This is a genomic window from Sphingomonas sp. (genome assembly GCF_017745215.1).
Classification (GTDB): Bacteria; Pseudomonadota; Alphaproteobacteria; order Sphingomonadales; family Sphingomonadaceae; genus Sphingomonas.
Genome location: NZ_JAGHZV010000023.1, coordinates 1 through 54,660, shown reverse-complemented (window position 1 = coordinate 54,660; position 54,660 = coordinate 1). Strand labels below are relative to the sequence as shown.

Sequence of the window (54,660 nt, the reverse complement as noted above, 5' to 3'; positions counted from 1 at the left end):
TCGGTGGCCGCAAGATCGTCGGCGACGTGAGCTTCGACCGGCTGCCCAAGCTCGGCGCGCCGGCAACGGTGGTGAGCCGCGAGACCGTGCTCGCCAGCCCGATGATCGAGAAGGTCGTCTTCTCGAACGGCGTGAAGCTGCTGCTGCACCAGAATTCCTCCGAAGTCAGCCGCGTCTATGTCAACGTCCGCTTCGGCGGCGGGCTGAGCGCGCTGCCTTCGAACCGCCGCACCGCGGCCTGGGCCGGCCCCGGGGCGCTCGTCGCGAGCGGCGTCGCCGACCTCGGCCAGGAGGAGCTCGACGCGCTCACCGGCCAGCGCCAGATGGGCTTCGACTTCGGCATCGACGACGATTCCTTCAGCTTCGCCGGCCAGACCACGCGTGCCGACCTGTTCGACCAGCTCAAGCTGTTCGCCACCAAGCTCGCAGCACCCGGCTGGGATCCCAATCCGGTCAACCGCGGCAAGGCGGCGGTGCTGTCGAGCTACGCCGGTCTCAATGCCTCGCCCGACGCAGTGCTGGGCCGCGACCTCGACGCGCTGCTGCATTCGGGCGACCCGCGCTGGGGCACGCCGCCCAGGGACGCGGTCGCCGCGCTGACGCCCAAGGCGTTCCGCGACGTGTGGGAGCCGCTGCTCGCCAGCGGCCCGATCGAAGTCGAGGTGTTCGGCGACATGGACAGCGAGGAGACGATCAAGGCCGTTGCCGCGACGCTCGGCGCACTGGCTCCCCGCAAGCCCGCGGGTGCGTCGACTCCGCCGCCACCCTTCCCCGCGCACGTGGCGAAGCCGGTGGTGCGCACCCACACCGGCCAGCCCGACCAGGCGGCGGCGGTGATCGCCTGGCCGACCGGCGGCGGCTCGGCGGGGTTGACCGAGAGCCGCAAGCTCGACCTGCTCGCCGCGGTGTTCCGCGACCGGCTGCTCGACAAGCTGCGCAGCGAAGCGGGGGTGAGCTATTCGCCCAACGTCTCGAGCGACTGGCCGGTGGGTGCAGCGACCGGCGGCAAGATCATGGCGCTCGGCCTGCTGCCGCCCGACAAGACCGACTTCTTCTTCACGCTGACGCGCGGGATCGCCGCCGACCTGGTGGCGAAGCCGATCGACGCCGACGAGCTCGACCGCGTGATCACGCCGCTCAAGCAGCAGATCATCCGCGCCTCGACGGGCAATCCCTTCTGGATGAAGCTGGTCGAGGGTGGCACCGGCGACCCCGAGCGCATCGCCGCGGTCGATCGGCTGGCACGCGACATCGTGCTGACCACCCCCGCCGAGATCCAGGCACTCGCGGCGAAGTACCTCCAGCCCGACAAGGACTGGTCGATGGTGGTGCTGCCGGCGGCGAAGGGGAAGAAGAGGTAGGGGGCTGAAAAACCCCGGCTTCTCCTTAACCCTCTCCCGCTTTCGCGGGAGAGGGTTGGGAGGGTCTTCTTCCTTCGTCTTCCTGCTCGGGCGACAGGCGATCCCCCCCCCAGATCGTCATCCCGGCGAAAGCCGGGACCCAGGGCCGCGAGCGACGTCCTCCGCAACCCTGGGTCCCGGCTTTCGCCGGGATGACGGTTAGGGGGAGCCGACGCCGGCTCAACGATTGATGGCAGCCCAGCTCGGCGTGACAGAAGAAGAGAAGAAGACGCTCACCCAGCCCTCTCCCGCGAAAGCTGGAGAGGGCTATAGAGAGAAGACAGCCTCCCCCTACCCGAACGGGCAACGCAGCGTTTCCCTTCCGGGCCTTGATCCCCGCGCCCGCGCGCGCCACATGCGGGCGATGCTGATCGAGACCGAACCGACGCCCAATCCGGCGACGCTCAAGTTCCTCCCCGGGCGCACCGTGATGGACGCGGGCACCCGCGACTTCACCAGCCCCGAGGAAGCCGAAGCCTCGCCGCTCGCCGAGGCGCTGTTCGACCTGGGCGACGTCGCCGGCGTGTTCTTCGGGCGCGACTTCATCTCGGTGACCGCGGGCGAAGGCGTCGACTGGCGCGGGCTCAAGCCCGACGTGCTCGCGATCCTGCTCGACCATTTCAGCGCCGAGATGCCGCTGTTCCGCCCCGGCTCGGCCGGGGGCTTCAGCGTGCCGGCCGAGGACGCCGCCTTCCCCGAGAACCCCGAGGACGCCGACATCGTCGCGCAGATCAAGGAGCTGATCGAGACGCGCGTCCGCCCCGCGGTGGCGGGCGACGGCGGCGACATCGTCTACCGCGGGTTCGACCAGGGCAAGGTCTACCTCCAGATGCAGGGCGCGTGCTCGGGCTGCCCCTCGTCGACCGCGACGCTCAAGAACGGGATCGAGCAGCTGCTCAAATATTACGTCCCCGAAGTCACCGAAGTCCGCGCGGTCTGAGGACCCCGCTCAAAACCAGGAAGGATGGAATCATGGGCCAGCCGCTCGACGATGCCGGGCTCGACACGATCTTTCGTGCCGCGCGCACCTACAACGGCTACACGTCCGACCCGGTCAGCGAGGACGACGTCCGCCGGATCTACGACCTGCTCAAGATGGGCCCGACCTCGGCCAACATGCAGCCGGCGCGCTTCACCTGGCTGCTGAGCCAGGAAGGCAAGGACAAGCTCGCGAGCTTCGCCAGCGCCAAGAATGCCGAGAAGATCGTCAAGGCCCCCGCCGCGGTGATCGTCGCGATGGACCTCGACTTCAACCAGCACATCCCCTGGCTCTTCCCGCACGCGCCGGGCGCGGAGAACTGGTTCGGCGACCGCGACGCGCGCGCCCCGCACGCCTTCCGCAACTCGTCGCTCCAGGGCGCCTATCTCATCATCGCCGCGCGCGCGCTCGGCTTCGACACCGGGCCGATGTCGGGCTTCGACAATGCCAAGCTCGACGAGGCCTTCTTCCCGGGCCAGCCGAATCTCAAGTCGAACTTCATCTCGACGCTCGGCCACGGCGACCCCTCGACGATCTTCGAGCGGCTGCCCCGCCCCGAATTCGAACAGTTCAACACGCTTCTCTGAGGCCGGCGCCGACATCTTCCGCTTTCGCGACGATGTCGGTTTGGGATAGGGGCCGGCGATGCCCCCCGGACGCACGCTCGTCATCGAGACCGCCACCGCCGCCTGCTCGGTCGCCCTGATCGAGGGCGGCGTCCTGGTCGACGCGGCGCATGAGGTCGTCGGCCGCGGCCATGCCGAGCGGCTGATCCCGATGATCGCGGCGCTCCCCGGTCAGGGCCGTGCCCGGCGCATCCTCGTCGATTGCGGTCCGGGCAGCTTCACCGGCGTGCGCGTCGGCCTCGCCGCGGCGCGGGGACTCGCGATCGGCTGGGGCGCCGAGGTCCTCGGCTATTCGAGCTTGCCGCTCGTCGCCGCGGCCGCCTTCGCCGCCGACTCGTCGCTCGCCGGTCTTGCGGTGGTGCTCGAAGGCGGACATGGTGAGGTCTTCATGCAGCGTTTCACCGCGCCTCCGCTCGCGCCCGACGGAGACTTCGGGTCGCTCGTCCCCGCCGATGCGCTCGCGCGGCTCGGCGGTCTCCCCGCCTTCGGCAACGGCGTCCGTCATCTCGCCGCGCTCGACCCGGCGCTGGCGCTCCACGACACGCTGCCGCGCGCCGCCGACGCGCCGCTGCTGCCCGAGGCCTTCGCCGCGCTGCCGCCGCGCCCGATCTACGGCCGCGCGCCCGATGCCAGGACGCTCGAGGAGCGGCTGGCCTCATGAGCACTGCCTATAACCTGACCGAGATCCGCCAGGGCGGCGCGCACGACCTGCCCGCGGTCGCGACGATCATGCACGAGGCGTTCGACCCGCGCTACGGCGAGGCCTGGACCACGGCGCAATGCATGGGGATGCTCTCGCTGCCCGGCGCCTGGCTCACGCTGGCGCGCCACGGCGACGGCGACGCCGGTTTCGCACTCGCGCGATCGACCGGAATCGACGCCGAGCTGCTGCTCCTCGCGGTCCGCCCGCGCGCGCGCGGGCGCGGAGTCGGCGGCGCGCTTCTTCGGTCGGTGATCGCCGAAGCGCGGCTGCGGGGTTCAGAGGATATTCATCTGGAAGTCCGGGCGGGTAATGAAGCGGTGCGGCTTTACCTGCGCGAGGGCTTTCTGAAGGTCGGCGAACGGCGCGGTTACTACAGAGGACGCCACGGCCATCTTTTTGATGCTTTAACCTACTCTCGTAAGATCGGATAATTTTTGCGATGGCTACTTTATCGGGTTGATTTCAATCCGAAACGGTCCGATAGCGGCCACGCCAAAAACAAGCATTGGTTCAGTTCTGGGTCGAAAGGAAAATCATGGATACGAACGCCGATATTCAGGAAACGCTGGTTACGCTGACGGCCGATATTGTTGCCGCGCATGTGAGCAACAATAGCGTTGCAGTCTCCGATCTCCCTGTGCTGATCCAGAATGTCCACGGCGCGCTGGCGGGTCTGGGCCGGACGGCGGCCGAGCCTGAAGTGAAGCAGGAGCCGGCGGTTTCGGTCCGTTCGTCGGTCAAGCCCGACTACATCGTCTGCCTCGAGGACGGCAAGAAGCTGAAGATGCTCAAGCGCCACCTGATGACGCATTATCAGATGACCCCCGAGCAGTATCGCGCCAAGTGGAACCTGCCGGCCGACTATCCGATGGTCGCTCCCAACTATGCCGAGCAGCGCCGCAGCCTGGCGAAGAAGATCGGCCTGGGCACCAAGCGCCGCAAGCGCTGAGCTTTCGACGGCACCGGCCCGCTCTCCCACCCGGCCACCCACAAGATACTGCCGATGGGTGGCCGGGTGGCGGGGCGGGCCGGTGCCGCAATCGTTTCAGCGCAGCTGAAACCAAAGGAGCTAGCGGCGGGCAGGCCTTCCTGTCCGCCGTTTTGCTGTCCGCCGCCCTTCCCCCTCAGCGCGAGAGACGCTACACCCGGGCTCGACAGCCGGAAGAGGACCATGGGCCGCAGAATCGACCTCGAAGCACTCTGCCACGAAAAGGGACTGCGCATCACCGAACAGCGCAAGGTGATCGCGCGCGTTCTCTCCGACGCCGACGACCATCCGGACGTCGAGAAAGTCTATGAGCGCGCCTCGGCGATCGACCCCGGCATTTCGATCGCCACCGTCTATCGTACGGTGCGGCTGTTCGAAGAGGCCGGCATCCTCGACCGCCACGACTTCGGCGACGGCCGCGCGCGCTACGAGCCCGCGCCCGAGGCGCACCACGACCATCTGATCGACGTCGAGACCGGCAAGGTGATCGAGTTCGTCGACCCCGAGCTCGAGCTCCTCCAGAAGCAGATCGCCGAACGGCTCGGCTTCCGCCTCGTGGATCATCGGATGGAGCTCTATGGCGTCACGCTCGACCGCAAGGGCTAGGCGCCACGAGCGCATCGAGCGACGACGCGTACGGCGAGCCGAGCGCGCGCTGAGGCGGCGCGACGACGCGGCCTCGGGGCTTCCGACCAGGCTCGACTTCCTCGGCCAGTGCCGGCTGTGGCTCCGCGTCGCGTTGCTCGCGCTCGCGGTGCTGGTCTGCGTGCCGGTGCATTACCTGCTCAAGCTGCTCCGCCTCCCTTCGCCACTGCCCCGGCTTTTCCTGGGCACCGCGGCGCGGATCGCGGGCGCGCGGATCGAGCGGATGGGCACGCCGCTCAAGCGCGACGTCTTCTACATCTCGAACCATCTGAGCTGGATCGACATCCTCGCGCTCGGCGGCACCAGCGGCACGGCGTTCGTCGCCAAGGCCGAGATCGCGAGCTCGCCGCTGGTCGGCTGGCTCGCGGGGCTCAACCGCACCGTCTACGTCAAGCGCGAGAACCGCATGGGCGTGGCCGAGCAGATCAACGAGCTGCGCGACGCGCTCGCCGAGAATTGGGCGATCACGGTCTTCCCCGAGGGCACCACCACCGACGGCCGATCGCTGCTCCCCTTCAAGACCCCGATGCTCCGCGTGCTCGAGCCGCCGCCGCCCGGCGTGATGGTCCAGCCGGTGATGCTCGACTATGGCGAGGTCGGCGAGGACATCGCCTGGATCGGTGAGGAGGGCGGACTCAACAATGCGCGGCGCATCCTCGCGCGGCGCGGCAGCTTCCGGCTGCGCGTGACCTTCCTCGAGCCCTTCCACCCGCGCGACTTCCCCGGCCGCAAGGCGATCGCCGCCGAGAGCCGCCGCCGGATCGAGGAAGCGCTGGTCAAGGCGCTCGGCAAGCCGCTGCGGCACTTCCGCTTCGCGGTGGCGCAGGTCCGCTACCAGGCACCTGCCGCTCAGCAGGCGACGGAGGAAAGCCCGCCCGTTCCCTGACTTCCAGCCGTCATCCCGGCGAAAGCCGCGACCCAGGCCCACGAGCGACATGATGTGCTGCCCTGGGTCGCGGCTTTCGCCGGGATGACGGATTTGTGCTGGCCCTCGGGGTCAATTATACGCCCGCCGATCATGACCACCCCCAAGACCTTCCACGTCAAGTCGTTCGGCTGCCAGATGAACGTCTATGACGGCGAGCGCATGGCCGAGCTGATGGCCGCGCGGGGCCTCACCGCCACCGCCGACACCGACGCCGCCGACCTCGTCGTGCTCAACACCTGCCACATCCGCGAGAAGGCGACCGAGAAGGTCTATTCGGAGATCGGCCGATTGAAGCGCGAGGACGGCAGCCGGCCGATGATCGCCGTCGCCGGCTGCGTCGCCCAGGCCGAGGGGCAGGAGATCGCGCGCCGCGCCAGGGTGGACGTCGTCGTCGGGCCGCAGGCCTATCACAACCTTCCCGAGCTCGTCGCCCGGGCTGCCGAGGGCAAGCTCGCGCTCGACACCGACATGCCCGCGGCGAGCAAGTTCGCCGCGCTGCCCAGCCGCCGCAAGGTCGGCCCGTCGGCCTTCCTCACCGTGCAGGAGGGCTGCGACAAATTCTGCACCTATTGCGTGGTGCCCTATACCCGCGGCGCCGAAGTCAGCCGGCCGTTCGACGCGATCGTCGACGAGGCCAAGGCGCTGGTCGATGCCGGCGCCAGGGAAATCACGCTGCTCGGCCAGAACGTCAATGCCTGGGACGATGAGCAGGGCCGCGGCCTCCACGGACTGATCGTCGCGCTCGACCGGATCGGGGGCCTCGAGCGCATCCGCTACACCACCAGCCATCCCAACGACATGCGCGAGGGGCTGATCCGCGCGCATGCCGAGGTGGGCAAGCTGATGCCCTTCCTCCACTTGCCCGTGCAATCGGGCAGCGACCGCATCCTCAAGGCGATGAACCGCAGCCACAGCCGCGACTCCTACCTCCGCATCCTCGAGCGCGTCCGCGCTGCGCGGCCCGACATCGCGCTGTCGGGCGACTTCATCGTCGGCTTCCCCGGCGAGACCGAGGCCGAGTTCGCCGACACGCTGAGCCTGGTCGAGCAGGTGGGCTATGCCCAGTGCTTCAGCTTCAAATACAGCCCGCGCCCCGGCACCCCCGCGGCCGAGATGACCGAGGACTTCGTCGCGGCGCAGGTGATGGACGAGCGGCTCCAGCGCCTCCAGGCCGCGCTCAACACGAGCCAGCTGGCCTTCAACCAGGCGAGCCTGGGTCGCACCTGCGACGTGCTGATCGAGCGGCCCGGCAAGCTTCCGGGCCAGCGCGTGGGGAAGTCGCCATGGCTCCAGTCGGTGCACCTCGAGACCGAGGCGCCGATCGGCGCGATGGTGCGGGTCGAGATCGTCCAGGCCGGGCCCAACTCGCTCGGCGGCGTGGCGAGCGAGCCGGTCCCCGCCTAGCCGCCCGCGGCGACGTGCCGCGTCGCCCGGCCGCCGAGGCTGCCGCCCGTCCGCAGCGCCGCACGCGTGCCCTTGCGGACGCGCGGCGTGCGATCGCGGCGTTTCCAGCGCATCGCGACGCCGATCAGCCCGATGCCGGCGATCATCATCATCCAGGTCGCGGGCTCGCGCACGTCGAGCGAGGCGGTCGCCGAGGCGAGCGACACGCGCGAGGCGTCGGGCAGGTCACCCACCGTCACCGCCGCATAGCCGAGCGCCGAGATCACCGGCCCGAGCACCTGCGCCGGCGCGTCGCCGCTGTGCGCGAAATCCTCGTAGCTGGCGGCGAGCGCCACGCCGGCATCCGTGCGCCGCGCAGGGAGCACTGCGGCGCGCGGGTCGTCGACGGCATCGGTCGGCACCGCGAGCTGGTTCGCCATCCGGGCGAGCGAGGGCGCCGGGCCGTCGAACGAACCAGAATTCAACCGCGCCGCCACCGCGGGCTGCGCGAGAAACATCAAGGAAGATACCAGAAGACCGAACCGCGCCGCCGAGGAGATCATGGCCAACTCCCGCCAGATGCTGTCACGCAGCCTATCGAGCGATCCTCTCCGGTCTCCGTAACGCTATACGGGATCAGTCGATCCCGGGAAATTGCAATGAATGCATGCGCTTCCCGCAGTTGCGAAACGATCATTCGAGGACAGCGGGGTGGACATCGCCCGGCTTCCATGCACTGAACGCGCGAAACCGGCGCGTCCGGCGCGCCGAAAGGGGGAAGATGATGACCAGGCTGACCTTTCTGCTGGCTGCGGGCGGGCTCCTCCTGTCCGGCTGCGCGAGCGAGCCGGGCGCGTCCGGCGCGAACGGTACCGCCGCCAACGCCGCCGCCGAGGCGGAAAGCGGCTTCAAGGCCGAGGATGCGTGCGCGATGCTCCCCAAGGAGAAGGTCGCCGAAGTCGTGGGGCTCAAGGTCACCTCGGCCAAGCTCGACCGCGTGACCAAGCTGACCCAGGACAGCGCGGGCTTCTCGACCTGCACCTATGAGTTCGCCGGCGGCGGCAGCCTCGACTTCTTCGCGCGCCAGTCGCCGGTCAACGACAATACCCTCACCGCGATCGAGAACACCAAGCAGGGCCTGGTCGCCAACATGGGCGCCAAGATCACCGAGCTGCCCGACCTCGGCAACGGCTCCTTCTCGGCCGAGCCGGGCGCGCAGCTCCACGTCTTCCGCGGCGGCAACCGCTATTTCTACTTCATGTCGATCATCCCGCCGGCCGGAAAGCCGATGCTGGAGCTCGAGAAGCAGCTCGCCGACGCGGTGCCGGGCTGAAGACCGAAGCAACCGGTGCAAGGATGCCGCAGTTGCGAAATCCTTGACCCGCACGCGCGATTTTCCCTGTCCTGCCGGGCGCATCTCTGCCAGACTCGGCCCAGCATGATCCTCGGCTCGCTTCGCTCGGAACGCGATGGAACCGGCCTCGCCGCCGCCCGCTTGCGCTCAGCCGTCACAATTGCGCGTAATGGCCGAATCATGTCCGTCCCTCTGTCGATCCACCCAGCGCCGTCTTCGGCAAGCCAAGGAGCCGCATGAGCCGCAAGCCCGTCCCCGCCCAGTCCGGCGAGCGTAGCCGCGCCGAGGTCACCTTCGACAGGCCCCAGCTCCTGCCCCAGCTCTTCGGCGAATATGATTCGAACATCCTGGCGCTGGAGGAGCGGCTGGGCGTGTACATCCACGCCCGCGGCCAGCGCGTGGTGATCGAAGGCGCGGCGGAATCGGTCGCGCACGCGCGCGAAGTGCTCCAGGAACTCCATGCCCGCGTGATCCGCGGCGAAGCGATCGACACCGGGCTGATCGACGCCGTCATCGCCATGTCGAGCGAGCCCACGCTCTCCGGAATCATCCGCGCCGAGGCGAGCGGCGGCGGGCTTCCGCCGATCATGATCCGCACCCGGCGCAAGACGATCGTGCCGCGCTCGGTCGCGCAGACGCATTACATGCGCGAGCTGGTCAACAACGACATGATCTTCGCGCTCGGCCCCGCGGGTACCGGCAAGACCTATCTCGCCGTCGCGCAGGCGGTCGCGCAGCTGATGACGGGCTCGGTCCAGCGCCTGATCCTCTCGCGCCCCGCGGTCGAGGCGGGCGAGCGGCTGGGCTTCCTCCCCGGCGACATGAAGGAGAAGGTCGACCCCTATCTCCGCCCGATCTACGACGCACTCTACGATTGCATGCCGCCCGAGCAGGTCGAGCGGCGGATCGCGAGCGGCGAGATCGAGATCGCGCCGATCGCCTTCATGCGCGGCCGCACGCTGGCCGAGGCCTTCGTGATCCTCGACGAGGCGCAGAACACCACGCCGATGCAGATGAAGATGTTCCTCACCCGCTTCGGCCAGGGAAGCCGGATGGTGGTCTGCGGCGACCCCAAGCAGACCGACCTGCCCGGCGGCCCCGCCGCCTCGGGGCTCAACGATGCGGTGGGCCGGCTGGAGGGCGTCGAAGGCATTTCGATCGTCCGCTTCGGCATCGCCGACGTGGTGCGCCACCCGATCGTCGGCCGGATCGTCGAAGCCTATGAGGGCCCCGATGCTTGACGTCGCCGTCCAGGCCGAGGGCTGGCCCGAGCAGGATTGGGAAGCCCTCGCCACCCATGCTGCCGAGGCGGCGCTGGCGCAGTCGCCCTATGGCGAATGGGCGGGCTGGCCGGTCGCGATCGAAGTCGCGGTGCGGCTGACCAGCGACGAGGAAGTCCATGCGCTGAACCTGCAATACCGCCACAAGGACAAGCCGACCAACGTGCTGTCCTTCCCGATGATCCAGCCCGACCTTCTTCAAACGGTCACGCAGAACAGCGATGACGGCGAAGTGATCCTGGGCGATCTGGTCCTCGCGCACGGCGTCTGCGCGAGCGAAGCGGCCGAGCGCGGCATTGCGGTCGAGGACCATGCCGCGCACCTGATCGTTCATGGGGTCTTGCATTTGCTGGGCTTTGACCATCAAGGAGATGGTGAGGCCGAAGTGATGGAGGAAATGGAGCGCGCCGCGCTCGCCGCGCTTCGGCTGCACGATCCCTATCCCGTGCGCGAGGACTGACGACCACCATGCCCGAGGGCCACAGTAGCGGCGGGACCGCAGGCACCCCCACCCAGGACGGCGGGCTGTGGAAGGGCCTGCGCGCCTTCCTGCTCGGCTCGCGCGAGGAGACGCTGCGCGACCGGCTCGAGGAAGCGATCGACGAGGATGAGGGCGGCGCGGCGCCCGCGGGCGATCTTGCCCCGGTCGAGCGCGAGATGCTCAAGAACCTCCTCCACTTCGGCGAGCGCGACGCGCGCGACATCGGCGTGCCGCGCGCCGACATCGTCGCGGTCGAGGAATCGATCAGCTTCGCCGCATTGGTCGAGGCCTTCGCCGAGGCCGAGCACAGCCGCCTTCCCGTCTATCGCGAGGACCTCGACCAGATCATCGGCATGGTCCACATCAAGGACGTGTTCGCGGTGATCGCGCGCGGCGCCGAGCCGCCCGCCAACGCCGGCGCGATGCTCCGCCAGCCGCTCTACGTCCCCCAGTCGATGGGCGCGCTCGACCTGCTCGCGCAGATGCGCTCGAGCCGCACCCACCTCGCGATCGTGATCGACGAATATTCGGGCACCGAGGGGCTGATCACGATCGAGGACCTGATCGAGGAGATCGTCGGCGAGATCGAGGACGAGCATGACGACGCCCCCCAGGCGATGCTCGTGCCGCTCGAGGGCGGCGCCTGGGAAGCCGATGCGCGCGCCGAGCTCGAGGACGTCGGCGAGGAGATCGACGCGCGGCTCGCCGAGGTCGAGGAGGATGTCGAGACGGTGGGCGGCCTCGCGGTGGCGCTCGCCGGCCATGTCCCCGCGGCGGGCGAGTGCCTCGCGCACCCGAGCGGCTGGACGCTCGAAGTCGTCGACGCCGATGCGCGCAAGGTGAACCGGCTGCGGCTGCACCCGCCGCAGGAGGCGGTGGAGCCCGAGGCTTAAAATACAGTCGTCATCAAATACAGTCGTCATCCCGGCGAAAGCCGGGACCCAGAGTTGCAGAGGACGTCGCTCGTGGCCCTGGGTCCCGGCTTTCGCCGGGATGACGGTTATTGTGCATCGGAGCAAACCCCGTTGGCTTCACCAGCGCCCCGGCCTATCACGCCGCCATGCGCCCGATCCTCCGCCACGCCCTGATCCTGTCGGGCATCGCCCTCCTCGTCGTCGCAATCGTGATCTGGCAGTTCACCCGGCCCGACATCGCCCAGCTCAGCGAGATCGCAGTCACCGGCAAGACGCCCGAGCTCAGCGCCCCGCGCCCGCAATTCTTCCCGACCATGGCCGTCGCCCAGGCGACCGGCTGGCCGAGCGGCGGCAAGCCCAAGGCGGCGGCGGGGCTGCAGGTCACCGCCTTCGCCGGCGGGCTCGACCATCCGCGCTGGCTCTACCGCCTGCCCAACGGCGACATCCTCGTCGCCGAGACCAATTCACCCCCGCGGAACGTCGGCGGCGTCACCGGCGCGGTGATGGGCTCGCTGATGAAGAAGGCCGGCGCCGGCGGCGACTCGCCCAACCGCATCGTCCTCCTCCGCGACACCGACGGCAACGGCACCGCCGACCAGCGCAGCGTGCTGCTCTCGGGGCTCAACTCGCCGTTCGGCATGGCGCTGCTCAAGGGCTGGCTCTACGTCGCCAACACCGACGCGCTGGTCCGCTATCCCTTCACCCCCGGCGAGACCAAGATCACCGCCAAGCCCGAGAAGATCCTCGCGCTCGCCGGCGGCGGCAACCATTGGGCGCGCAACGTCGTCGCCGCGCCCGACGGCAACAGCCTGTTCGTCAGCGTCGGCTCCTCGTCGAACATCGCCGAGAACGGGCTCGAGGCCGAGGGCGGGCTCTACGCGCGCGTCGGCCAGCCCGACGAGATGGCCAAGATCGGCACCGTCGCCCAGGGCGCGCGCGCCGCGATCCTCGAAGTGAACCCCGATACCAAGGCGACGCGCGTCTTCGCCTGGGGGCTGCGCAATCCCAACGGCATGGCGTTCGAGCCGCACAGCAAGAGCCTGTGGACCGTGGTCAACGAGCGCGACATGCTCGGCTCGGACATGCCGCCCGACTATCTGACTCAGGTCGATTTCGGCGCCTTCTATGGATGGCCCTGGGCCTATTGGGGCGGCTACCCCGACAAGCGCGTCCAGCCCGAGCAGCCCGGCATGCTCGAATATGTGAAGCGCCCCGACTTCGCGCTCGGCGCGCACGTTGCCCCGCTCGGCCTCGCCTTCGCGAGCGACGCGAAGCTCGGGCCGGGCTATGCCAACGGCGCCTTCATCGGCCTCCACGGTTCGTGGAACCGCGAGCCGGTGTCGGGCTACAAGGTGGTCTACGTGCCGTTCGGCGACGACGGCTTCCCGGCCAAGGGCGCCAAGCCGCGCGACCTGTTGACCGGCTTCCTCAGCGCCGACGGCAAGGCGCTCGGCCGCCCGGTCGGCGTGATCACCGATGCGAGCGGCGCGCTGCTGGTGGCGGACGACGTCGGCAACATGATCTGGCGGGTGAGCGCGGGGAAGTAGCGCGCGGGCCTGGACTCGAACCCGGTCAGGTTCGCACGCTTCTGAAGCCCCTCCCCCTCAGGGGAGGGGTTGGGGTGGGGCCTGTGGGTCTCACCGAGACCGATGTGCTTGTGGACATGCCCCACCCCCAACCCCTCCCCTGAAGGGGAGGGGCTTGAATGCTGCAGCGATTCAACCTGGTCGAACGAACCCGAGTCTAGTTGCTGATCTGCCGATAGGCCGCCTGTTCGGGCGCCGGGTTCGGATCGGGATCGAGGCCGGGCTCGCCGTGCACCATCGCCTGGGCGCCGCTCACCAGCAGCGGCGGGATCGTCGCTTCCTGCGCCGAAGCCATCGCGGCCGGCTGCGGATGGACCGCGTTCATCCCGGCCTGGGTATAGTGCGTCAGCCCGATGCCGCCGAGCACTGCCACTGTCGCATAGCCGAAGCCGGCCAGCGCCCAGTTGCGGGCGCGGTTGCGATTGCGGAAGCGTTCCATCCACTCGGGCATGCGGCGAAGAACGTCATGTGCGCCGCTGCGTTCCCGCTCAGGTCGCGAAGAGCATGCTATCGTCGGCGAAGGCCTTGAACTCGAGCGCGTTGCCGCTGGGATCGCGGAAGAACATCGTCGCCTGCTCACCGGGCAGCCCCTTGAAGCGGACATAGGGCGCGATGCCGAAGGCGATCCCCGCCGCCTCGACGCGCGCCGCCAGCGCTTCCCAGTCGGGCATCGTCAGCACCACGCCGAAGTGCGGCACCGGCACGGCGTGGCCGTCGACCGCATTCTCCACCGCGACCGGCTTCGCCGCGGGGTCGAGGTGCGCGACGATCTGGTGACCGAACAGGTCGAAGTCGATCCAGTGATCGGACGAGCGCCCCTCCGGGCAGCCGAGCACCCCGCCGTAGAAGCGGCGCGCGGCGGCGAGGTCGTGGACCGGGAAGGCGAGGTGGAAGGGGCGCAGGGTCATGGCTCGCGCTCCACCGGCATATCGGTGCCATGGGCCGAGACGATTCGCCATCGGCCCTCGCGCTTCACCCAGACATCGGTCCAGGCCGTATTGAAGGCGGTCCGCTCGGGAGCGGGGCCGACGACGTGATCCCGCCCTCGCACCACCGCCACGTCGCCGTAGAAGCGGATGTCGGTGATTGTTCCGTCATATGAAGTGATATGCCGCGGGTCGCCCACCCAGCCCAGCACCTCCACGCGCGTGTACGAGACGCCGCCGCTGGTCACGCCGCCGAAATCGTCGGCCAGCAGGCGATCGGCGACCGCGACGTCGCCGGTGACGAACGAATCGCCCCAGGCCTTCTCGCCGGTCCTGATCTCCGCGCTGTCGGCCGCACGATCGGCGGCCTGGGCTCCCGCATCGACCGGCGCGCTCAGCACTGCCACAGGCGCGAGCAGCAGCAGCGTGGGTCGGCGCATCGTCGTTCTCCGTCAGGGCCCAGCAATGCGCTTGCCTGAAGCGGGCCCGACCGGCAATACCCGGCCCGACATGCTGCGCCGGCCGCTCCTGATCGCCTTCGTCGCCGGGCTCGTTTCCGCCACCGGCTTCGCGCCGCTCGATCTCTGGCCGGTGCTGATCGCCGCGCTCGCGCTGCTCCTCGCGCTCGTCCACGACGCGCCGACGCTCCGCAGCGCGCTGCTGCGCAGCTGGCTATTCGGCGTCGGCCATTTCACCGTCGGCGACAACTGGATCCAGCACGCCTTCGATTATCAGGACAAGATGCCGCCGGTGCTCGGCTATTTCGCCGTGGTGCTGCTCGCACTCTACCTCGCCATCTATCCGATGCTGGCGATGGGGCTGGCCTGGCGGTTCAAGCAGCTCGTGAAGAAGCGCAACGGCTGGGAGGAGGCCGATCTCGGCTTCGTCCTCGCCGCCGCCGCCGCCTGGATCGCCACCGAATGGCTGCGCGGCACGATGTTCACCGGCTATCCGTGGAACCCGCTCGGCGTCGCCTGGCTGCCGGTCGTCCCGGTCGCGGCGATGGCGACGTGGATCGGCACCTATGCGCTCTCGGGCGTGATGGTCGCGGTCGCAGGGCTGGTCTTCCTCGCGGGCCGGCGCCAGTTCGCCCCGCTGCTCCTCGGCGTGCCGATCCTTGCGATCGTCTCGCTGTTCAGCCTCGCGCCGTGCCAGATCGCAGCCTGCGTGCCGCATCCCGGGCCGCCGCCGCCCCATGTCGTCGTCGTGCAGCCCAACATCGGCCAGGAAGGCGTCGCCGATCCCGGCTATGACGAGAAGGTGCTGGCGAAGCTCATCGCGCTCAGCGGCAAGCCGGGCCCCGAGCCGCGGCTCGTCGTCTGGCCCGAGGGGATGGTGAACCAGTATGTCGAGGACGGCTATGCCGACCCGCGCTATTATTTCGGCATCGACCCGCGCTTCGTCCGCGCGCGCATCGGCGCGGTGCTCGGCCCGCGCGACATGGCGCTGATCGGCGGCAATTCGCTTGCCTTCGACGAGCCGACGCGCCGGCTGGTCGGCGCGGGCAATTCGGTGTGGCCGATCGATTCGCGAGGGCAACTCGGCCCGCGCTACGACAAGGCGCACCTCGTCCCCTATGGCGAATATCTCCCGATGCGCGAGATCCTCGCCCCGCTCGGCCTCGCGCGGCTGGTGATGGGCGAGATCGACTTCCTCCCGGGTCCGGGTCCGCGCACGCTTGCCGTGCCCGGCTTCGGCAAGGTCGGCGTGCAGATCTGCTACGAGATCATCTTCTCAGGGCACACGGTCGACCCGGCCAATCGCCCGGACTTCCTCTTCAATCCTTCGAACGACGCGTGGTTCGGCGCCTGGGGCCCGCCGCAGCACCTGGCGCAGGCGCGGATGCGCGCGATCGAGGAGGGCCTGCCGATCCTGCGCGGGACGCCGACGGGCATATCGGCCGTGATCGATGCGCACGGCAGCGTCCTCGCCGACATTCCGCATCTCGCCGAAGGCCGGATCGACGTGCCGCTCCCCCGTCCGACCCCGCCGACGCCCTTCGCGCGGTGGGGCAATTGGATGGCCTTCCTGGCCGCCGCGCTCTTCCTGTTCTTCGCGATTGCCAACCGCCGCTACGCCCGCTAGGGGGTTAGGATCATATAAGGAAAGCTTTATATGGGCATGGCAACGGCCCCGCTTTCCGGTCTCTTTCACGAGGAAGTTTGATGCGTTCCAATTATCTCTTCACGTCCGAATCGGTGTCCGAAGGCCATCCGGACAAGGTTTCCGACCAGATCAGCGACTCGATCGTCGACCTCTTCCTCTCGAAGGACCCCGAAGCGCGCATCGCCTGCGAGACGCTCACCACCACCCAGCTCGTGGTGCTGGCCGGCGAGATCCGCTGCAAGGGCGTGTACGAGAACGGCGAATGGGCGCCGGGCGCGCTCGAGGAGATCGAGAAGACCGTCCGCAACACCGTGCGCGAGATCGGCTATGAGCAGGAGGGCTTCCACTGGGAGACCCTCAAATTCTACAACCATCTCCACGGCCAGTCGGCGCACATCGCCCAGGGCGTGGACGCGAGCGGCAACAAGGACGAAGGCGCGGGCGACCAGGGCATCATGTTCGGCTATGCCGCCGACGACACGCCCGACCTGATGCCGGCGACGCTCTATTACAGCCACAAGATCCTCGAGCTGATGGCGGCCGACCGCCATTCGGGCGCGGCGCCGTTCCTCGAGCCCGACGCCAAGAGCCAGGTGACGCTGCGCTACGAAGGCAGCAAGGCCGTCGCCGCGACCGCCATCGTCGTCTCGACCCAGCATGCCAAGGGCTATGACGAAGGCGCGAAGGAAGCCGAGCTCCACGCCTATGTGAAGTCGGTCGTGGCCAAGGTGATCCCGGCCGAGCTGCTCAGCGACGAGACCGTCTATCACATCAACCCGACCGGCAGCTTCGAGATCGGCGGGCCCGACGGCGACGCCGGCCTCACCGGCCGCAAGATCATCGTCGACACCTATGGCGGCGCGGCCCCGCACGGCGGCGGCGCCTTCTCGGGCAAGGATCCGACCAAGGTCGACCGGTCGGCGGCGTACATCACGCGCTACCTTGCCAAGAACATCGTCGCGGCGGGCCTCGCCCAGCGCTGCACGATCCAGCTCGCCTATGCGATCGGCGTGGCCAACCCGCTGTCGCTCTATGTCGACACGCACGGCACCGGCACGGTGGGCGACGACAAGATCGAAGCGGCGATCGGCAAGATCGGGAAGCTGGGCGGCATGACTCCGCGCGGCATCCGCACGCACCTCGGCCTCAACAAGCCGATCTACCGGAAGACCGCTGCGTACGGCCACTTCGGCCGCAAGCCCGAGGGGGACTATTTCCCCTGGGAGCGCACCGACCTGATCGACGACCTCAAGGCCGCGCTGGCCGAGGTTTGATCGTCGCCGACGCCCGCGAGGGCAGTCGAACAAGAGAGAAAGGGACGGGGCTCGATGCCTCGTCCCTTTTGCTTTGAGCGAACGGTGAAGCCCGCCGCCCGGCGCGCCTTCCCTGCAGGGACCGAGGGACCTGCCTGCAAGGTCTAAGTGCTTGATCCCGGGCGTTCGGAGGGACGATTCGCGCTTTCCGCAGGGGACTCCGCGAGTCGCGAGAAACGCGCGCTCGACGGACTCAGCCCGGCCCGTTTGTCACTACGGAGAATCCCGATCGTGGCAGCCCCTTGCGGCTTCGACCGGAATATAGCGAATCGCCATTAACCATTAGGCAATCTCTCGACAGGGAGATTTCAAGATGAACGCCACGCCGAGCCGCATCGTTTTCCAGCCCGTGATCGATACCGACACCGGCATGGCGATCGCCCGCCAGGCGCGCATCATCGAAGCCGACCTCGACCTCGCCTCGGGGGATCGCCACCGCCGCCGCTTCGATGCGATGCTCGCCGCCGCCGCGGCCGCGGGCTATGCCAAGGCCGATGCGCGCATCGCCGTCCCGATGGTCGCCGAGGGCGACTCGGGCCGCCAGGTCGCCGCGCTGTTCCGCGCCGCGCTCGCGCATGGCTTCCGCACCACCCAGCTGATCCTCGAGGTCCGCGTCGGCACGCACGACGACCTTGGCGCCGCCGCCGAGCTGATCGACACCTGCACCGCGCGCGGCATGGAAGTCGCCTTCGACGCCTTCTCGCCCGGCCCCGCCCAGATCCGCCTGCTCGCCCGCCACACCCCCCGGTACGTCAAGCTCGACGTCGCGCTCACCCGCAACATCGATCGCAGCACGACGCGGCAGCTGATCCTCGAAGGCGCGGTGCGCGTCGCCCGCACGATGGGCGCGACGCTGATCGCGCAGGATATCGCGACGTCGGGCGAGCTTTCGACGCTCTATGCGCTCGGCATCCGCCACCTCCAGAGCCACTGGATCGCCCGCGCGATGCAGGAGCCGGCGGCGCGCGTCGCGCCCCGCCGCGAGCCGCGCGTCGTCCATGTCACGCACCGCCGCCTGACCGGGCACGACCGCCACCAGCCGGCGCTCCCCGCCGCCGCGCCGGTCGCCGAGATCCGCCGCCAGGCGCTCGCCGGCTGAGGCCGGGCTCAAAACCCCCAATCGCGAAAATCACGAAGTTTCGGACTCTCCGCCGCGCAGCATCCTATGATGGAAATAGGGCCTCCTTAACCTTGTTACGGAATCGAATCTTCAGGAGGGGAGAGTGACAATGACCGATGCTCCCGCACCCGCGGGATTTGATCTGCTGATGGCGTTCCAGCCGATCGTCGACATGGCGAGCGGCCGCATCTTCGCCTATGAGGCGCTGGTTCGCGGCGCCAAGGGCGAGAGCGCCGAATCGATCCTCGCGACCGTCACGCCCGAGCGCCGCGCCGAGTTCGACCATGCCTGCCGCATGGCCGCGATCCGCCAGGCGTGCGCCGCCGGCATCTCGCGCACCATGGCGCGGCTCTCGATCAACTTCATGCCCGACGTGGTCAAGGATCCGATCGCCGACAGCGAGGAGACGATCCGCGTCGCCGACGAATGCGGCATCGCGCCCGAGCGGCTGATGTTCGAGTTCAGCGACCTCGACCGGCTCGATCCCGTGCACCTGCAGGAGATCGTCGGCGCCTATCACAAGCTCGGCTTCCACACCGCTTTCGACGATTTCGGCGGCGACGAGCAGGGCCAGGGCCTGGCGATGCTCTCGCGCTTCAAGCCGCATGCGCTCAAGCTCGCGCCGCAGCTGGTGCGCGGCCTGTCGTCGAGCTGGGCGCGCCGGCTGATCGTCGAGAATGTCGTGCGGCTCGCCGGCGGCCTCGGCGTCGCGGTGATCGCCGAGGGCGTCGAGAACGGCACCGACTATTCGAAGCTGCGCTCGCTCGGCGTCAAATATGCGCAGGGCTATTTCCTCGCGCGCCCCGAGATCGGCCGCCTGCCGCAGATCGGCAACCGCCAGGCCGCCTGACGCTTGCGTGGAGGTGCGTGCGTCGCCCAGGGTCTAAACCCAATAGCCACAATGCCCGTGACGGAGCGGAATTTGGCGCAGGGATAGGCGCGAGGAGGGAGCTGTGCTTTGCACACAGTGACCGACGAGCAACGACGCCCTGCGCCAAATTCCGCCCGCCGCTTCGCGGTCGCCCGGAGAGCGCCGCCGGACGTCGTCGCGACGCTTGCACGGGCGAACCAGCCCGCGCTGCGCGCCGCTCCTAGCCGGCGGCGCTCTCCGGGCGATCCTGGGCGTTGCGGCTATTGGGTTTAGACCCTAGGGCGCGCCACCATGACCGCACCCAAGTCCGGCGACCCGACCACGATACGCCGCCTCTACGGCCGCCGCCAGGGGCACAAGCTGCGCCAGGGCCAGTCGGCGCTGGTCGAGGAGCTGCTGCCCGAGCTGAGCGTCCCCGAGACCGGTCCGCTCGACGCCGAGCGGCTGTTCGGAGATGCCAAAGGACGCGGGCGCCCGCTCGAGCTCGAGATCGGCTTCGGCGGCGGCGAGCATCTCGCGGGCCAGGCGGCGATGCGGCCCGGCCATGGCTTCATCGGCTGCGAGCCCTTCCTCAACGGCGTCGTCACCGCGCTCGGCCACATCCGCGACGCGGGGCTGTCGAACGTCCGCATCCACATGGGCGACGCGCTCGACGTGCTCGAGCGGCTGCCCGACGCGAGCCTCAGCCGCGTCTACCTCCTCCACCCGGACCCCTGGCCCAAGGCGCGCCACGCCAAGCGGCGGATGGTCAACATGGGCCCGCTGGACCTGATCGCGCGCAAGCTGATCCCCGGCGCGGAGTTCCGGCTCGGCACCGACGACCCGACTTATTGCCGCTGGTCGATGATGGTGATGAACCGCCGCCGCGACTTCGAATGGCAGGCGAAGACTGCGCAGGACTTCCTCACCCGCCCCGCCGACTGGCCCGAGACGCGCTACGAGCGCAAGGCCCGGCGCAAGGGGCACGAGGTGTGGTACTTCCGCTACCTCAGGGTCTGATCACGCCCCCTCGCACACCGGATGCCCGCGCACCGCGAGCGGCGCGAAATGGGCGCGATATTCGGCCGGGGCCATTCCCGTCGCGCGGCGGAACAGGCGGCGGAAGAAGGCGATGTCGTCATAGCCGACCGAAGCGCTGATGCTCGCCACCGGCGTCGCCTCGCGCTCGAGCATCTGCTTGGCGAGCTCGATGCGGAGCGCCTGCGCATAGGCCGCGGGCGAGCGGCCGGTCGCCGCCTTGAAGCGCCTTAGGAAGGTGCGCGGCGCCATCCCCGACTCGCCGGCAAGGCAGGCGACGCTCACGTCGCGGCGGAAATTGGCGTGGAGATAGGCCTCGGCCGCGCGGATCGGCGCATCGTCATGCTCCTGCGCGACCGGAAGCATCGCATAGCTGTTCTGGTGGAGCCGCGGCATGGGCAGCAGCAGCGACTTGGCGCATTGCAGCGCGACTTCGTGACCGCAGAGCTTCTCGACGAGGTAGAGGCTGACGTCGACCGCGCCATAGACGCCGCCGCTGCACAGCAGCCGGTTGTCCTCGGTCACGAACCGGTCGGGCTGCCACTGCACGCGCGGGTAGCGTGCGGCGAAGGTCGAGGCGAGCGCCCAGTGCGTGGTGGCGATGCGCCCGTCGAGCAGCCCGCTCTCGGCGAGATAGGCCGAGCCCATGCACGCGCCGACGACATAGGCGCCGGCGGCATGGTGGCGGACCAGCCAGGGGAGCAGCGCCGAATTCTCGACGAGCTTGGGCTCGAAATCGAGCCCCGAGGTGGGGACCACGACGATGTCGGTCCGCTCGATCGCGTCGATCGCGCAGCTCGGCGCGACGTCGGCGCCGAACGGGTTGCGCACCGGCCTGCCGTCGAGCGAGGCGGTACGCACCCGGAAGCGCGCCGTCGCCGGGCGGCCGTGCAGCGCTTCCCACAGCGCGCCGGCGGAGTGGAAGATCTCCGCCGGCATCACCGAGGTGGAGGAAAGCCCATCGGCGAGCAGCACGACCGTCACGTCGATCAGCCGGTGCTGCTCCTGTTCCGCTCGTGCCATGCCCTGCCCTCCCCAAAGCCGCGGCGTCAGCAGACGCCCGTGGTCGGATCGATCACGCGGACGACTTCGGTGACGCGGTCGGCCGGAAAGCCGCTCAGCCGCGCATGCTCGCCCACCGCGGCGATATCCTCCGCGAGATAGACGCAGAAGGTCTTGTCCTTGGTGACGAAGGATTCGAGCCATTGGACGCGCGGCGCCAGCCTGGCGAGCGCTTCGTTCGACCTGGCCGCGGCGCCGCAGAGCTCGGCGCCCTCCAGACCTTCCACGCCGGGGATATTCCGCTCGATCACGAACTTCTTCATGGATTCCTCCTTGTGCCGGATTGCACGGGGGAGATGCCGCGGGGGCGCCGGGCAGGGTAGCAGCGATCGGGACAAACAAGGGGGGCGATCGCGCCGCCGGCGCTTTTGACGGTCGTCAATGCGGCCGGCGCGCGCGGATCCTACCCCGAAGGGACACCAGCCACGGAGTCCCGCCATGCTCGACCAGCCCTTCCTGCTCACCGCCGTCGCCGCGCTGGCGCTGTTCACCGCGGTGCTCGGCTATGTCAGCATCAACGACGCGCTACGCTTCCGCGACCGCCGCTGAGCCCTCGCGAACCCGCTCGGCGTGTCCCGAGCGGCGCCATGCGCCCCTGAGCAGCTTCGCCCCGAGCGCCGGCAGGCCCGGCTTCACGAACAGCCAGTCGCGGATCGCGGGCCCGCGCTCGGCGCCGACGCGCTGCTTGTAGCCGCTGTCGCCCGCACCGCAATCGACCCGCGCGACGCCGAGCTCGAGCGAGCGCACGAGATTGCGGTAATAGAGGAGCTGCCCGGGCGAGGTCTTCGAATGCGCGGCGTCATAGCCGTTGGCGATGGTGTGGCGGAGCGTGCCGGTGTCGAGATCGAAGACGAAGGCGATCGCCTTGCCGTCGAGCCGCAGCAGCGCGGCGTGGAGCATCGTGCCGAGCACCGGGTCCGCCGCGGCGGCGCGCCAGAAGCGGCCGTGGCCGCGCGCGGTGAACTTGGTGTCGCGCCCGTCGGTCTTCTCGGCGACCCAGCTCTTCTCCTCGATCGTGGCGAGCGCGTCGAACACCTCGCCGTTGAGCGCGAGGCCGGAAGGGTAGCTCCAGTCGAGCGCGCCTTCGCGCGCGAGTCGGTTCTCCTTGTTGCGGTTCTGCGCGCGGGTGCTGGCGCGCGGCCAGTCGCCGCCGGCGCTCAGCCCGGCCAAGTCGATCGCCCAGCTGTCGGCGACGAAGCGGTCGATCACCGCCCAGCCCCTGGCCAGCGCCGCGGCCTTCAGCGCTTCGAGCGCGGGGTCGCCGTCGTGGATCGGCCCGATGCGCAGCGCGGTGACTTCGCGGCCGAGCCGCGCGACCAGCGCTTCGAAGGCGTCGATCCCCGCGTCCACCGCGGCGGGAAAGCCGCGAAACGGCCAATAGCTCCCCGGCACCTGCCACAGCCCGAGCCGCGGGTTGCCCATCCGGACCATCGGCAGCGCGACCAGCGCGCGGCCCTCGCGCGACACGGTCAGCGTCCGCGCCGCGCCGCCATAGGCTTCGAGCGCGGCGGCATACCAGGCGTAGCGCAGGAAGCGGTGCGTCGCCGGCGCGGCATCCGCGGCCGCGTCGATCGCCGCGGCCAGCCCGTCGCCGCAATCGACGGCGTGGACCGGCATCAGGCGCGTGAAGCGATCGAGCGGGAGCAGCTTGCTCATGCTGCCGCTCTACCCCGCGACCCGTTACCAACCCGTTTGACGCCGGAACGAAGAGCGAAGCATAAGGCGCGCCGAGATGATCAGCACTTCGCTCTCGACGGTCGCGGACACGATCCAGGCGGCGATCGCGCCCGTGTTCCTGCTCGCGGGCATCGGCGCGATCCTCAACGTCATGGTCGGCCGCCTGGCGCGCGTCGTCGACCGCGCGCGCGTGGTCGAGCAGCTCCACCCGCGCTCGACCGGGCCCGAGCATGAGCGCCACGTCGTCGAGCTCCGCCTGATCGACCGGCGGGTGAGCGTAATCAACTGGGCGATCTTCCTCTGCGTCGCCTCGGCGCTCACCATCTGCGTGGTCGTGGTGCTGCTGTTCATCGCGATGCTCTCGCACTCGCACTTCGGCGTGGCAGTTGCGGTCGCCTTCATCCTCGCGATGCTGCTGCTGATGGCAGGGCTGGTCTATTTCCTGATCGAGGTCCGCATGTCGCTCGGCGCGATCCATGTCCGCGAGGAACTGCTCGAGCTCGATCCCAAGGGGCGGGTGCACTGAAAGGGCGGGCGCTTAAAGTCCCGCCACTCGCATCGCCAGCCCACCCGCCGCGCACACCGCCAGCGTCAGCAGCACCCCGCGCTTGAACCCGATCAGCAGCACCCCTGCCACCGCGGCGAGCACGCCGGCGCGCCAGTCGAAGCTCGCCAGCTCGGGCAGCAGCGTCCGCACCGGCCCGGACTGGACCTCGGCCACGCGCGCGAACAGCACGTGCAGCGCGAACCACAGCGAGAGGTTGGCGATCACTCCCACGATCGCTGCGGTGATCGCCGCCAGCGCGCCCGCCAGCCGCTTCGAGGCCTGGAGCCGCTCGATCCAGGGCGCGAAGGTGAAGATCCACAGGAAGCAGGGCGAGAAGGTCACCCAGGTGGTCAGCAGCGCCGCGGCGATCCCGCCCGCGAGCCCGCCGGTGCCGCGAGCGCCCGCCAGGAACCCGACGAACTGCGTCACCAGGATCAGCGGACCCGGCGTCGTCTCGGCGAGCCCGAGCCCGTCGGCCATCTCGCCCGCCGACAGCCACTGGTGCGTCTGCACCGCCTGCTGCGCCATATAGGCGAGCACCGCATAGGCGCCGCCGAAGCTCACCACCGCCAGCTTGGAGAAGAATATCCCGACCTGCCACAGCACATGGTGCGGCCCGAGCAGCGCGAGCACGAGCAGCAGCGGCGCGGCCCACAGCAGGAGGCAGCCGCCGACCGTCGCAAGCGTCCGCCCCAGGCCCGGCCGCGGCGCGAGGCCCGCCGGATCGTACGCATGGAGCTTCAGCCATCCCGGCCGCACGCTCACCGCCAGGGCGCCCGCCGCGCCGGCGCCGAGCACCACCAGCGGGAAGGGCAGCGCGAACAGGTAGAGTGCGGCGAAGGCGACGACGGCCACCACGCGCTGGAAGCCGCTGGTCAGCGCGCGCCGGCCGATGCGGATCAGCGCCTGGATCACGATCGCGATCACCGCGGCCTTGATCCCGAGGAACAGCATCGCGAACCAGTCGAGCCGCGCCGCGCTCCAGTAGAGCAGGGACAGCGCGAGCATCACCGCCGCGCCGGGGATCACGAACAGCAGCCCCGCCGCCAGCCCGCCGCGCAGGCCATGGAGCTTCCAGCCGATATAGGTGGCGAGCTGCTGCGCCTCGGGGCCGGGGAGGAGGTGGCAGAAGTTGAGCGCCGCGAGGAACTGCGGCTCGCTCACCCAGCGGCGATCGTCGACCAGCTCGCGGTGCATCAGCGCGATCTGCCCCACCGGGCCGCCGAAGCTCAGCCAGCCGATCTTCCAGAACGCGCGCAGCAGCGCGCCGAGGCTGGGCGCGGGCGCGAGTGTCGTATCGGATGGAATCGTCCCGGCCATGCTCGTCCCCCTGTCCGGGGCCTGGCCGGCGGCCCCGCATGTCCGGAATGTTGCTAGCCGCCGGCGGCGCCGCGCGCCACGGAGTTTTTCTTTAGAGCCGCAGGCCCAGCCGTGGCCCGATCCACAGCATCGCGAAATAGAGCGCGATGGTGAGCAGGCAGCCGGCGGCCAGCGCGGTCCAGAAGCCCAGGCCGCTCCTGAGCATCGCCGGCATCAGCAGGAACATCGGCAGCGAGGGCAGCACATACCAGAAGGTCGCCTCGGCGTGCGCGGCCATGTTCGCCGGGTCGGGCCGGTCGCGCCACAGCCAGATCATGCCGAGCACCGAGACGAGCGGCAGCGAGGCGATCAGCGCGCCGAACCCCGGATTGCGACGCGCGACCGTCGAGATCAGCGCGATCAGCACGCCCGAGACCGCTGCCTTAAGGAGAAGATAGGCCATGGCGGGCGCTATGGCATGGCATCCAAAATCCTAACAGCCTCACCCGTACGCAACCGCGCCCGGCGATGCCCTGAGAAGACAAATCCTCCGCTTTGGAGCATAACCGCACCATGTTCGGAGGTCCGCTTCTCTTGTCGCCGGAATATAATCTGGCCCGCGCCAACCAGGAGCGCGCCAAGGCGCGCGCCGCCCGCTCGCCCCGCGACCGCCGCGACCGGCTGACGCTCGCCCGGATCTTCGAGGAGCGCGTCGAGCTCTACCGTGCGCGCGAGCACGAGACCCGGCTGATCGACATGCCGGTGCTGGTCGAGCGCTGAGGGCGCTCCTTCCATCCATTTCCATCAACCGTCATCCCGGCGAAAGCCGGGACCCAGGGCCACGAGCGACACCGTTTGCTGCCCTGGGTCCCGGCTTTCGCCGGGATGACGGCCCTTGGAGCGTATCGAAGGGCCCAACACCACCGCTTGTGCTCCGGGGTGATTCCTCCACACGATTTTTGGCGGCGTTAACCCTTTCCCCTATTGCCTTTCCAAAACCCGTGGTCGATCCGCGCGTCGCTGCATCGCACCCGAAAATGACGTGCCACGAGCCGAGTCATTTTAGCGACGAATCGAGTCTCTAAACCGTCATTTACCGTCTTGCCTCCCGACTCATTTAGGCACAATCTGTAGTGGTTGCTCCGAGGGGCAGGCTCAATCACTGGTAGGCTCGTTGCTGCGGGGCCATCTCGCGGTCGGAGTTGCTCGTGCTTGGCGCCGGGGCAGGACGGACATCTTTTGTTCTCGCCTTCCGGCGCCCGGTGCTATGATTGATCCCCCCGCCCCGAGTCGGCGCAACGGACAATTGGGGCCAGTTGTTGGGGTGCAGCGTGATGGAATTCAGAGAAACGGGAAGCAGCGTGAACGATAGCGTAACCGACACCGTTGAAGCCGCTCCCAGGGCGGCCGCCAAGCCTGTAGCGAAGCCGCGCAAGGCCGCCCCCGAGGCGCCGGCGCCCGCCGCCGAGGCGAAGGCGTTCGAGCCGAAGATCCATCCGGTCGACGTCGACCATGGCCGTGATGCGCGCCTCACCGAGTTCGGCAAGGACACGCTCAAGGACCGCTATCTGCTGCCGGGCGAGTCCTTCCAGGACCTGTTCGTGCGCGTCGCCTCGGCCTATGCGGACGACGCCGCGCATGCGCAGCGCCTCTACGACTATATCTCGAAGCTGTGGTTCATGCCCGCCACCCCCGTTCTCTCGAACGGCGGCACCGGCCGCGGGCTGCCGATCAGCTGCTTCCTCAACTCGGTGCCCGACAGCCTGAACGGCATCGTCGACACCTGGAACGAGAATGTCTGGCTCGCCTCGCGCGGCGGCGGCATCGGCACCTATTGGGGCGGCGTGCGCGGCATCGGCGAGCCGGTGGGCCTCAACGGCAAGACCAGCGGCATCATCCCCTTCGTGCGCGTGATGGATTCGCTCACGCTGGCGATCTCGCAGGGCTCGCTGCGCCGCGGCTCGGCGGCCTGCTACCTCGACATCTCGCATCCCGAGATCGAGGAGTTCCTCGAGATCCGCAAGCCGAGCGGCGACTTCAACCGCAAGGCGCTCAACCTGCACCACGGCGTGCTGATCCCCGACGCCTTCATGGACGCGGTCCGCGAAGGCGAGGAATGGGAGCTCAAGTCGCCCAAGGACGGCTCGGTACGCGGCAAGGTCGACGCGCGCTCGCTGTTCCAGAAGCTGGTCGAGACGCGCCTCGCCACCGGCGAGCCCTATATCGTGTTCGCGGATCACGTGAACAACACCATGCCCAAGCACCATCGCGACCTGGGCCTCAAGGTCTCGACCTCGAACCTCTGCTCGGAGATCACGCTGCCGACCGGCAAGGATCACCTGGGCAACGAGCGCACCGCGGTCTGCTGCCTCTCAAGCCTCAACCTCGAGACCTGGGACGAGTGGAAGGGCGAGAAGGGCTTCATCGAGGATGTGATGCGCTTCCTCGACAATGTGCTCCAGGATTACATCGACCGCGCCGAGCCGGGCATGGAGAAGGCCGCCTATTCGGCGAGCCGCGAGCGCTCGGTGGGCCTGGGCGTGATGGGCTTCCACTCGTTCCTCCAGGCGCGCGGGCTGCCGTTCGAAGGCGCGATGGCGAAGAGCTGGAACCTCAAGATCTTCAAGCACGTCCGCGCGCAGGTCGACGAAGCGTCGATGCAGCTCGCGGTCGAGCGCGGGCCCTGCCCCGACGCCGCCGACATGGGGGTGATGGAGCGTTTCTCGTGCAAGATGGCGATCGCGCCCACCGCGTCGATCTCGATCATCTGCGGCGGCGCTTCGGCGTGCATCGAGCCGATCCCGGCGAACATCTACACGCACAAGACGCTGTCGGGCTCGTGGTCGGTCAAGAACCCCTATCTCGAGAAGCTCCTCAACGAAAAGTCGAAGAATTCGGACGCGGTGTGGAACACGATCCTCGAGCAGGGCGGCTCGGTCCAGCACCTCGACTTCCTGAGCCAGGAAGAGAAGGACGTGTACAAGACCTCGTTCGAGATCGACCAGCGCTGGATCCTCGAGCTCGCCGGCGACCGCGCGCCCTATATCGACCAGGCGCAGTCGCTGAACCTGTTCATCCCGGCCGACGTCGAGAAGTGGGACCTGCTGATGCTCCACTATCGGGCGTGGGAGCTCGGCATCAAGTCGCTCTACTACCTCCGCTCCAAGTCGATCCAGCGCGCGGGCTTCGCGGGCGGGGTCGAGGCGGACAACACGATCGAGAAGCCCAGGTTCGACCTTGGCGAGAGCACCGACTACGACGAATGCCTCGCCTGCCAGTGAACGCGACTCGGCGCTTCTCCCGCTAGCTTCGATCCCCCCGGATCGTTGCCGGTGGCGCCAAGCCACCTGATCGGCCCATGATTCCCCCCGGATCATGGGCCGATTTGCGTCCTATGAGAGTCGCCCGCCAACCCCCGCGAATCAAAGCAATTCCGGTTGCAATGAAATATCGTGCGTTTGCGGAACAAACCCCAAATCGATCGAAGGAATAGAGAGTTAATCCTCGCGTCATTTCATGATAGTCTTCGCGCTCGCACAATTTGGGGATTGGGCGAGTTTTGGGAGGCAAGGCATGGGGACTTTCGCCGCCGATGCGCCATTTCGTCCGCTCGTCCGCCACGGCGGGATCGTCGAACGGATGCGCGACTGGGCACATGAAGCCGAAGTACGACTACTGGGTTCGCGCCTGATCGAGCGCGCCGTGCCCGAGCTCGGGCTCACCTACATCCTGCCGACGCACACGCTGCTGGGGCGGCTGATCCGCGTCAACGGCATGTACGAAGAGCATATGATCAACTGGGTGACCGAACGCTACGACAGCCTGCGCGGCGGCGTGATGATCGACGTCGGCGCGAACATCGGCTGGTACACCGCGCTGTTCGCGCGCATCGCCCGCGATCCGGGCCAGGTCTTCGCCTTCGAGCCCGATCCCAATAATTTCGACGTGCTCTCGCGCACGCTCGATCGCAACGGTACGCCCAACGTGCGGCTGATGCAGGCGGCCGCGGGCGCGGCGTCCGGCACCGGCACGCTCAATCTGGGCTATCACCGCAACCCGGGCTCGCACTCGATGCTGAGCGGCCAGTACAGCGAAGGCTCGGTCGACGTGCCGATCGTCACGCTCGACCAGGTCGTCATGCCCATGCTCGCGCCCGGCCAGCAGGTGTCGCTGATCAAGATGGACATCGAAGGCTATGAGCTGGTCGCGCTGCGGGGCGCCGAACAGCTGCTGCCGCGCACGCGCAACGTGATCCTCGAATTCTCGGCGCACCGGATGCGCAAGGGCGGGCTCGACCCGGCGGACCTCGTGGCGCTGATCGAGCGGCACGGCTTCCACATGTACGAGTTCGTGCTCGACGGGCCGCCGCGCCCGATCGCGCGCGAGCGGCTGCTCGATCCGGCCTTTCGCAAATGCAATATGTTGCTGGACCGCGAAGCGCCGGTGCCGCTAATCCACTAGGGGGTGGATTCGGCAGGGGTAGGGCATGGCACGCACGAAGGTCTTCGGGATCGGCTTCCAGAAGACGGGCACGACGACCTTGGGCGCGATCCTCGACCAGCTCGGCTACCGGACCGCGAGCTACCACAGCTTCCGCGACTTCGCGAAGAAGGAGGGGGTGACGTGGGAGGAGGTCAAGGCGCGCGCACTCAAGGTCGCACGCGACCATGACGCGGGCAAGGACACGCCCTGGCCGCTGCTCTACGATTTCCTCGACCGCGAATTCCCGGGCTCGAAGTTCGTCCATGTCGTGCGCAAGCCCGAAAGCTGGATCCGCAGCGCGGTCCACGACTTCAAGGACCATCCCAACGCGCTGCACACGCTGATCTATGGCGTGCCCTCGCCGCTGGGGAACGAAGCGGTCTGGCTCGAGCGCTACAAGCGCCACAACGAAGAGGTCGCCGCCTATTTCGCCGACCGGCCGGGGGATTATATCCGCTTCCAGCTCGAGGACGGGATCGACGTGCCGACCTTGTGCGAATTCCTCGGCCAGCCGGCGATCGACTTCAAGCCGCCCGTCGCGAACACGCGGATGCGCAAGACGATCAAGATGGCCTGGTGGAAGCTGACGGGGCAGTCGTGACCTGAAGGTCGAACGGTGCTGCTCGACAGCCGTCATCCCGGTTTTCGCCGGGATGACGGAAGTGAGATCAGATATCCTGCACCAGCCGCCCGTACAGATCTGGCCGGCGGTCGCGGAAGAAGCCGAAGGCGGCGCGGTGGCGGCGGATGCGGACGAGGTCGAGCGTCGCGGTGATCACGCCTTCCTCGTCGCGCCCCAGCTCGGCGAGCACGTCGCCGGTCTCGTCGGCGATGAAGCTGGTGCCGTAGAATCGCTGGCCATGCTCCACGCCGACGCGGTTCGCCGCGATCACGGGCGTCGCGTTCGAAACGGCATGGCCGAGCATCGCGCGGCGCCACATATGCGCGGTGTCGAGGCTCACGTCCTGCGGCTCGCTGCCGATCGCGGTGGGGTAGAAGAGCAGGTCCGCGCCCATCAGCGCCATCGCGCGCGCGGCTTCGGGATACCATTGGTCCCAGCACACCCCCACGCCCAGCGTCGCGCCGGGGCCCGGCCACACCTTGAAGCCGGTGTTGCCGGGGCGGAAATAATATTTCTCCTCATAGCCGGGCCCGTCGGGGATGTGGCTCTTGCGGTAGACGCCCTCGACCTTGCCCTCGGGCCCGATCATCGCGAGGCTGTTGTAGTAGTGCGGCCCGTCGCGCTCGAAGAAGCTCGTCGGGATATGCGCCCCCAACTCGCTCGCCAGCGCCTGCATCGCGAGCACGGCCTTGTGCTCGCCCACCGGCATCGCGGTCGCGAAGACTTCCTCCTCCTCGACGCGGCAGAAATATTCGCCCTCGAACAGCTCGGGCGGCAGGATCACCTGCGCGCCGCGGCCATGCGCCTCGCGCACCGCCTCGCTCACGCGCGCGATATTGGCGTCGATGTCCGGCCCGAAGGCGAGCTGGAGCGCAGCGACGGTGATCTCGGTCATCGGGTCCTCAATAGCGGGGGATCTGCTGGCTGATGCAGTGGAAGCTGCCGCCGCCGGTCAAGATATGATCGGCGCGCACGCCTGCAATGGCGCGGTCGGGGAACAGGTCCTCGAGCGCGGCGATCGCGGCGTCGTCGTTCGCCTGGCCATAGAGCGGCACCACCACCGCGGCATTGCCGACGTAGAAGTTCATGTAGCTCGCCGGCACGATCTCGCCGTCGCGGTCGAGCACGCGGCCGGGCGAGGGGAAGCGGATCACCTCGCAGCCGAAGCGCCCTGCCCGTGCGGCGGCGTCCTGGTAGACGAGCCAGTTCGGGTCGTTGTCGGTCGCCTGGGGGACCAGCAGCCGGTTGGGGCCGACGAAGCGCGCGAGATTGTCGACATGGCCGTCGGTATGGTCGTTGAGCAGGCCGTTGCCGAGCCAGAGCACCGAGGTGTAGCCGAGGTTGTCGAGGAGCAGCGTCTCGACCTCGTCCTTGCCGAGCCCGGGATTGCGGTTGCGGTTGAGCAGGCATTGCTCGGTGGTGACGACGCGGCCCTCGCCGTCGCCGTCGAGTGCGCCGCCTTCGAGCACCCAGTCGTGGAAGGCGAGGTGCACGCCGCCGCGAGTGCGGGCAAGGCGCTCGCCCACGTCCTCGTCGCCGTCATAGTCGTATTTCCCGCCCCAGCCGTTGAAGGCGAACTTGTGCGCGGCGCGGTCGCCGCCGAAGATCGGGCCGGTGTCGCGCAGCCAGATGTCGCCGAAGGGCTCGATGAGGATCGTCGCGGCCTGGCCTGCCTGCGCCTCGGCGACGGCGGCGGCTTCCTCGTCGGCGGCGACGAGGATGACCTGCTCGCCCTTGCCCCCGGCATGGACGGCATGCGCGAACATCGCGACTTCGGCGCGCGCGGCGGCGAGGCCCTCCCACAGCTCGGGGTGGCTGGGGAAGCCGATCCAGACGGCATCGTGCGGCGCCCATTCGGGCGGGGGCGGGGGGATGTTGGCCATTGCGGAGGCCATCTAGCAACTCGGAGCGGTCAGCGGGAGAGGTCAGGAAGCATCGACTTCAATCCTCCCCTGCGGAGCAGGGGAAGGGACCATGCGAAGCATGGTGGAGGGGCGCCGCGAAGCGGCGTGGTCCTGAGCTGAAAGCGAGTCCCGCGTCCTGCGGACGCGGCCCCTCCACCGCCTTCGGCGGTCCCCCTCCCCCAGCAAGCTGGGGGAGGATCGCGCGTCACTGCCCCGCCCGCGACTTGTCGCGCATCGCCCGGAACTCGGCATTCGGATACCAATTGGGCCACATCGCCCCGTCGGCCAGCTCGCGCCCCAGCTGATAGTAGATCGTCAGGTCCTCGACCGCGCCCGACCAGTCCCAGGCGGGATTATATTCGTCCTGCGGCTTGTGGTAGCGGTTGTCGACATAGTCCTGCGCCGCCTTGTGCCCGGCCTCCTTGCCGCCGACGACGAGGTCCTCGCCGCTCTCGCCCGAGAGCATCGGCACGCCGAGCTTGGCGAAGCTGAAATGGTCCGAACGATAGTAATGGCCGCGCTCGGGATTGGGCTCGAGGCTGATCACCCGGCCCTGCGCCGCGACCAGCGGCTTGACCATGTCCTCGAGCTCGGACTTGCCTGCGCCGGTCAGCTGGAAGTCGCGGACGCGGCCGATCACGTTGAGCACGTCCATGTTCACCCCGCCGACGGTCTTCGCCAACGGATAGACCGGGTTCTCGGCGTAGAATTTCGAGCCGAGCAGCCCCGATTCCTCGGCCGTGACCGCGAGGAACACCACGCTGCGCTTCGCCGCGCCCGCCTTGTGATAGGCTTCGGCGATCGAGACGAGCCCGGCCACGCCGCTCGCATTGTCGACCGCGCCGTTGCAGATGTCGTCGCCGTTCACCGCGTCGCAGCGGCCGAGATGGTCCCAATGCGCCGAATAGAGCACCACCTCGTCGGGCCGCTCGGTCCCCGGCAGGATGCCGACGACATTGTGCGAGACCTGGCGGCGGATCGCATTGTCGAACGAGACCGAAGCCTTCACGCCCAGCGGCACCGCCTTGAAGCCCTGGTGCTTCGCCGCTTCGACCAGCGCGGCATAGTCCTTGCCCGCGCTCGCGAACAGCGCCCTGGCGCCGTCCTGCTGGATCCAGCCGACCGCCTGGCTCTGGTCCATATGGTCGCCCGGCGTGTCCTGCTCGAGCTGCGGCCCGGTCCAGCTCGACTGGACGACGCCCCAGCCATAGGCGGCGGGCTCGGTGTCGTGGACGATGATCGCGGCAGCGGCGCCCTGGCGCGCGGCTTCCTCGAACTTGTAGGTCCAGCGGCCGTAATAGGTCATCGCGCGGCCGTTGAACGGGCCGTCGAGCGTCATCGTCTGCCAGTCGGGATCGTTGATCAGGATGATCACCGTCTTTCCCTTCACGTCGACGCCGGCATAGTCGTTCCAGCCGCGCTCGGGCGCGTTGATGCCATAGCCGACGAAGACGACGTCGCTGTCCTTGATGTCGATCCGCGGCGTCACGCGGAAGCTCGCGATCACCAGCTCCTTGCGATAGGCGAGGCTCACCGGCGCCTTGCCGCCGGTGAAGGTCAGTGGCGCGACGTTGCCGGCATTGATCTCGACCAGCGGCACGTCCTGCAGCCAGATGCCCTTGTTGCCGGGCTCGAGCCCTGCGGCCTTGAAGCGCTCGATGATATAGCCGGTGGTCTTGTCCTCGGCCGGTGTGGTCGGCGCGCGGCCCTCGAACGCGTCGGAGGAGAGCGTCTGGGTGACTTGCTTCAGCGTGTCGACCGAGATGGCGGGTGCGGTCTGGGCCGCGGCCGAGGTGCTGGCGAGGAGCCCGGCGAGGGCGAATGCGAGATGACGCATCGAGAGGATACTCCGAAGGGCGGGATGGCCATGGCTTGCATGCGGCCGGGCGCGATGCAAGGATGGTAGCGATAACATCGGAGGCGAGGATGCGGATCGGAACGGCGCTGCTGGCGGCCCTGCTCGCGTGCGCGGCCACGCCCGCGGCGGCGCAGCAGCAGGACTATACCGCCGCCGAGGCGGACAAGCGCGCGATGCTCGACAGGCTCGGCATCGCGACCACGCGGCCGGGCGCCGACGGGTTCAACAAGGACGCGCCCAACGCGGTCAACTATGACGAGGCCAAGGCCGTGATGGCCGGTCCGCTGCCGCCCCTGATGCGGATGTCGAACGGCATGCCGGTGACGAGCGCCCGTCAATGGTGGACGAAGCGCCGGCCCGAGATCGTCGCCCTGTTCGACCAGGATATCTACGGCCGAGTGCCCGCGACCGCGCCGAGGATCGCCTGGAAGGTCGTCAGGCAGGAGGCGTCGACCGAGGCGGGCATCCCCGTGGTCAGGAAATGGCTCGAAGGCACTGCCGACAACCGCGCCTGGCCCCGGGCCAGGGCGGTGATCCTGCTGCGCTACACGCTCCCGGCGAACACCAGGGGCAAGGTCCCGGTGATCCTGTCCTTCGGCTTTCCCGAAGGGTTCGAATTCCCTGGCCCGCCGCGCCCGCCCGAGCCCGGGCCGAGCTATATGGAGCAGCTGCTCGCGCACGGCTTCGGCTATGCGACCGTCGTCGCCAATTCGATCCAGGCGGACAATGGCGGGCTGCTCAAGGACGGGGTGATCGGCATCTCGCTCGCCGGCAAGCTGCGCGGGCCCGCGGACTGGGGCGTGCTGCGCGCCTGGGCCTGGGGCGCCGACCGCGCCTTCGACGCGCTGGCGATGGACGCCGGGGTGGATGCGAAGCGGATCGGCATCGAGGGCCTGTCGCGCTACGGCAAGGCGGCGCTGGTGACGATGGCCTATGACCCGCGCTTCGCGATCGGCTTCATCGGCTCGTCGGGTGCCGGCGGCGCGGCGCTCTACCGCCGCAACTTCGGCGAACGGATGGGCAATCTCTGCGCCGGCGGCGAATATCATTGGTTCGCGGGCAATTTCCTGAAGTACTGCGCCGCGCTCACCGAGGCGGACCTGCCGATCGACTCGCACCTGCTGATCGCGCTGGCGGCGCCGCGGCCGCTCTTCATCGGCGCGGGCACGGTCGAGACCGGCGACGGTTGGGTCGATCCCAAGGGCAGCTTCCTCGCGGCGGTGGCGGCGTCGCCGGCGTGGACCTTGCTCGGCAAGCCCGGGCTTTCGACGACCGACTTCCCGCCGGTGCTGACTCCGGTGGTCGGCGGCGAGCTGGGCTTCCGCCAGCACCAGGGCGGCCACAACAACCGCGACAATTGGCCGACGTTCATCGCCTTCGCTGAGGAGAAGCTCGGCATCAAATAGCGGCCCGGCAACCGCTCGCCCTTCCGTTCGGGAGTCCGGCCCCAAACCAAAAAGGGCGGCCCCGAAGGACCGCCCCGCTTGTTCCATCGCTGGAAGCCGGATCAGCGCGAATAGAATTCGACGACCAGGTTCGGCTCCATCTTCACCGGATAGGGCACTTCGTCGAGCGTCGGCACGCGCGTGAAGGTGATCTTCGACGCGCCGTCGGGCGCGACATAATCGGGGATGTCGCGCTCGGCGAGGCTCTGCGCCTCCATCACCAGCGCCATCTCCTGCGCCTTCGAGCTCAGCGAGATCTCCTCGCCCGGCTTGATGCGGCGCGAGCCGATGTTGCACTTCTCGCCGTTCACCCGGACGTGGCCGTGGTTCACCAGCTGGCGCGCGGCGAAGATCGTCGGCGCGAACTTGGCGCGGTAGACGATCATGTCGAGGCGCTGCTCGAGCAGGCCGATCAGGTTCTGGCCGGTGTCGCCCTTCATCCGGGCGGCCTCTTCATAGGCCTTCTTGAACTGCTTCTCGGTGACGTCGCCGTAATAGCCCTTGAGCTTCTGCTTGGCGCGCAGCTGGATGCCGAAGTCCGACATCTTGCCCTTGCGGCGCTGGCCGTGCTGGCCGGGGCCGTATTCGCGCTTGTTGACGGGCGACTTGGGACGACCCCAGATGTTCTCGCCCATCCGGCGGTCGAGCTTGTACTTGGCGCTGGAGCGCTTCGACATGTGAAATCCTTCGAACAATTGCCAACGACGTTGACCCGGCGCGAGCTGGAAGCCCAAGCCTGATCGCGATTCCGGTATCGCCTGCAAATCTCATAGAGACGCAGGGCCGCCGCTTCACCGGAGTGCGGGGCCGATTGCGAAGGCGGGCGCCTAGCGGGGCGGACGCATCGAGTCAAGCGCGAGGGCCCGGCGTCAGTTGCGTCCAGGCGAGCTCGGCACGTCCGGGTTGCGGCGATAGCGCTCCACGCCGTCGTCCCGGTCCCAATCCTCCTGCGTCTTGCACACGCGAGCACGCCCGAGACGCGACCCGATCGCCGCGTCGGTACGGCAGATCTTGCGCGGCTTGGCCGCCGGAGCCGCGGCGGGCGTCGGCGCGGGCGCGGGGACATCCTGGGCAGCGACGAACAGGGCGAGGGCAAGCGTAAGCATCGGCGCGGGCAGCCTTTCGAGGGGAGGATGGATGCGGCACCCGATCGCGCCGCGACTCGCAGCCTAGCGGCAAGCAGCCTGCACCGTCCAGTGCCGCATTGCAGCATTTGCGGCCAGGCGACTGGAAAACCCTCGGAAACCGGCTCAGCGGCGCGGGCGCTTCTTGCCTTCGAGCGCCGAGAGCACGCCGCGCAGCGTACGCAGCTCCTGGCTGGTCCAGGCGGGCTTGGTGAGGAGCGTGCGCAACGTCCGCCGGGTCGCGGGCACGCGGTCGGGCGGGTAGTAATAGCCGGTCTCGTCGAGCAGCGCGTCGAGGTGGCCGATCATCGATTCGAGCTCCTCCTGCGGCGCGGGCGGGTCGAGCTCCTCCTCGGTCGGCTGCACGAGCGCTTCGCCCTTCGACCATTCATAGGCCATCAGGATCACGGCCTGCGCGAGGTTGAGACTGCCGAACTCGGGGTTGATCGGCACGGTGACGATCGCGCGGGCGAGCGCGACGTCGTCGGTCTCGAGCCCGGACCGCTCGGGGCCGAACAGGATCGCCGAGCGCCCGGCCGCGCCGCGGATCTCCTTCGCCGCTTCTTCGGGCGTGTGGACGGGCTTGGTCACACCGCGCTTGCGCACCGTGGTGGCATAGACATGCGCGCAGTCGGCGACCGCGTCGGCGACGCTCTCGAACACCGCGGCCTTCTCCAGCACCACGTCGGCGCCGCTCGCCGCCGGCCCGGCCGACGGGTTGGGCCAGCCGTCGCGCGGGGCGACGAGGCGCATCTCGACGAGCCCGAAGTTGAGCATCGCGCGCGCCGCCTTGCCGATGTTCTCGCCGAGTTGCGGACGAACGAGGACGATGACGGGGGGCAGGCTCACCCCTTGGCCGCCTCGCTCACGGTGCCGGCGAATTCCTCGAAGTCCTTGGCTTCGCGGAAGTCCTTATAGACCGAGGCGAAGCGGATATAGGCGACCGAATCGAGGCCCTTCAGCCCCTCCATCACCAGCTCGCCGATCCGCTGCGACGGGATCTCGCTCTCGCCCGTCGTCTCGAGCTGGCGCTGGATGCCCGAGACGAGCTTCTCGATCTTCACGCTGTCGATCGGGCGCTTGCGGCACGCGGTCGACACGGATCGGACCAGCTTGTCGCGGTCGAACGGTTCGCGCTTGTCGTCGCTCTTGAGCACGGTCAAGTCGCGCAGCTGGATGCGCTCGAAGGTGGTGAAGCGCGCCGCGCAGGCTTCGCACTGCCGCCGCCGCCGGATCGCCGCCCCGTCGTCGGTGGGGCGGCTGTCCTTCACCTGGCTGTCTTCATGGCCGCAGAACGGGCAACGCATCTATCGCTCCTGCCGGAGAAGCGGTGCCAGCCCACTCCCCCACCCGGCCACCCACAGAATACACTGCCGTTGGGTGGCCGGGTGGGGCGCATCTGGGTCGGCCATGCCCCCGGCATGGCCTGAACAGCGCGGGGCGCTGTTCACCCGATGCGGGCTGGCACCGAACGCGCAACTGCGCATCAAATCACGCCTCCGGGTAGATCGGGAACCGCTCGCACAAGGCGCGGACGCGTTCGCGGACATTCGCCTCGATCTGCGCGTCGCCCGCCTCGCCGTTCTTGCGCAGGCCCTCGAGCACGTCGGCGACCATGTTGCCGATCTCGCGGAACTCGGCGGGCCCGAAGCCGCGCGTCGTGCCTGCGGGCGAGCCGACGCGGATACCGCTGGTCTTAACCGGCGGCAGCGGGTCGTTGGGGATGCCGTTCTTGTTGCAGGTGATCGCGGCGCGCTCGAGCGCTTCGTCGGCGTCGCGGCCGGTGACGCCGAGCGGGGTCAGGTCGACCAGCGCGAGGTGCGTGTCGGTGCCGCCCGAGACGAGGTTGGCGCCGCGCTCGTTCAGCGTCGCGGCGAGCACCTTGGCGTTCTCGACCACCGCGGCGATGTAGCGCTTGTAGTCGGGCCGCAGCGCCTCGCCGAACGCGACTGCCTTGGCGGCGATGACGTGCATCAGCGGCCCGCCCTGGAGCCCCGGGAACACCGCCGAGTTGATCTTCTTGGCGATGGCCTCGTCATCGGTCAGCACCATGCCGCCGCGGGGGCCGCGCAGCGTCTTGTGCGTGGTGGTGGTCACGACATGGGCGTGGCCGAACGGGGTCGGGTGCGCGCCGCCGGCGACGAGGCCGGCGAAATGCGCCATGTCGACCATGAAGATCGCGCCGACTTCGTCCGCAATCGCGCGGAAGCGCGCGAAGTCGATGATCCGCGGATAGGCCGAGCCGCCCGCGATGATCAGCTTGGGGCGATGTTCCTTGGCCTTGGCCTCGACTTCGTCGAAGTCGATGAGGTGCGTGTCGGGGCGCACGCCATATTGGACGGCGTTGAACCATTTGCCGCTCATCGCCGCCTTGGCGCCGTGCGTCAAATGGCCGCCCGAATCGAGGCTGAGCCCCATGATCGTGTCGCCCGGCTTGGTGAGCGCGAGCATCACCGCGCCATTGGCCTGCGCGCCCGAATGCGGCTGGACGTTGGCGAAACCGCAGCCGAACAGCTGCTTCGCGCGGTCGATCGCCAGCTGCTCGACTTCGTCCGAGGGGTGGCAGCCCTGATAATAGCGCTTGCCGGGATAGCCCTCGGCATATTTGTTGGTGAAGACGCTACCTTGCGCCTCGAGCACCGCCTTGGAGACGATGTTCTCGCTGGCGATCAGCTCGATCTGGTGCTGCTCGCGCTCCAGTTCGTGGCGCACGCCGGCAAACACCGCGGGGTCGGCCTCGGCGAGGGTCGAGGTGAAGAAACCGTCCGGCTGGAGCCCGGCGTCCATGGGGTTGGTGCTCATGCGGGGGTCCTTTCGGGATGGGTCAGCTTGTCGACGCGGCGCTGGTGGCGGCCGCCGTCGAACTCGGCGTTGAGGAAGGTGATGACGCAGGCCTTGGCCATCTCGATGCCGATCAGCCGCGCGCCCAGCGCCACGACATTGGCGTCGTTGTGGTTGCGCGCAAGCCGCGCCGAGACCGGCTCGGAGACGAGCGCGCAGCGCGCCCCGGGGATGCGGTTGACTGCGATCGAGATGCCCACGCCCGATCCGCACAGCGCGATGCCGAGCTCGGCGCGGCCCGCGGCGATGGCGGTGCCCAGGGCATAGCCATAGTCGGGATAGTCGACGCTCTCGGTCCCGTCGGTTCCGAGATCGAGCACGGAATGACCCTGCTCACGCAACCATTCGGCGAGTTCTGCCTTCATGGCATAGGCGGCGTGGTCCGAAGCGATGGCGATGTGGCGCGGCATGCCGCGCGCCTTACGCCGGGCGTGCGCCGCTGGCTAGTCGGGCCGCGCTTCGGCGGCCCCAAATGTTGATTTAGGGAGACTCTCATGATGCGTCGTGCCGCTCTTCTCGCCCTGCCGCTGCTGGCCGGGCTCGCCGCGTGCAATGCCCAGACCAACCAGGCCGCCAACGACCTGGGCAATTCGTTCGAGGACACCGGCGCGGCGCTCGGCAACATGGCCGAGGGCGCGAGCGATTCGATCGGCAATGGCGTGGATGCGGCGGGCAATTCGCTGTCGAACGCCGGCGACGACCTCGGCAACCGCGCCGACAAGGTCGGCAACGCGATCGACGACGCGACGCATTGAGGTGTGCGCGCGCCCGCGCGTCGGGGCGATGGCCCGGGTGCGCGGGCGGTGCGGCGGGTGGAGCCGCCAAGGATTGATTTCCGGCGCCTCCTGCCACAAGGGTGGCGCCGGTTCGCTTCGCGTGGAGGCGAGGGGGTTCGGGTTCGCAGCCCACCCCTCCGGGAGTCAGGGATGAAATCGATAGCCAAGTCGCAGAAGAACGGCGCCGTGCGCGGTGCGGTGCTCCGTCACGAACATCTGACGAAGCAGGGCATTCTCGAAAGGGCCTTCACCTTTGCCTTCCGCGGCCTGGTCTATGCCCAGATCTGGGAAGACCCCGACGTCGACATGGAAGCGCTGCAGATCACATCCGACAGCCATGTCGTGACGATCGCGTCCGGCGGCTGCAACGTGCTGTCATACCTGACCGCGAATCCCAAGGCGATCACCGCGGTCGACCTCAACACCGCGCACATCGCGCTCAACAAGCTCAAGCAGCAGGCGGCGCTCCACCTGCCCGACTATGCCAGCTTCCACGCCTTCTTCGCGCGCGCCGACCGGCCCGAGAACGTCGAGGCGTACAAGACCTACATCCGCCCGCACCTCGACGAGACCTCGCGCCGCTATTGGGAAGGCCGCGACCTCGCCGGGCGCCGCCGCATCGGCGGGTTCAAGAGCGGCTTCTACAAGCGCGGTCTGCTCGGCAACCTCATCGGCTTCGTCCATTTCATGGCCAAGGCCTATGGCATCGACCCGACCGAGATCCTCCAGGCCAAGACCCGCGAGGAGCAGCGCCAGATCTTCGAGACCAAGTTCGCGCCCTTCTTCGACAAGAAGTTCCTGCGCTGGCTGGTCGACCAGCCCGCCGCGCTGTTCGGCTTCGGCATCCCCCCGGCGCAATACGACCTGCTCAAGGTCGACGACCGCGCGGGCATCACCGGCGCGCTCAAGAGCCGGCTCGAGAAGCTGGCGTGCGACTTCGATCTCAAGGACAACTACTTCGCCTGGCAGGCGTTCGGCCGCGGCTATGGCGACACGCCCAACGCGCCGCTGCCGCCCTACCTCAAGGCGGACAACTACAAGGACGTCGTCGATCGCGCGAGCCGCGTCGAGGTCCGCCATGAGAATATGGCCGATTATCTCGAATCGATGCCGGCCCAGTCGCTCGATCGCTACATCCTGCTCGACGCGCAGGACTGGATGACCGACTCGCAGCTCACCCGCCTCTGGACCGCGATCACCCGCACCGCCAAGCCCGGCGCGCGCGTGCTCTACCGCACCGCGGCGATCCCCGACGTGGTCAAGGGCCACATCCCCGATGCGCTGATGGACCAGTGGGAATATGCTCCCAAGGAGCAGCTCGACGACTGGACCCGGCGCGACCGCTCCTCGGTCTATGGCGCGACTCACCTCTGGACGCTGAAGCCGCACCAATGACCGCGACGCAGGGGGAAGCCGGAGCCGCCGAGCAGAAGCGGCTGATGGACAATGTCTACGGCTTCCACCGCCACATCTACGACTTCACGCGGAAATTCTATCTGTTCGGCCGCGACCTGCTGGTGCGCGAGCTGGAGCCTCCGCCGGGCGGGACGGTGCTCGAGGTCGGCTGCGGCACCGCGCGCAACCTGGTGGTCGCCGCGAAGCGCTGGCCGAACGCGCGCTTCTTCGGCTTCGACATCAGCGAGGCGATGCTCGAGACCGCGCGCGCCTCGGTCGCCAAGAACGGGCTCGGCGGCAAGATCACGCTCGCGCAGGGCGACGCCGGCAAGTTCGACACCAACACGCTGTTCGGCGTCGACAAGCTCGACCGCATCTTCATGAGCTATACGCTGTCGATGATCCCGCCCTGGCAGGAGGCGATCGAGATCGCCGCCGCGAGCCTGGCGCCGGGCGGCAGCCTGCACATCGTCGACTTCGGCCAGTACGAGCGGCTGCCGGCGCTGGCGAAGAAGCTCCACTTCAAGTCGCTGAACGACTTCCACGTCCATCCCCGCCGCGAACTGCCCGCGGTGCTCAGGCGCATCGCCGAGGCGCACGATATGGAACTCGACTTCCGTTCGCTCTGGCGCGGCTACACTTGGCGCGCGACGCTGACCCGGCGTTGATCGGCCGGCGCGGCTTGCTGGGCGGCGCGGCGGCCGGGCTGCTCGCCCCGCCTGCCGCTGCCGTCGCGAGGCCACGCGGCCAATGGGTAGCGCTCGGCGAAGCAGTGAAGGCCGAGATGGCCTGGGCCTGGGACCAGTATCGCGAGCGCGCCTGGGGCAAGGACGAGATCAAGCCGGTCAGCGGCGGCCATTCGAGCTTCCCGATCAAGGCCGGGCCGCACCTCGGTCTCAGCCTGGTCGAAGCGCTCGACACGCTGTGGCTGATGGGGCTCGACAGCCGCTTCCAGGCGGGCGTCGACTGGATCGGGGCCGAGCTGGACTTCGACGTCGACGGCGAAGTCTCGGTGTTCGAGACGACGATCCGGCTGCTCGGCGGGCTGCTCTCGGCGCATCTCTGCTGCGGCGACGCGGTGCTGCTGGCGAAGGCGCGCGACCTCGCGAATCGGCTGATGCCGGCGTTCGACACGCTCACCGGTTTCCCCTATCGCTTCGTCAATCTGCGCACCGGTGCGGTGCGCGACGCCCACAGCAATCCCGCCGAGATCGGCACGCTGATGTCCGAATGGGGCACGCTCAGCCGCCTCACCGGCGATCCGCGCTATCTGGACGTCACGCGCCGCGCGATGGCGGCACTGTTCGAGAAGCGTTCGAAGCTCGGGCTGCTCGCGGTGCAGATCGACGTCGAGACCGGCGAATGGCGCAAGCGCCGCGCGACCGTCGGCTCCTATGCCGACAGCTATTACGAGACGCTGTGGGACGCCTGGACGCTGTTCGGCGATGCCGAGTGCAAGCGCATGTACCATGAGCTCACCGCGGCGATCCTGCGCCACCAGCTCGTCTGGACCGCCGACGGGGCATGGATCGCCGACGTCGACTTCGAGACCGGCGTCATCGTCAACGCCGAGCAGGACGAGCTTTCGGCCTTCTACGGCGGGCTGCTCGCGCAGGGCGGCGCGCCTGCGACCGGCGCGGCGCTGGTGCGGAGCTGGGCGGCGGTGCAGGACCGGTTCGGGGTGCTCCCCGAAGCCTATGACTTCCGCACCGGCAAGGCGGTCGAGGTGTCGAACGCGCTCCGCCCCGAGCTGGCCGACGCAGCGTTCAACCTCTGGCTGATCGACCGCGACGAGCGCTGGCGCGAGATCTGCCGCACGCACTTCCTGGCGATGAAGCGCTGGAACAAGGCGAAGTACGGCTACACCGACCTCGCCGACGTGACCGCCGATCCCAAGCGCCAGGCCGATCACTGCCCGGGCTATTGGTGGTCCGAGCAGATGAAATATTACTACCTCATCTTCGCCGACTGCCCGCGCTTCGACTATGCCGACAACATGCTGACCACCGAAGGCAACGTGCTGAAGGGGCAGGTCAGGCTGGGGTTCGACCGGATCTCCGGCCGGCGGGTGATCCGCCGCTAGCTGCCAGGGGAGTCGCGCGACGCGGCGTAAGCGCGTAGGATAGCGGCATGAACGAGCAGACGCCGATCGTCCGGACGACGCCCACCGTGCCCTTCACCGCGGATGACTTTCTGCGGATGATGGACCGCGGTGCATTCGAGGACATGCGCGCCGAGCTGGTGCAGGGGGAAATCGAGAAGATGATGCCGTCGCACTGGGGCCATGGCGAGCTGTTGATCAGGCTTGGTGGCTTGCTCGGCACGCAGCTTCGTTCGGCTGGTGCCCCAGTCGGTGGCGATGTCGTGATCCGGATCGACGACACGACGGTGCGCGCCGCCGACATTTCGGTCCTGCATCCCGGCACGGTGCCCGATCGCGTCCTGATCGGCGCTCAGGTGCTGCTTGCAATTGAGATCGCCGACACGACCCTCGATCGCGACATGTCGGGCAAGCGCATCGACTATGCCGCCGCGGGCATCGCCCACTACTGGGTATTCGATATCGCCCGGGAGGTCGTCCACATCTTCGGCGAGCCGGTGGATGGCGACTATTCGCAGGTCGCGACGGTTCGCTTCGACGAACCGCTCGCGCTGCCACTCGGTGCCGGCAGCATCACGCTCGCCTGAGGCGTCGGCGCTCCCTTAATCCTTGGCTGCGATACTCCGCCCGAGGAGGGACTCCGCCATGTTCGGATTCGGGAAGAAGCGCACCGTGCCGGCCGAGGTGAAGCCGTCGGACATCGGGCTGCTGATCGACGCGCGGGTGAAGATCCAGCGCGAGCTGCACGAAGGCCGCCTCGCCGAGGAGAATGCCCGCGTCGCCGCTGCGCATCCGGGCGCCAGCCTCGCGACCCAGTTCATCCTCACCGACGACATCTGGAACGGCCGGCATTCGGCGCAGCTGATGGGCGCGCTCGAGCTGACGCCGTTCGACGCGTTCAACGTCCGCTTCCTCCCCGCCGACGAAGCCTCGGCGGCGATCCTGGGCCAACCCTATGCCTATCGCGGCCAGTTCGCCGAAGTGGTGCGCGGCGCCGACGACCTGATCGCCCAGATCTTCGAGGCCGAGGGCCTGCCCGCCGACCCTTTCGAAGCGCTCGGCGCGCCCGAGGCCGTGAAGAACGAAGTCCGCCGCAACCTCGCGGGGCTCACCAACTATCTCTACGAAGAGCATATCCTGCCGACGCTGCGCAGCGCGGGCTGAATAGCCGACTCGCCCGCGATCACGCCGCCAGCCGAAGCTCCAGCTCGAGCCGTCCCCAGATCTCGACCAGCGCTTGCGTGAGCTCGCGCATCATCGCTTCGTCATGCGCGGGGCCGGGGGTGAAGCGCAGCCGCTCGGTGCCGCGCGGCACGGTGGGGTAGTTGATCGGCTGGACGTACACGCCGTATTCGGCGAGCAGGATGTCACTGATCTTCTTGGCCTTCACCGGATCGCCGACCATCAGCGGCACGATATGCGTGGTCGAGGGCATCACCGGCAGTCCGGCCTCCGCCATCATCGCCTTGAGCGTCGCCGCCGCGGCCTGCTGGCCCTCGCGCTCGGCGCTCGACGCCTTGAGGTGCCGCACGCTCGCGAGCACGCCCGCGACGAGCACCGGCGACAGCGAAGTGGTGAAGATGAACCCCGGCGCATAGCTGCGGATCACGTCGATGATCGTCTGGTCCGCGGCGATATAGCCGCCCATCACCCCGAACGCCTTGCCGAGCGTGCCCTCGATGATCGTGATCCGCTCGGCAGCCTCGTCGCGCTCGGAGATGCCGCCGCCGCGCGCGCCGTACATGCCCACGGCATGGACCTCGTCGAGATAGGTCAGCGCGTTATACTTGTCGGCGAGGTCGCAGATCGCGTGGAGCGGCGCCACGTCGCCGTCCATCGAATAGACGCTCTCGAAGGCGATCAGCTTGGGCACCGAGGGGTCGTCCGCCGCGAGCAGTTCCTCGAGATGCGCCACGTCGTTGTGGCGGAACACGCGCTTCTCGCAGCCCGAATTGCGGATGCCCGCGATCATCGAGGCGTGGTTCAATTCGTCCGAATAGACGATGCAGCCCGGCAGCACCTTGGCGAGCGTCGACAGCGTCGCTTCGTTCGAGACATAGCCCGAGGTGAAGAGCAGCGCGCCTTCCTTGCCGTGCAGGTCGGCGAGCTCGTGCTCGAGCTCGATGTGGTAGTGCGTGTTGCCGCCGATGTTGCGCGTACCGCCCGAGCCGGCGCCGACATCGTGCAGCGCCTCCTCCATCGCCGCGATCACCTTGGGGTGCTGGCCCATCGCGAGATAGTCGTTGGAGCACCACACCGTGATCGGCTTGGGGCCGTTGTGCCCGGCGAAGCAGCGCGCATTGGGGAACATGCCCTTGTTGCGCAGGATGTCGATGAACACGCGATAGCGGCCCTCGGCGTGAAGCCGGTCGATCGCCGAGTTGAACACGCGGGCATAATCGACCCCGCGGATGGCGCCTTCGGTATCCATGGCCCTCCCCCTAGCGACTCAAGCCGGGCTTTTCCAGCGTGCTAGCATAGACGGAATGTCCCACCCACCGCTTCACGCAGCTTCCGATCGATTCGCCGCATCCACTGATCCATGTCTAGCGCCTGCGGCCGCCAAAGCTGCTATGGAGGGGCATCGTGGGCGACTCGGTTTCCAAGCGAGCCCGCGGCAGAGAGACTCGTGCTCCCGCTTGCAAGGACGGAGCCGTGCCATGTCCCACCCGGACATCGAATATTACCGACGCAGGGAACAGCAGGAACGCGATTCCGCCGAGCGCACCGACGACCATGGCGCGCGGCGCATCCACCTCGAAATGGCCGAGCGCTATTCGCGGCGGCTGAACGAGATCGGGATCGCCATGCCGTCTGCCGCCCAGGCCTGAGGGGAGGACTCAAAGCGTTTCGACGGTGGTGAGGCCGTAGCGTTCCAGCGCGGGGCCGAGCGGAGCCGTGTCCGCGTCGCGCGAGGTGAACACCGCGCGGCCGGGCGGCGGTGCGTCGGGCCATTGCTGTCCCTCGGTCAGATGCGCGACGCGACGCGCGATGCCGGGGCCGCCGTCGACGAAGCGGACCGCATGCGCCGCCGCCGCGGCGAGCTCGGCCTCGAGCAGCGGGAAATGGGTGCAGGCGTTGACGATCACGTCGAGCCGTTCGCCGCCCGGCTGGGCGAACAGCCCGTCGAGCACCGCGCGCAGCCGCTCGGGCGGGGGGGCGATGCCGCGCAGGGCGCCCTCGGCGAGGTCGACCAGCTCGGCCGAGCCGTGGCGCAGCACGGTGCAGTCGCTCGCGAAGCGCGCCGCGAGGTCGTCGACATAGGGCTGGCGGACGGTCGCGTCGGTGCCGAGCACGCCGATCACGCGCGTCTGGCTCGCCTCGGCGGCGGGCTTGATCGCGGGGACGGTGCCGACGATCGGGAGGTCGAGCGCGGCGCGGACGTGCTGGAGCGCGATCGTCGAGGCGGTGTTGCATGCGATGACGATCAGCCGCGGGTCATAGCGTTCGGCGAGGCGGCCGAGCAGCGCGGGGACGCGTGCGGCGATCTCGGCCTCGGACTTGGTGCCATAGGGGAAGCCCCCCGAATCGGCGACGTAGACGAGCGGCGCCCGCCGCAGCAGCGCGCGGGTGGGCGCGAGCACCGAGAGCCCGCCGACGCCGGAATCGAAGAACAGGAGAGGGCGGGCGTCGGCCATCGGCCGCGGATGTGGCCGCGCGCCGGTCGACCGTCAACCGCCCCCAGGTTGCGCATCGGGTTGGGGACAGCCCTACCCCTTCGGCTTCCACCGCGCCGGAACTCCGGCGGCTTCGAGGATCGGCGCCATCGCGGCGATATATTCGTCGAGGCTCACCTTGCCGTCGCCGTCGCGGTCGTTGCGCGCGAGCCACATTGCCTCCGCACGGGTCTGCTCGACCTGCTGCATCGGCCCATTGCTCCCGGCCTCGCCCACGCGCACCGACATGTGCGGAGTCTCGCCGCGCTCGATGAAGCCCGAATGGTCGCGGTCCATGATCCCGAAGCTCTCGGTCAGGAACTCGCGCACTTCCTCGGGACCCGCCTTGCGGCGCTCGCCGGTGGCGGTCACGGTCCGCGTGACGGTGGCGGTCGGTGCGGTCTGCGCCATCGACGGCGCTTCGGCGGCGGGCCGCGCGAGGAAGGTCGCGGCGGCGGCGATCAGGATCAGGCTCATCAAGGATACTCCGGCGATCGTCCCAGCTCCCGGGCGCCGCAGCGGGCCGGGACGATCGGCGGGCCTGGCTGCGGCGTGGGAAGCCCGATCGCCCGAACCCGCGCCGCCGGCGAGGTCCGACGGCTGGGGTACCATCCCGCCGTACCCGGCCTCCGCCAGCGCCAGGAGCCGCGCCGCCTCGAGCGAGGAGGACAGCCCCAGCTTGGTCCGCGCCATCTTGAGGCGCTTCTCCACCGCATGCGGCGAGACGCCGAGCTCGATCGCCATTTCCTTGGCGGTCTGGTGGCTGAGGCGTCGGCGCAGGCAGAGTTTCTCATTCTCGGTGAGCCGGGCCAGCGCCGCCCGGCTTCGCTCGTCGATCGTCAACGCCAACTCCCTCGCACACCTTCGCCGGGCTGAAACTAGTGTGGCAGGTGCGCCGACCCAAGCCCCCACGGCTGGTACCCCAAGGGACTTGCTCAGGATCATTGCGTGAACACGCCCAAGCGCCTATCCGCGGAAACCGAAAGGGGGCTCCCGTGGAGCAACTGCTGTGGCTCGCGCCGGCAGGCGCGCTTCTGCTCGGCTATCTGCTGGGCTCGATCCCCTTTGGCGTGCTGCTGACCCGCGCCGCGGGCGCGGGCGACCTCCGCCAGATCGGATCGGGCAACATCGGCGCCACCAACGTGCTGCGCACCGGCCGCAAGGGACTGGCGGCGGCGACGCTGCTGCTCGACCTCGGCAAGGGCGCGCTGGCGGTGTGGCTCGCGAACCGGCTCTTCCCCGGCATGGCGGTGCTCGGCGCGGTCGGGGCGTTCGTCGGCCATTGCTACCCCGTCTGGCTCAAGTTCCGCGGGGGCAAGGGCGTCGCGACACTCATGGGCGTGGTGCTCGCGCTCCACTGGCCGTGCGGGCTGGTCTATGCGGTGGTGTGGCTGGGGCTGCTCGCGGGGCTGCGCATCTCGTCGCTCGCGGGGATGATCGCGGCGGTGAGCGCGCCGGTGAGCGCCGCGGCCTTCGGCCGTTACGAGCTGGTGCTGCCGCTGCTCGCGCTCGCGCTGATCGTGCTGTGGAAGCATCGCGAGAATGTCGACCGGCTGCTGTCGGGCACCGAGCCGAGGGTCGGCGCCAGGCGTGAGTGATCCGCGCGCGGACGCGCTGCAGCTGATCCGCTCGGCGAACGTCGGGCCCATCACTTATCGCCAGCTGATCGCGCGCTTCGGCACCCCGGCCGCGGCGATCGAGGCGCTGCCGATGCTTGCCGCGCGCGGCGGCGGGCGGGCGCCGCTGCTCGCCGATCCGCGGCTGGTGGCGCGCGAATTTGCGACCGTCGAGAAGCTGGGCGCGCGCCACCTGTTCCTCGGCGACTCCGACTATCCCGAGCTGCTCGCCGAGCTCGACACGGCGCCGCCCGCGCTGATCGTGCGCGGCAAGCTGAGCCTCACCCAGCGCACCTGCGTCGCGATGGTCGGCGCGCGCAACGCATCGGCGGCGGCGTGTCGCTTCGCGCGCCAGCTCGCGCTCGGGCTGGGCGAGGAAGGGGTGACCGTGATCTCGGGGCTCGCGCGCGGGATCGACACCGCGGCGCACCTCGGCTCGCTCGCGCGGGGGACGGTGGGCGTGATCGCGAGCGGGATCGACATCGCCTTCCCGCCCGAGAATCGCGAGCTCCAGGGCCGCGTCGGCGACGAGGGCCTGCTCGTCGCCGAGCAGCCGCCGGGCACCGAGCCGCTCGCGCGTTTCTTCCCCTCGCGCAACCGGATCATCGCCGGGCTCGCGCTCGGCACGGTGGTGGTCGAGGCCGCGCCGCGCTCGGGCTCGCTGATCACCGCGCGGCTCGCCGCCGAGGCAGGGCGCGACGTGATGGCGGTCCCCGGCTCGCCGCTCGATCCGCGCGCGCAGGGGTGCAACCTGCTGATCCGCGAGGGCGCGACTTTGGTCCAGTCGGTCGCCGACATCCTCGAGGCGGTTCGCCCGATCGACCTGCGCTCGGTGCGCTCGCCGGTGAACGGCTTCGGCGGCGGGCCGGCTGGCGATCCGGGCGATGCCGAGCGCGCGACGGTGACGAGGTTGCTCGGTCCGGTGCCGGTGAGCGTCGACGAGCTGATCCGCCAGTCGGGCCTGGCGCCGGCGGTGGTGCAGACGGTGCTGCTCGAGCTCGAGCTGGCGGGCAGGCTGGAGCGGCACGCGGGCGGTCGGGCGAGCCTCGGCTAATCGAAGAACGCCGGATCGCGCCGCTCGCGGATCCAGCGCGTGGCGAGATATTTCGTCCCGCGCGTCACCGGCAGGCCGGCGTGCTCGGTGAGCTTGTCGAGCATCCCGTCGGCACCGGCGTTGCGGAACACCAGCACGTCCCCCGGCTGCCCGCGCACCTTGAGGCCTACTTTGTTGAACTCGGTCTCGCCGCCGTCATAGGCGTCGTTGAGGTAGATGAGCGCGGTCTGGATCCGCCGGTTCTCATTGCCCACCCAATCGAAATGGCGGCGATATTGCTGGCCGACACGGTATCGCAGCACGTGAAGCGACTCACCCTGCGACGTATGCGTGCCGGTGATCCCCGCGATCCGCCGATTGAGCGCGTGCACCGCCGGGTCCTCGATCAGCCAGTGCATCGTCGACCCGTCCGACGTGCGGATCGGATCGCGCACGTCGCGCCCGCCGTCGATCACCATCGAGGGCTGGAAACAGGGCTCGCTGATGATCGTCAGATACTCGCATTCGGCGCGGCTCAAGACCGCTGGGTAGCGCACCACCCAGGGCGTTTCGCTCAGCTGCTCGCCGCGCGGCAGGGCCGTGGGATCGCCCTGAGGCGTGAGCGCCATCTGATCGATCAGCCACAGCATATGGCCGCGAAGCCGATCCTCCTGTGCTTCGAGCCGCAGCCGCATCAGCGCGCCCTGCCAATCCCGCGGGCCGGCGATGCCGCTCGCCATCAGGTTGGTCGTCGCGCGGCGTGCCATCGCATGGCCGGCCAACGCGGCCGCGGCGAAGAGCTGGCGTCCGCGAATGAAATTCTGCGGCAGCGGCTCGCCGCGCCAATGGAGGTCCGCGAGGAGGAACAGCGCGTCGGCATTTCCGGCCTGCGCCAGCCGTTCGAAGATCGCGGCGGCTTCCTGGGTGCGGCCGGCTTGGCCTAGGGCAATCGCATGGTCGAGCGCTGGATCGGGCATCGGTCCCTTATGGCAGCGCCGCTCCCGCGCCGCCAGTTGCTCGCGGACTCCATTCCGGCGACGATCGCGTCCGGCCGGGGTGGCGCCTTTGGAGCGGTCCGACTATGTCCAGCCGCCGTGGACCGCAACGGCCCTCCTTGACGGACCCGGAATCGGCTCCCCATCCTCATACGCGTACGCGAAGGGATCGAACGCACCTCCATGCAGCTCGTCATCGTTGAATCGCCGGCCAAGGCGAAGACCATCGAGAAATACCTCGGCAAGGACTATCGCGTCCTCGCGAGCTACGGCCACGTCCGCGACCTGCCGCCGCGCGACGGCTCGGTCGACCCCGACGAGGGGTTCGCGATGGAATGGGAGACCTATGCCGACAAGTCGAAGCAGCTGAAGGCGATCGCCGACGAGGCGAAGCACGCCGACCGGCTGATCCTCGCCACCGACCCCGATCGCGAGGGCGAGGCGATCAGCTGGCACGTGCGCGAAGTGCTCAAGGCGAAGAAGGCGCTGCCGGCCGACGTCGAGCGCGTCACCTTCAACGCGATCACCAAGCCCGCGATCCTCGAGGCGATGGCGCATCCGCGCGACCTCGATACCGACCTGATCGACGCCTATCGCGCCCGCCGCGCGCTCGACTATCTCGTCGGCTTCACCCTCTCGCCGGTGCTGTGGCGCAAGCTGCCCGGCGCCAAGTCGGCGGGCCGCGTCCAGTCGGTCGCGCTGCGCCTCATCGTCGACCGCGAGCGCGAGATCGAAGTCTTCGTCTCGCAGGAATATTGGTCGGTCACCGCCGACCTCGAGCAGGACGGCACGCCGTTCACCGCGCGGCTGGTCAAGTGGAAGGGCGACAAGCTCGACCGGCTCGCGATCGGCGACGGCAGGACTGCCGAGGCCGCGAAGAAGTCGGTCGAGGAAGGCCGTTTCTCAGTCGCCGCGGTCGAGACCAAGCCGGCGACGCGCAACCCGCCGCCGCCCTTCACCACCTCGACGCTCCAGCAGGAAGCCGCGCGCAAGCTCGGCTTCTCGGCGAGCCACACGATGCGCATCGCCCAGACGCTCTACGAGGACGGCGCGATCACCTATATGCGTACCGACGGCGTCCAGATGGACGCGGGCGCGATCCAGGAAGCGCGCAAGGCGGTGGTCGACCGCTACGACGGCCATTACGTCCCCGAGAAGCCGCGCCAGTACCAGACCAAGGCCAAGAACGCCCAGGAAGCGCACGAGGCGATCCGCCCGACCGACTTCACGAAGGACAAGGTCGGCTCGGGCGATCACGGCCGGCTCTACGACCTGATCTGGAAGCGCGCGCTCGCGAGCCAGATGGCGTCGGCACGGATGGAGCGCACCACGATCGACCTCGAGGATGCGACCGGCCAGCATGGTCTCCGCGCCACCGGCCAGGTCGTGCTCTTCCCCGGCTATCTCGCGCTCTACGAGGAAGGGCGCGACGACGCCGAGGACGAGGAGAGCCGCCGCCTGCCCAGGCTCAGCCAGGGCGACACGCCTGCGAAGAAGGCGGTGAACGCGGAACAGCATTTCACTCAGCCGCCGCCGCGCTTCTCCGAGGCGTCGCTGGTCAAGCGGCTCGAGGAGCTCGGCATCGGCCGGCCCTCGACCTATGCCTCGATCATCCAGGTCCTCAAGGACCGCGCTTATGTCCGCGTCGAGAAGAACCGCTTCTTCGCCGAGGAGAGCGGGCGGCTGCTGACGGCGTTCCTCGAGCGCTTCTTCGAGAAATACGTCAGCTACGACTTCACCGCCGAGCTGGAGGAAGAGCTCGACGACGTCTCGGGCGGGCGTGCCGCGTGGCAGGCGGTGCTCGAAGCCTTCTGGAAGGACTTCAAGCCGCGCACCGCCGAAGTGATGGAGCAGAAGCCCTCGGACATCACCGCGGCGCTCGACCAGTTCCTCGAACCCTATCTCTTCCCGCCCAAGGCCGACGGTTCCGATCCGCGGCTCTGCCCGGTGTGCGGCAACGGTAGGCTGTCCTTGCGCGGCGGGCGGTTCGGCGCGTTTGTGGCGTGCTCCAACTATCCCGAATGCAAATACACCCGCCGCTTCGCCCAGCCGGGCGGGGAAGGCGAGGCCGCGAGCGGGGGCAACGACACGCTGGGCAAGGATCCCGAGACCGGTCTCGAAGTCACCCGCCGCGCGGGTCGCTTCGGGCCGTACATCCAGCTCGGCGAAGGCAAGGAAGCCGCACGGGCGTCGATCCCCAAGGATGTGGAGCTCGACCTCGACTGGGCGCTCAAGCTCCTGAAGCTCCCGCGCACGATCGGCGACCACCCCGAGACGGGCAAGCCGATCACTGCGTCGATCGGGCGCTACGGCCCCTATCTCGCGCATGACGGGAAATACGCCCGCCTCCAGTCGACGATGGAAGTGTTCGAGACCGGCATGAACGCCGCGGTGGTCAAGCTGGCCGAAGCGGCGAGCGGCGCCGGCCGGCCGCAGCGCGGCGGCTCGCGCGAGCCGCTCAAGGTGCTGGGCGCGCATCCGCGCACCGAGGCCGAGATCAAGCTGATGGACGGCCGCTACGGCGCCTATGTCACCGACGGCACCACCAATGCGACGCTGCCCAAGACGATCGACAAGGACCAGCTGACGCTCGAGGAAGCCGCCCAGCTGATCGACGCCCGCGCCGCTGCGGCGCCCGCCAAGGGCAAGGGCGGCCGCAAGAAGGCGCCGGCCAAGGCGGCGAAGGCCGCGCCGAAGAAGAAGCCGGCGGCTAAGAAATAGGGTCGGAGCGCGCCTCAGCCCGATCGTTCCTACCGCGAAAGCGGGGCCAGACCGTTGATTCACGCGAAGGCGCAAAGGCGCGAAGAATAAAGTCGACGTCTTCGCGCCTTTGCGTGAAAACTATGCGAAGCTCCCGCTTTCGCTGGAGGCGCCTGGACTTAGGCCGCGCGGCTCTGCGTGGCGATCATCCAGTCGCGCGCGGCGCGCTGGGCGGTGATGATCTCGCGCGCGGTCATGTCCTCGGCGATCTCGGCGCGGCACATCTGCGCCTCGCCCGAACCGCCCATCGCCGCGATGTTGAACCATTTGTGCGCTTCGATCAGGTCGACGTCGACGCCGTCGGCGCCCGACGAATAGACGATGCCGAGATCGTAGCAGGCTTGCGCGTCGCCGCGGACCGCATCGCGGAGCCGGCTTTCAATCAGGAACCGCGCACTCTTGAGGCTATTCCCCATGTCGCACCCCTTTGTTCGCCACCCTTCGTGGACATGCAGGTTTTGGCCGGGGGATGCCGAACAAATGGTTAACGGCATTAACAGTAATTGTTCAGGTGGGAGTTGGCCGGAGGAGAGCGATAACCACACCGGGGCGTTAACCGAAGCGCCGCTCTAAACCCAAAGCCGTCACCCTGAACCTGGGCATGTCGTCATTTCGTCCTTGGAAAAGGTCGCGAGGGAGGGGCATGCCCTCTCTTAAGCCGTCATCCCGGCGAAAGCCGGGACCCAGGGCCGCCAGCTACGTCCTCCGCAACCCTGGGTCCCGGCGCTCGCGAGGTCTCTGCGAAACGGGTTGGTGTGTGAGGATTTGAGGTTTGGTCAGGGGATGAGACGCGTTTGAACGCGGCCTGGTTGGTGCGGTGGCGGGGTATTGGGGGTTGAAGGGCGCT

58 protein-coding genes (1 of these 58 only partly in view) are annotated in these 54,660 nt (G+C 68.8%); 35 read left to right on the top strand and 23 right to left on the bottom strand.

What is annotated here, in order from left to right:
* From J7495_RS18385 to miaB, 9 genes are all read left to right on the top strand, one after another.
* On the top strand, positions 1-1,361 hold the 3' end of the coding sequence (locus J7495_RS18385) for a M16 family metallopeptidase (RefSeq protein WP_294058373.1). The gene continues 1,528 nt to the left of window position 1, outside the view; 1,361 of the gene's 2,889 nt are visible here — the last part of the coding sequence; the start codon falls outside the window, past its left edge; it ends in the stop codon at positions 1,359-1,361.
* Positions 1,362-1,764: 403 nt separating this feature from the next.
* Complete coding sequence (locus J7495_RS18380) at positions 1,765-2,340, top strand: NifU family protein (protein WP_294058384.1); 576 nt, start codon at positions 1,765-1,767, stop codon at positions 2,338-2,340.
* A 32-nt stretch (positions 2,341-2,372) separates the two neighbouring features.
* Positions 2,373-2,966: a malonic semialdehyde reductase gene (locus J7495_RS18375; RefSeq protein WP_294058372.1), complete on the top strand. Its 594-nt coding sequence runs from the start codon at positions 2,373-2,375 to the stop codon at positions 2,964-2,966.
* 58 nt (positions 2,967-3,024) lie between these two features.
* Positions 3,025-3,666, top strand: coding sequence for a tRNA (adenosine(37)-N6)-threonylcarbamoyltransferase complex dimerization subunit type 1 TsaB (gene tsaB / locus J7495_RS18370; protein WP_294058370.1), 642 nt, complete (start codon positions 3,025-3,027; stop codon positions 3,664-3,666).
* Positions 3,663-4,139: a GNAT family N-acetyltransferase gene (locus J7495_RS18365; RefSeq protein WP_294058368.1), complete on the top strand. Its 477-nt coding sequence runs from the start codon at positions 3,663-3,665 to the stop codon at positions 4,137-4,139. Before tsaB ends, J7495_RS18365 begins: the two co-directional genes overlap by 4 nt.
* Positions 4,140-4,243: 104 nt before the next feature.
* The gene (locus J7495_RS18360; protein WP_294058367.1) at positions 4,244-4,657 is read left to right on the top strand and encodes a MucR family transcriptional regulator; all 414 of its coding nucleotides are present in this window, start codon (positions 4,244-4,246) and stop codon (positions 4,655-4,657) included.
* A gap of 222 nt (positions 4,658-4,879) precedes the next feature.
* A complete protein-coding gene (locus J7495_RS18355; RefSeq protein WP_294058366.1) occupies positions 4,880-5,302 on the top strand; it encodes a Fur family transcriptional regulator in 423 nt (140 codons plus the stop codon).
* Complete coding sequence (locus J7495_RS18350; protein WP_294058365.1) at positions 5,274-6,227, top strand: lysophospholipid acyltransferase family protein; 954 nt, start codon at positions 5,274-5,276, stop codon at positions 6,225-6,227. Before J7495_RS18355 ends, J7495_RS18350 begins: the two co-directional genes overlap by 29 nt.
* A gap of 132 nt (positions 6,228-6,359) precedes the next feature.
* Positions 6,360-7,673 (top strand): tRNA (N6-isopentenyl adenosine(37)-C2)-methylthiotransferase MiaB, encoded by a 1,314-nt coding sequence (gene miaB / locus J7495_RS18345; RefSeq protein WP_294058363.1) that lies wholly within the window; start codon positions 6,360-6,362, stop codon positions 7,671-7,673.
* Here miaB and J7495_RS18340 read toward each other — a convergent pair.
* Positions 7,670-8,170, bottom strand: a complete 501-nt coding sequence (locus tag J7495_RS18340) for a PEPxxWA-CTERM sorting domain-containing protein (protein ID WP_294058383.1) — start codon at positions 8,168-8,170, stop codon at positions 7,670-7,672. The two genes, miaB and J7495_RS18340, sit on opposite strands and share 4 nt — an antisense overlap.
* Positions 8,171-8,436: 266 nt before the next feature.
* On the opposite strand from J7495_RS18340, the gene J7495_RS18335 reads away from it, so the two are divergent.
* The 5 genes from J7495_RS18335 to J7495_RS18315 all read left to right on the top strand — a co-directional run bounded on the left by J7495_RS18335 (position 8,437) and on the right by J7495_RS18315 (position 13,228).
* Entirely contained in the window at positions 8,437-8,985 is a 549-nt protein-coding gene (locus J7495_RS18335) for a hypothetical protein (protein ID WP_294058362.1), read from the top strand.
* 257 nt (positions 8,986-9,242) lie between these two features.
* The gene (locus tag J7495_RS18330; RefSeq protein ID WP_294058360.1) at positions 9,243-10,247 is read left to right on the top strand and encodes a PhoH family protein; all 1,005 of its coding nucleotides are present in this window, start codon (positions 9,243-9,245) and stop codon (positions 10,245-10,247) included.
* The gene (gene ybeY / locus J7495_RS18325; protein WP_294058359.1) at positions 10,240-10,746 is read left to right on the top strand and encodes an rRNA maturation RNase YbeY; all 507 of its coding nucleotides are present in this window, start codon (positions 10,240-10,242) and stop codon (positions 10,744-10,746) included. Before J7495_RS18330 ends, ybeY begins: the two co-directional genes overlap by 8 nt.
* Positions 10,747-10,754: 8 nt before the next feature.
* Entirely contained in the window at positions 10,755-11,660 is a 906-nt protein-coding gene (locus J7495_RS18320; RefSeq protein WP_294058357.1) for a hemolysin family protein, read from the top strand.
* 176 nt (positions 11,661-11,836) lie between these two features.
* Positions 11,837-13,228, top strand: coding sequence for a sorbosone dehydrogenase family protein (locus J7495_RS18315; protein ID WP_294058382.1), 1,392 nt, complete (start codon positions 11,837-11,839; stop codon positions 13,226-13,228).
* 196 nt (positions 13,229-13,424) lie between these two features.
* Here the strand turns inward: J7495_RS18315 and J7495_RS18310 are convergent, their stop codons facing one another.
* From J7495_RS18310 to J7495_RS18300, 3 genes are read right to left on the bottom strand one after another with little or no spacing between them, the layout of a single operon-like run.
* Entirely contained in the window at positions 13,425-13,718 is a 294-nt protein-coding gene (locus J7495_RS18310) for a hypothetical protein (RefSeq protein WP_294058355.1), read from the bottom strand.
* Positions 13,719-13,755: 37 nt separating this feature from the next.
* A complete protein-coding gene (locus J7495_RS18305) occupies positions 13,756-14,175 on the bottom strand; it encodes a VOC family protein (protein ID WP_294058353.1) in 420 nt (139 codons plus the stop codon).
* Positions 14,172-14,633 carry a nuclear transport factor 2 family protein gene (locus tag J7495_RS18300; RefSeq protein WP_294058352.1) on the bottom strand — a complete coding sequence of 154 codons (462 nt, stop codon included), beginning with the start codon at positions 14,631-14,633 and terminating at the stop codon, positions 14,172-14,174. Before J7495_RS18300 ends, J7495_RS18305 begins: the two co-directional genes overlap by 4 nt.
* Before the next feature lie 70 nt (positions 14,634-14,703).
* Between J7495_RS18300 and lnt the strand changes: the two genes are divergently transcribed.
* From lnt to J7495_RS18275, 5 genes are all read left to right on the top strand, one after another.
* Entirely contained in the window at positions 14,704-16,278 is a 1,575-nt protein-coding gene (gene lnt / locus J7495_RS18295) for an apolipoprotein N-acyltransferase (protein WP_294058381.1), read from the top strand.
* Between the two features lie 80 nt (positions 16,279-16,358).
* Positions 16,359-17,573, top strand: coding sequence for a methionine adenosyltransferase (gene metK / locus J7495_RS18290; RefSeq protein ID WP_294058350.1), 1,215 nt, complete (start codon positions 16,359-16,361; stop codon positions 17,571-17,573).
* A gap of 352 nt (positions 17,574-17,925) precedes the next feature.
* The gene (locus J7495_RS18285) at positions 17,926-18,711 is read left to right on the top strand and encodes an EAL domain-containing protein (RefSeq protein WP_294058349.1); all 786 of its coding nucleotides are present in this window, start codon (positions 17,926-17,928) and stop codon (positions 18,709-18,711) included.
* A 130-nt stretch (positions 18,712-18,841) separates the two neighbouring features.
* On the top strand, positions 18,842-19,582 hold the full coding sequence (locus J7495_RS18280; protein WP_294058348.1) for an EAL domain-containing protein: 741 nt from the start codon (positions 18,842-18,844) through the stop codon (positions 19,580-19,582).
* 312 nt (positions 19,583-19,894) lie between these two features.
* On the top strand, positions 19,895-20,602 hold the full coding sequence (locus J7495_RS18275) for a tRNA (guanine(46)-N(7))-methyltransferase TrmB (protein ID WP_294058347.1): 708 nt from the start codon (positions 19,895-19,897) through the stop codon (positions 20,600-20,602).
* On the opposite strand, the gene J7495_RS18270 is transcribed toward J7495_RS18275, so the two are convergent.
* The 3 genes from J7495_RS18270 to J7495_RS18260 all read right to left on the bottom strand — a co-directional run bounded on the left by J7495_RS18270 (position 20,603) and on the right by J7495_RS18260 (position 23,338).
* Positions 20,603-21,643 carry a helix-turn-helix domain-containing protein gene (locus J7495_RS18270; RefSeq protein ID WP_294058346.1) on the bottom strand — a complete coding sequence of 347 codons (1,041 nt, stop codon included), beginning with the start codon at positions 21,641-21,643 and terminating at the stop codon, positions 20,603-20,605.
* Between the two features lie 26 nt (positions 21,644-21,669).
* The gene (locus J7495_RS18265) at positions 21,670-21,945 is read right to left on the bottom strand and encodes a DUF4242 domain-containing protein (protein WP_294058345.1); all 276 of its coding nucleotides are present in this window, start codon (positions 21,943-21,945) and stop codon (positions 21,670-21,672) included.
* Between the two features lie 262 nt (positions 21,946-22,207).
* Entirely contained in the window at positions 22,208-23,338 is a 1,131-nt protein-coding gene (locus tag J7495_RS18260; RefSeq protein WP_294058344.1) for a GNAT family N-acetyltransferase, read from the bottom strand.
* A 76-nt stretch (positions 23,339-23,414) separates the two neighbouring features.
* Here J7495_RS18260 and J7495_RS18255 point away from each other — a divergent pair, with 76 nt between their 5' ends.
* Entirely contained in the window at positions 23,415-23,885 is a 471-nt protein-coding gene (locus tag J7495_RS18255; RefSeq protein WP_294058343.1) for a DUF2721 domain-containing protein, read from the top strand.
* A 12-nt stretch (positions 23,886-23,897) separates the two neighbouring features.
* On the opposite strand, the gene chrA is transcribed toward J7495_RS18255, so the two are convergent.
* Positions 23,898-25,226, bottom strand: a complete 1,329-nt coding sequence (chrA, locus tag J7495_RS18250) for a chromate efflux transporter (protein ID WP_294058341.1) — start codon at positions 25,224-25,226, stop codon at positions 23,898-23,900.
* A 91-nt stretch (positions 25,227-25,317) separates the two neighbouring features.
* Complete coding sequence (locus J7495_RS18245) at positions 25,318-25,668, bottom strand: DUF3147 family protein (RefSeq protein ID WP_294058340.1); 351 nt, start codon at positions 25,666-25,668, stop codon at positions 25,318-25,320.
* A 110-nt stretch (positions 25,669-25,778) separates the two neighbouring features.
* On the opposite strand from J7495_RS18245, the gene J7495_RS18240 reads away from it, so the two are divergent.
* From J7495_RS18240 to J7495_RS18225, 4 genes are all read left to right on the top strand, one after another.
* Positions 25,779-25,985, top strand: a complete 207-nt coding sequence (locus J7495_RS18240) for a hypothetical protein (RefSeq protein WP_294058339.1) — start codon at positions 25,779-25,781, stop codon at positions 25,983-25,985.
* Between the two features lie 554 nt (positions 25,986-26,539).
* Positions 26,540-28,486: a ribonucleoside-diphosphate reductase subunit alpha gene (locus tag J7495_RS18235; protein ID WP_294058338.1), complete on the top strand. Its 1,947-nt coding sequence runs from the start codon at positions 26,540-26,542 to the stop codon at positions 28,484-28,486.
* A 292-nt stretch (positions 28,487-28,778) separates the two neighbouring features.
* On the top strand, positions 28,779-29,666 hold the full coding sequence (locus J7495_RS18230) for an FkbM family methyltransferase (protein ID WP_294058336.1): 888 nt from the start codon (positions 28,779-28,781) through the stop codon (positions 29,664-29,666).
* A gap of 25 nt (positions 29,667-29,691) precedes the next feature.
* Positions 29,692-30,288, top strand: a complete 597-nt coding sequence (locus J7495_RS18225) for a sulfotransferase (protein ID WP_294058334.1) — start codon at positions 29,692-29,694, stop codon at positions 30,286-30,288.
* Between the two features lie 67 nt (positions 30,289-30,355).
* Here J7495_RS18225 and aguB read toward each other — a convergent pair whose 3' ends face one another.
* From aguB to J7495_RS18210, 3 genes are all read right to left on the bottom strand, one after another.
* Complete coding sequence (gene aguB, locus J7495_RS18220) at positions 30,356-31,204, bottom strand: N-carbamoylputrescine amidase (RefSeq protein WP_294058333.1); 849 nt, start codon at positions 31,202-31,204, stop codon at positions 30,356-30,358.
* A gap of 7 nt (positions 31,205-31,211) precedes the next feature.
* The gene (locus tag J7495_RS18215; protein ID WP_294058331.1) at positions 31,212-32,192 is read right to left on the bottom strand and encodes an agmatine deiminase family protein; all 981 of its coding nucleotides are present in this window, start codon (positions 32,190-32,192) and stop codon (positions 31,212-31,214) included.
* Positions 32,193-32,418: 226 nt separating this feature from the next.
* Complete coding sequence (locus J7495_RS18210; RefSeq protein ID WP_294058330.1) at positions 32,419-34,050, bottom strand: M28 family metallopeptidase; 1,632 nt, start codon at positions 34,048-34,050, stop codon at positions 32,419-32,421.
* Positions 34,051-34,139: 89 nt separating this feature from the next.
* Here J7495_RS18210 and J7495_RS18205 point away from each other — a divergent pair, with 89 nt between their 5' ends.
* Entirely contained in the window at positions 34,140-35,477 is a 1,338-nt protein-coding gene (locus tag J7495_RS18205) for a hypothetical protein (RefSeq protein WP_294058328.1), read from the top strand.
* A 101-nt stretch (positions 35,478-35,578) separates the two neighbouring features.
* Here J7495_RS18205 and rpsD read toward each other — a convergent pair whose 3' ends face one another.
* The 6 genes from rpsD to rpiB all read right to left on the bottom strand — a co-directional run bounded on the left by rpsD (position 35,579) and on the right by rpiB (position 39,891).
* Positions 35,579-36,193, bottom strand: a complete 615-nt coding sequence (gene rpsD, locus J7495_RS18200; protein WP_294058326.1) for a 30S ribosomal protein S4 — start codon at positions 36,191-36,193, stop codon at positions 35,579-35,581.
* Between the two features lie 192 nt (positions 36,194-36,385).
* Positions 36,386-36,622, bottom strand: a complete 237-nt coding sequence (locus J7495_RS18195; RefSeq protein ID WP_294058325.1) for a hypothetical protein — start codon at positions 36,620-36,622, stop codon at positions 36,386-36,388.
* Positions 36,623-36,766: 144 nt separating this feature from the next.
* Entirely contained in the window at positions 36,767-37,489 is a 723-nt protein-coding gene (locus tag J7495_RS18190; protein ID WP_294058324.1) for an RNA methyltransferase, read from the bottom strand.
* Complete coding sequence (gene nrdR / locus J7495_RS18185) at positions 37,486-37,947, bottom strand: transcriptional regulator NrdR (protein ID WP_294058323.1); 462 nt, start codon at positions 37,945-37,947, stop codon at positions 37,486-37,488. Before nrdR ends, J7495_RS18190 begins: the two co-directional genes overlap by 4 nt.
* 184 nt (positions 37,948-38,131) lie before the next feature.
* Positions 38,132-39,442 carry a serine hydroxymethyltransferase gene (glyA, locus tag J7495_RS18180; RefSeq protein WP_294058321.1) on the bottom strand — a complete coding sequence of 437 codons (1,311 nt, stop codon included), beginning with the start codon at positions 39,440-39,442 and terminating at the stop codon, positions 38,132-38,134.
* Positions 39,439-39,891, bottom strand: a complete 453-nt coding sequence (rpiB, locus tag J7495_RS18175) for a ribose 5-phosphate isomerase B (RefSeq protein ID WP_294058319.1) — start codon at positions 39,889-39,891, stop codon at positions 39,439-39,441. Before rpiB ends, glyA begins: the two co-directional genes overlap by 4 nt.
* An 84-nt stretch (positions 39,892-39,975) precedes the next feature.
* Between rpiB and J7495_RS18170 the strand changes: the two genes are divergently transcribed.
* From J7495_RS18170 to J7495_RS18145, 6 genes are all read left to right on the top strand, one after another.
* The gene (locus J7495_RS18170; protein WP_294058318.1) at positions 39,976-40,236 is read left to right on the top strand and encodes a hypothetical protein; all 261 of its coding nucleotides are present in this window, start codon (positions 39,976-39,978) and stop codon (positions 40,234-40,236) included.
* Positions 40,237-40,407: 171 nt separating this feature from the next.
* Positions 40,408-41,652 carry a DUF3419 family protein gene (locus J7495_RS18165; RefSeq protein ID WP_294058316.1) on the top strand — a complete coding sequence of 415 codons (1,245 nt, stop codon included), beginning with the start codon at positions 40,408-40,410 and terminating at the stop codon, positions 41,650-41,652.
* Positions 41,649-42,320 carry a class I SAM-dependent methyltransferase gene (locus J7495_RS18160; protein ID WP_294058314.1) on the top strand — a complete coding sequence of 224 codons (672 nt, stop codon included), beginning with the start codon at positions 41,649-41,651 and terminating at the stop codon, positions 42,318-42,320. The genes J7495_RS18165 and J7495_RS18160 overlap by 4 nt, the downstream gene beginning before the upstream one ends.
* Positions 42,293-43,735 carry a glycoside hydrolase family 47 protein gene (locus J7495_RS18155; RefSeq protein ID WP_294058312.1) on the top strand — a complete coding sequence of 481 codons (1,443 nt, stop codon included), beginning with the start codon at positions 42,293-42,295 and terminating at the stop codon, positions 43,733-43,735. Before J7495_RS18160 ends, J7495_RS18155 begins: the two co-directional genes overlap by 28 nt.
* 47 nt (positions 43,736-43,782) lie before the next feature.
* Positions 43,783-44,340 carry a Uma2 family endonuclease gene (locus tag J7495_RS18150; protein WP_294058311.1) on the top strand — a complete coding sequence of 186 codons (558 nt, stop codon included), beginning with the start codon at positions 43,783-43,785 and terminating at the stop codon, positions 44,338-44,340.
* A 58-nt stretch (positions 44,341-44,398) separates the two neighbouring features.
* Positions 44,399-44,917, top strand: coding sequence for a hypothetical protein (locus J7495_RS18145; protein WP_294058310.1), 519 nt, complete (start codon positions 44,399-44,401; stop codon positions 44,915-44,917).
* A 19-nt stretch (positions 44,918-44,936) separates the two neighbouring features.
* On the opposite strand, the gene hemA is transcribed toward J7495_RS18145, so the two are convergent.
* A complete protein-coding gene (hemA, locus tag J7495_RS18140) occupies positions 44,937-46,184 on the bottom strand; it encodes a 5-aminolevulinate synthase (RefSeq protein WP_294058309.1) in 1,248 nt (415 codons plus the stop codon).
* A 229-nt stretch (positions 46,185-46,413) separates the two neighbouring features.
* Between hemA and J7495_RS18135 the strand changes: the two genes are divergently transcribed.
* Positions 46,414-46,584, top strand: a complete 171-nt coding sequence (locus J7495_RS18135) for a hypothetical protein (protein ID WP_294058308.1) — start codon at positions 46,414-46,416, stop codon at positions 46,582-46,584.
* A 9-nt stretch (positions 46,585-46,593) separates the two neighbouring features.
* Here the strand turns inward: J7495_RS18135 and murI are convergent, their stop codons facing one another.
* Both murI and J7495_RS18125 read right to left on the bottom strand, forming a co-directional pair.
* Positions 46,594-47,391, bottom strand: coding sequence for a glutamate racemase (murI, locus tag J7495_RS18130; RefSeq protein WP_294058307.1), 798 nt, complete (start codon positions 47,389-47,391; stop codon positions 46,594-46,596).
* Between the two features lie 72 nt (positions 47,392-47,463).
* The gene (locus J7495_RS18125; protein ID WP_294058306.1) at positions 47,464-48,252 is read right to left on the bottom strand and encodes an EF-hand domain-containing protein; all 789 of its coding nucleotides are present in this window, start codon (positions 48,250-48,252) and stop codon (positions 47,464-47,466) included.
* 152 nt (positions 48,253-48,404) lie between these two features.
* Here J7495_RS18125 and plsY point away from each other — a divergent pair, with 152 nt between their 5' ends.
* The gene (gene plsY / locus J7495_RS18120) at positions 48,405-49,007 is read left to right on the top strand and encodes a glycerol-3-phosphate 1-O-acyltransferase PlsY (protein WP_294058304.1); all 603 of its coding nucleotides are present in this window, start codon (positions 48,405-48,407) and stop codon (positions 49,005-49,007) included.
* Positions 49,000-50,079, top strand: coding sequence for a DNA-processing protein DprA (gene dprA / locus J7495_RS18115; protein ID WP_294058302.1), 1,080 nt, complete (start codon positions 49,000-49,002; stop codon positions 50,077-50,079). The genes plsY and dprA overlap by 8 nt, the downstream gene beginning before the upstream one ends.
* On the opposite strand, the gene J7495_RS18110 is transcribed toward dprA, so the two are convergent.
* A complete protein-coding gene (locus J7495_RS18110; protein ID WP_294058301.1) occupies positions 50,076-51,035 on the bottom strand; it encodes a 2OG-Fe(II) oxygenase in 960 nt (319 codons plus the stop codon). The two genes, dprA and J7495_RS18110, sit on opposite strands and share 4 nt — an antisense overlap.
* Before the next feature lie 201 nt (positions 51,036-51,236).
* On the opposite strand from J7495_RS18110, the gene topA reads away from it, so the two are divergent.
* Positions 51,237-53,774 (top strand): type I DNA topoisomerase, encoded by a 2,538-nt coding sequence (gene topA, locus J7495_RS18105; RefSeq protein WP_294058300.1) that lies wholly within the window; start codon positions 51,237-51,239, stop codon positions 53,772-53,774.
* Positions 53,775-53,932: 158 nt separating this feature from the next.
* Here the strand turns inward: topA and J7495_RS18100 are convergent, their stop codons facing one another.
* On the bottom strand, positions 53,933-54,229 hold the full coding sequence (locus J7495_RS18100; protein WP_294058299.1) for an SEL1-like repeat protein: 297 nt from the start codon (positions 54,227-54,229) through the stop codon (positions 53,933-53,935).
* Between the last annotated feature and the right edge of the window lie 431 nt (positions 54,230-54,660).

Excerpts from the sequence above, each read along its gene's own strand:
- J7495_RS18350 (WP_294058365.1), top strand. The coding sequence starts at position 5,274 with ATGGCGTCACGCTCGACCGCAAGGGCTAGGCGCCACGAGCGCATCGAG.
- J7495_RS18355 (WP_294058366.1), top strand. The coding sequence starts at position 4,880 with ATGGGCCGCAGAATCGACCTCGAAGCACTCTGCCACGAAAAGGGACTG.
- nrdR (WP_294058323.1), bottom strand. The coding sequence starts at position 37,947 with ATGCGTTGCCCGTTCTGCGGCCATGAAGACAGCCAGGTGAAGGACAGC.
- J7495_RS18245 (WP_294058340.1), bottom strand. The coding sequence starts at position 25,668 with ATGGCCTATCTTCTCCTTAAGGCAGCGGTCTCGGGCGTGCTGATCGCG.
- tsaB (WP_294058370.1), top strand. The coding sequence starts at position 3,025 with ATGCCCCCCGGACGCACGCTCGTCATCGAGACCGCCACCGCCGCCTGC.
- J7495_RS18255 (WP_294058343.1), top strand. The coding sequence starts at position 23,415 with ATGATCAGCACTTCGCTCTCGACGGTCGCGGACACGATCCAGGCGGCG.
- J7495_RS18135 (WP_294058308.1), top strand. The coding sequence starts at position 46,414 with ATGTCCCACCCGGACATCGAATATTACCGACGCAGGGAACAGCAGGAA.
- rpiB (WP_294058319.1), bottom strand. The coding sequence starts at position 39,891 with ATGCCGCGCCACATCGCCATCGCTTCGGACCACGCCGCCTATGCCATG.
- J7495_RS18160 (WP_294058314.1), top strand. The coding sequence starts at position 41,649 with ATGACCGCGACGCAGGGGGAAGCCGGAGCCGCCGAGCAGAAGCGGCTG.
- J7495_RS18260 (WP_294058344.1), bottom strand. The coding sequence starts at position 23,338 with ATGAGCAAGCTGCTCCCGCTCGATCGCTTCACGCGCCTGATGCCGGTC.
- aguB (WP_294058333.1), bottom strand. The coding sequence starts at position 31,204 with ATGACCGAGATCACCGTCGCTGCGCTCCAGCTCGCCTTCGGGCCGGAC.
- J7495_RS18275 (WP_294058347.1), top strand. The coding sequence starts at position 19,895 with ATGACCGCACCCAAGTCCGGCGACCCGACCACGATACGCCGCCTCTAC.
- topA (WP_294058300.1), top strand. The coding sequence starts at position 51,237 with ATGCAGCTCGTCATCGTTGAATCGCCGGCCAAGGCGAAGACCATCGAG.
- lnt (WP_294058381.1), top strand. The coding sequence starts at position 14,704 with ATGCTGCGCCGGCCGCTCCTGATCGCCTTCGTCGCCGGGCTCGTTTCC.
- J7495_RS18110 (WP_294058301.1), bottom strand. The coding sequence starts at position 51,035 with ATGCCCGATCCAGCGCTCGACCATGCGATTGCCCTAGGCCAAGCCGGC.
- murI (WP_294058307.1), bottom strand. The coding sequence starts at position 47,391 with ATGGCCGACGCCCGCCCTCTCCTGTTCTTCGATTCCGGCGTCGGCGGG.
- J7495_RS18335 (WP_294058362.1), top strand. The coding sequence starts at position 8,437 with ATGACCAGGCTGACCTTTCTGCTGGCTGCGGGCGGGCTCCTCCTGTCC.
- J7495_RS18230 (WP_294058336.1), top strand. The coding sequence starts at position 28,779 with ATGGGGACTTTCGCCGCCGATGCGCCATTTCGTCCGCTCGTCCGCCAC.
- ybeY (WP_294058359.1), top strand. The coding sequence starts at position 10,240 with ATGCTTGACGTCGCCGTCCAGGCCGAGGGCTGGCCCGAGCAGGATTGG.
- J7495_RS18320 (WP_294058357.1), top strand. The coding sequence starts at position 10,755 with ATGCCCGAGGGCCACAGTAGCGGCGGGACCGCAGGCACCCCCACCCAG.
- J7495_RS18330 (WP_294058360.1), top strand. The coding sequence starts at position 9,243 with ATGAGCCGCAAGCCCGTCCCCGCCCAGTCCGGCGAGCGTAGCCGCGCC.
- rpsD (WP_294058326.1), bottom strand. The coding sequence starts at position 36,193 with ATGTCGAAGCGCTCCAGCGCCAAGTACAAGCTCGACCGCCGGATGGGC.
- J7495_RS18265 (WP_294058345.1), bottom strand. The coding sequence starts at position 21,945 with ATGAAGAAGTTCGTGATCGAGCGGAATATCCCCGGCGTGGAAGGTCTG.
- J7495_RS18210 (WP_294058330.1), bottom strand. The coding sequence starts at position 34,050 with ATGCGTCATCTCGCATTCGCCCTCGCCGGGCTCCTCGCCAGCACCTCG.
- J7495_RS18205 (WP_294058328.1), top strand. The coding sequence starts at position 34,140 with ATGCGGATCGGAACGGCGCTGCTGGCGGCCCTGCTCGCGTGCGCGGCC.
- J7495_RS18375 (WP_294058372.1), top strand. The coding sequence starts at position 2,373 with ATGGGCCAGCCGCTCGACGATGCCGGGCTCGACACGATCTTTCGTGCC.
- J7495_RS18365 (WP_294058368.1), top strand. The coding sequence starts at position 3,663 with ATGAGCACTGCCTATAACCTGACCGAGATCCGCCAGGGCGGCGCGCAC.
- J7495_RS18215 (WP_294058331.1), bottom strand. The coding sequence starts at position 32,192 with ATGGCCAACATCCCCCCGCCCCCGCCCGAATGGGCGCCGCACGATGCC.
- J7495_RS18195 (WP_294058325.1), bottom strand. The coding sequence starts at position 36,622 with ATGCTTACGCTTGCCCTCGCCCTGTTCGTCGCTGCCCAGGATGTCCCC.
- metK (WP_294058350.1), top strand. The coding sequence starts at position 16,359 with ATGCGTTCCAATTATCTCTTCACGTCCGAATCGGTGTCCGAAGGCCAT.
- chrA (WP_294058341.1), bottom strand. The coding sequence starts at position 25,226 with ATGGCCGGGACGATTCCATCCGATACGACACTCGCGCCCGCGCCCAGC.
- J7495_RS18270 (WP_294058346.1), bottom strand. The coding sequence starts at position 21,643 with ATGGCACGAGCGGAACAGGAGCAGCACCGGCTGATCGACGTGACGGTC.
- J7495_RS18235 (WP_294058338.1), top strand. The coding sequence starts at position 26,540 with ATGGAATTCAGAGAAACGGGAAGCAGCGTGAACGATAGCGTAACCGAC.
- J7495_RS18300 (WP_294058352.1), bottom strand. The coding sequence starts at position 14,633 with ATGCGCCGACCCACGCTGCTGCTGCTCGCGCCTGTGGCAGTGCTGAGC.
- J7495_RS18305 (WP_294058353.1), bottom strand. The coding sequence starts at position 14,175 with ATGACCCTGCGCCCCTTCCACCTCGCCTTCCCGGTCCACGACCTCGCC.
- glyA (WP_294058321.1), bottom strand. The coding sequence starts at position 39,442 with ATGAGCACCAACCCCATGGACGCCGGGCTCCAGCCGGACGGTTTCTTC.
- J7495_RS18280 (WP_294058348.1), top strand. The coding sequence starts at position 18,842 with ATGACCGATGCTCCCGCACCCGCGGGATTTGATCTGCTGATGGCGTTC.
- J7495_RS18240 (WP_294058339.1), top strand. The coding sequence starts at position 25,779 with ATGTTCGGAGGTCCGCTTCTCTTGTCGCCGGAATATAATCTGGCCCGC.
- J7495_RS18380 (WP_294058384.1), top strand. The coding sequence starts at position 1,765 with ATGCTGATCGAGACCGAACCGACGCCCAATCCGGCGACGCTCAAGTTC.
- J7495_RS18145 (WP_294058310.1), top strand. The coding sequence starts at position 44,399 with ATGTTCGGATTCGGGAAGAAGCGCACCGTGCCGGCCGAGGTGAAGCCG.
- J7495_RS18100 (WP_294058299.1), bottom strand. The coding sequence starts at position 54,229 with ATGGGGAATAGCCTCAAGAGTGCGCGGTTCCTGATTGAAAGCCGGCTC.
- J7495_RS18340 (WP_294058383.1), bottom strand. The coding sequence starts at position 8,170 with ATGTTTCTCGCGCAGCCCGCGGTGGCGGCGCGGTTGAATTCTGGTTCG.
- J7495_RS18170 (WP_294058318.1), top strand. The coding sequence starts at position 39,976 with ATGATGCGTCGTGCCGCTCTTCTCGCCCTGCCGCTGCTGGCCGGGCTC.
- hemA (WP_294058309.1), bottom strand. The coding sequence starts at position 46,184 with ATGGATACCGAAGGCGCCATCCGCGGGGTCGATTATGCCCGCGTGTTC.
- J7495_RS18310 (WP_294058355.1), bottom strand. The coding sequence starts at position 13,718 with ATGCCCGAGTGGATGGAACGCTTCCGCAATCGCAACCGCGCCCGCAAC.
- miaB (WP_294058363.1), top strand. The coding sequence starts at position 6,360 with ATGACCACCCCCAAGACCTTCCACGTCAAGTCGTTCGGCTGCCAGATG.
- J7495_RS18360 (WP_294058367.1), top strand. The coding sequence starts at position 4,244 with ATGGATACGAACGCCGATATTCAGGAAACGCTGGTTACGCTGACGGCC.
- J7495_RS18165 (WP_294058316.1), top strand. The coding sequence starts at position 40,408 with ATGAAATCGATAGCCAAGTCGCAGAAGAACGGCGCCGTGCGCGGTGCG.
- J7495_RS18225 (WP_294058334.1), top strand. The coding sequence starts at position 29,692 with ATGGCACGCACGAAGGTCTTCGGGATCGGCTTCCAGAAGACGGGCACG.
- J7495_RS18285 (WP_294058349.1), top strand. The coding sequence starts at position 17,926 with ATGAACGCCACGCCGAGCCGCATCGTTTTCCAGCCCGTGATCGATACC.
- J7495_RS18150 (WP_294058311.1), top strand. The coding sequence starts at position 43,783 with ATGAACGAGCAGACGCCGATCGTCCGGACGACGCCCACCGTGCCCTTC.